The 57,671-nt window shown below is 40.9% G+C and carries 42 protein-coding genes and 5 pseudogenes (1 of these 47 running past the window's edge); 31 read left to right on the top strand and 16 right to left on the bottom strand.

Annotated features, from left to right (window positions below; all coding sequences use genetic code 11):
• The 5 genes from FD724_RS39680 to FD724_RS39660 form a co-directional block, all read left to right on the top strand.
• Positions 1–1,006, top strand: the 3' portion of a protein-coding gene (locus tag FD724_RS39680) for a hypothetical protein (RefSeq protein WP_179077006.1). 197 nt of this gene lie to the left of the window's left edge; only the last 1,006 of its 1,203 coding nucleotides appear in the window; its start codon lies off the left edge, out of view; it ends in the stop codon at positions 1,004–1,006.
• Positions 1,003–2,766, top strand: a complete 1,764-nt coding sequence (locus FD724_RS39675) for a type IV secretory system conjugative DNA transfer family protein (protein WP_179077005.1) — start codon at positions 1,003–1,005, stop codon at positions 2,764–2,766. Before FD724_RS39680 ends, FD724_RS39675 begins: the two co-directional genes overlap by 4 nt.
• Positions 2,767–2,818: 52 nt before the next feature.
• The gene (locus FD724_RS39670; RefSeq protein ID WP_179077004.1) at positions 2,819–3,235 is read left to right on the top strand and encodes a hypothetical protein; all 417 of its coding nucleotides are present in this window, start codon (positions 2,819–2,821) and stop codon (positions 3,233–3,235) included.
• Complete coding sequence (locus FD724_RS39665; RefSeq protein WP_179077003.1) at positions 3,228–4,475, top strand: hypothetical protein; 1,248 nt, start codon at positions 3,228–3,230, stop codon at positions 4,473–4,475. The genes FD724_RS39670 and FD724_RS39665 overlap by 8 nt, the downstream gene beginning before the upstream one ends.
• Positions 4,476–4,587: 112 nt before the next feature.
• The gene (locus FD724_RS39660; RefSeq protein WP_163939347.1) at positions 4,588–5,436 is read left to right on the top strand and encodes a restriction endonuclease; all 849 of its coding nucleotides are present in this window, start codon (positions 4,588–4,590) and stop codon (positions 5,434–5,436) included.
• A 70-nt stretch (positions 5,437–5,506) separates the two neighbouring features.
• Here the strand turns inward: FD724_RS39660 and mobF are convergent, their stop codons facing one another.
• Positions 5,507–12,085, bottom strand: coding sequence for a MobF family relaxase (gene mobF, locus FD724_RS41610; RefSeq protein WP_256874815.1), 6,579 nt, complete (start codon positions 12,083–12,085; stop codon positions 5,507–5,509).
• Between the two features lie 749 nt (positions 12,086–12,834).
• Here mobF and FD724_RS39650 point away from each other — a divergent pair.
• From FD724_RS39650 to FD724_RS39635, 4 genes are all read left to right on the top strand, one after another.
• Positions 12,835–13,926: a ParM/StbA family protein gene (locus FD724_RS39650; protein ID WP_256874819.1), complete on the top strand. Its 1,092-nt coding sequence runs from the start codon at positions 12,835–12,837 to the stop codon at positions 13,924–13,926.
• A 40-nt stretch (positions 13,927–13,966) separates the two neighbouring features.
• Positions 13,967–14,401 carry a hypothetical protein gene (locus tag FD724_RS39645; protein ID WP_179076608.1) on the top strand — a complete coding sequence of 145 codons (435 nt, stop codon included), beginning with the start codon at positions 13,967–13,969 and terminating at the stop codon, positions 14,399–14,401.
• A gap of 106 nt (positions 14,402–14,507) precedes the next feature.
• On the top strand, positions 14,508–15,359 hold the full coding sequence (locus FD724_RS39640; protein WP_179076607.1) for a hypothetical protein: 852 nt from the start codon (positions 14,508–14,510) through the stop codon (positions 15,357–15,359).
• Entirely contained in the window at positions 15,275–15,793 is a 519-nt protein-coding gene (locus FD724_RS39635) for a hypothetical protein (RefSeq protein WP_179076606.1), read from the top strand. Before FD724_RS39640 ends, FD724_RS39635 begins: the two co-directional genes overlap by 85 nt.
• A gap of 1,445 nt (positions 15,794–17,238) precedes the next feature.
• Here FD724_RS39635 and FD724_RS39625 read toward each other — a convergent pair.
• Positions 17,239–18,699 (bottom strand): ISLre2 family transposase, encoded by a 1,461-nt coding sequence (locus tag FD724_RS39625; RefSeq protein ID WP_179077002.1) that lies wholly within the window; start codon positions 18,697–18,699, stop codon positions 17,239–17,241.
• 262 nt (positions 18,700–18,961) lie between these two features.
• Entirely contained in the window at positions 18,962–20,053 is a 1,092-nt protein-coding gene (gene dinB / locus FD724_RS39620; protein WP_179077001.1) for a DNA polymerase IV, read from the bottom strand.
• A gap of 940 nt (positions 20,054–20,993) precedes the next feature.
• On the opposite strand from dinB, the gene FD724_RS39615 reads away from it, so the two are divergent.
• Positions 20,994–21,683: a CPBP family intramembrane glutamic endopeptidase gene (locus FD724_RS39615; RefSeq protein WP_179075838.1), complete on the top strand. Its 690-nt coding sequence runs from the start codon at positions 20,994–20,996 to the stop codon at positions 21,681–21,683.
• A gap of 849 nt (positions 21,684–22,532) precedes the next feature.
• On the opposite strand, the gene FD724_RS39610 is transcribed toward FD724_RS39615, so the two are convergent.
• From FD724_RS39610 to FD724_RS39595, 4 genes and pseudogenes are all read right to left on the bottom strand, one after another.
• Entirely contained in the window at positions 22,533–23,843 is a 1,311-nt protein-coding gene (locus FD724_RS39610; protein WP_256874818.1) for a glycosyltransferase, read from the bottom strand.
• Between the two features lie 134 nt (positions 23,844–23,977).
• A pseudogene (locus FD724_RS39605) lies at positions 23,978–24,714 on the bottom strand (SDR family oxidoreductase).
• Between the two features lie 22 nt (positions 24,715–24,736).
• Positions 24,737–26,140, bottom strand: coding sequence for a Rieske 2Fe-2S domain-containing protein (locus FD724_RS39600; RefSeq protein WP_179076999.1), 1,404 nt, complete (start codon positions 26,138–26,140; stop codon positions 24,737–24,739).
• 187 nt (positions 26,141–26,327) lie between these two features.
• Positions 26,328–26,448: pseudogene (locus FD724_RS39595) on the bottom strand (aldo/keto reductase); the annotation flags it as partial.
• A gap of 230 nt (positions 26,449–26,678) precedes the next feature.
• On the opposite strand from FD724_RS39595, the gene FD724_RS39590 reads away from it, so the two are divergent.
• The 4 genes from FD724_RS39590 to FD724_RS39575 all read left to right on the top strand — a co-directional run bounded on the left by FD724_RS39590 (position 26,679) and on the right by FD724_RS39575 (position 29,889).
• Complete coding sequence (locus FD724_RS39590; protein ID WP_179075834.1) at positions 26,679–26,972, top strand: hypothetical protein; 294 nt, start codon at positions 26,679–26,681, stop codon at positions 26,970–26,972.
• Positions 26,973–27,141: 169 nt separating this feature from the next.
• Complete coding sequence (locus FD724_RS39585; RefSeq protein ID WP_179076998.1) at positions 27,142–27,348, top strand: hypothetical protein; 207 nt, start codon at positions 27,142–27,144, stop codon at positions 27,346–27,348.
• 49 nt (positions 27,349–27,397) lie between these two features.
• Positions 27,398–28,321 carry a transposase family protein gene (locus FD724_RS39580; protein WP_179076997.1) on the top strand — a complete coding sequence of 308 codons (924 nt, stop codon included), beginning with the start codon at positions 27,398–27,400 and terminating at the stop codon, positions 28,319–28,321.
• Positions 28,322–28,560: 239 nt separating this feature from the next.
• Positions 28,561–29,889 carry an IS701 family transposase gene (locus FD724_RS39575; protein ID WP_179076996.1) on the top strand — a complete coding sequence of 443 codons (1,329 nt, stop codon included), beginning with the start codon at positions 28,561–28,563 and terminating at the stop codon, positions 29,887–29,889.
• Between the two features lie 272 nt (positions 29,890–30,161).
• Here FD724_RS39575 and FD724_RS39570 read toward each other — a convergent pair whose 3' ends face one another.
• The 5 genes from FD724_RS39570 to FD724_RS39550 all read right to left on the bottom strand — a co-directional run bounded on the left by FD724_RS39570 (position 30,162) and on the right by FD724_RS39550 (position 33,150).
• On the bottom strand, positions 30,162–30,794 hold the full coding sequence (locus tag FD724_RS39570) for a glutathione S-transferase family protein (RefSeq protein WP_179076995.1): 633 nt from the start codon (positions 30,792–30,794) through the stop codon (positions 30,162–30,164).
• 259 nt (positions 30,795–31,053) lie between these two features.
• Complete coding sequence (locus FD724_RS39565; RefSeq protein WP_179075831.1) at positions 31,054–31,464, bottom strand: VOC family protein; 411 nt, start codon at positions 31,462–31,464, stop codon at positions 31,054–31,056.
• Between the two features lie 84 nt (positions 31,465–31,548).
• Positions 31,549–31,980 (bottom strand): YciI family protein, encoded by a 432-nt coding sequence (locus FD724_RS39560; RefSeq protein WP_179076994.1) that lies wholly within the window; start codon positions 31,978–31,980, stop codon positions 31,549–31,551.
• Positions 31,981–32,066: 86 nt separating this feature from the next.
• Positions 32,067–32,564, bottom strand: coding sequence for a VOC family protein (locus FD724_RS39555; RefSeq protein ID WP_086762236.1), 498 nt, complete (start codon positions 32,562–32,564; stop codon positions 32,067–32,069).
• A gap of 226 nt (positions 32,565–32,790) precedes the next feature.
• Entirely contained in the window at positions 32,791–33,150 is a 360-nt protein-coding gene (locus FD724_RS39550) for a YciI family protein (protein ID WP_179077020.1), read from the bottom strand.
• Positions 33,151–33,319: 169 nt separating this feature from the next.
• Between FD724_RS39550 and FD724_RS39545 the strand changes: the two are divergent.
• The 15 genes and pseudogenes from FD724_RS39545 to FD724_RS39480 all read left to right on the top strand — a co-directional run.
• A pseudogene (locus FD724_RS39545) lies at positions 33,320–34,590 on the top strand (RNA polymerase sigma factor).
• 233 nt (positions 34,591–34,823) lie between these two features.
• A complete protein-coding gene (locus tag FD724_RS41605; RefSeq protein ID WP_256874624.1) occupies positions 34,824–34,961 on the top strand; it encodes a hypothetical protein in 138 nt (45 codons plus the stop codon).
• A gap of 327 nt (positions 34,962–35,288) precedes the next feature.
• A complete protein-coding gene (locus FD724_RS39535; protein WP_179077019.1) occupies positions 35,289–36,308 on the top strand; it encodes a site-specific integrase in 1,020 nt (339 codons plus the stop codon).
• Positions 36,309–36,363: 55 nt separating this feature from the next.
• On the top strand, positions 36,364–36,579 hold the full coding sequence (locus FD724_RS39530; protein WP_179076993.1) for a hypothetical protein: 216 nt from the start codon (positions 36,364–36,366) through the stop codon (positions 36,577–36,579).
• Positions 36,580–36,648: 69 nt separating this feature from the next.
• A complete protein-coding gene (locus tag FD724_RS39525; protein ID WP_179076992.1) occupies positions 36,649–37,116 on the top strand; it encodes a hypothetical protein in 468 nt (155 codons plus the stop codon).
• A gap of 2 nt (positions 37,117–37,118) precedes the next feature.
• Positions 37,119–37,823, top strand: a complete 705-nt coding sequence (locus FD724_RS39520) for a hypothetical protein (RefSeq protein WP_179076991.1) — start codon at positions 37,119–37,121, stop codon at positions 37,821–37,823.
• A 327-nt stretch (positions 37,824–38,150) separates the two neighbouring features.
• Positions 38,151–38,426, top strand: a complete 276-nt coding sequence (locus FD724_RS39515; RefSeq protein ID WP_179076990.1) for a hypothetical protein — start codon at positions 38,151–38,153, stop codon at positions 38,424–38,426.
• Positions 38,427–38,744: 318 nt separating this feature from the next.
• Positions 38,745–39,641, top strand: a complete 897-nt coding sequence (locus tag FD724_RS39510; RefSeq protein ID WP_179076989.1) for an acyl-ACP desaturase — start codon at positions 38,745–38,747, stop codon at positions 39,639–39,641.
• Positions 39,617–40,000, top strand: a complete 384-nt coding sequence (locus FD724_RS39505) for a holo-ACP synthase (RefSeq protein WP_179076988.1) — start codon at positions 39,617–39,619, stop codon at positions 39,998–40,000. Before FD724_RS39510 ends, FD724_RS39505 begins: the two co-directional genes overlap by 25 nt.
• Before the next feature lie 93 nt (positions 40,001–40,093).
• On the top strand, positions 40,094–40,507 hold the full coding sequence (locus FD724_RS39500) for a thioesterase family protein (RefSeq protein WP_179076987.1): 414 nt from the start codon (positions 40,094–40,096) through the stop codon (positions 40,505–40,507).
• Positions 40,482–42,161: an AMP-binding protein gene (locus FD724_RS39495; protein ID WP_256874814.1), complete on the top strand. Its 1,680-nt coding sequence runs from the start codon at positions 40,482–40,484 to the stop codon at positions 42,159–42,161. The genes FD724_RS39500 and FD724_RS39495 overlap by 26 nt, the downstream gene beginning before the upstream one ends.
• Positions 42,162–43,012: 851 nt before the next feature.
• Positions 43,013–43,573, top strand: a pseudogene (locus FD724_RS39490) (reverse transcriptase N-terminal domain-containing protein); the annotation flags it as partial.
• Between the two features lie 709 nt (positions 43,574–44,282).
• Entirely contained in the window at positions 44,283–44,675 is a 393-nt protein-coding gene (locus FD724_RS41840; RefSeq protein WP_306297137.1) for a reverse transcriptase N-terminal domain-containing protein, read from the top strand.
• Positions 44,575–45,993 carry a group II intron reverse transcriptase/maturase gene (gene ltrA, locus FD724_RS39485; protein ID WP_306297136.1) on the top strand — a complete coding sequence of 473 codons (1,419 nt, stop codon included), beginning with the start codon at positions 44,575–44,577 and terminating at the stop codon, positions 45,991–45,993. Before FD724_RS41840 ends, ltrA begins: the two co-directional genes overlap by 101 nt.
• A gap of 85 nt (positions 45,994–46,078) precedes the next feature.
• Positions 46,079–47,092, top strand: a pseudogene (locus tag FD724_RS39480) (group II intron reverse transcriptase); the annotation flags it as partial.
• Between the two features lie 475 nt (positions 47,093–47,567).
• Here FD724_RS39480 and FD724_RS39475 read toward each other — a convergent pair.
• Together FD724_RS39475 and FD724_RS39470 are read right to left on the bottom strand one after the other, a co-directional pair.
• Positions 47,568–48,509, bottom strand: a complete 942-nt coding sequence (locus tag FD724_RS39475) for a hypothetical protein (RefSeq protein WP_179076986.1) — start codon at positions 48,507–48,509, stop codon at positions 47,568–47,570.
• A 429-nt stretch (positions 48,510–48,938) separates the two neighbouring features.
• Positions 48,939–49,733 carry a class I SAM-dependent methyltransferase gene (locus FD724_RS39470; RefSeq protein WP_179076985.1) on the bottom strand — a complete coding sequence of 265 codons (795 nt, stop codon included), beginning with the start codon at positions 49,731–49,733 and terminating at the stop codon, positions 48,939–48,941.
• A 208-nt stretch (positions 49,734–49,941) separates the two neighbouring features.
• On the opposite strand from FD724_RS39470, the gene FD724_RS39465 reads away from it, so the two are divergent.
• Entirely contained in the window at positions 49,942–52,197 is a 2,256-nt protein-coding gene (locus FD724_RS39465) for a filamentous hemagglutinin N-terminal domain-containing protein (protein WP_179076984.1), read from the top strand.
• 12 nt (positions 52,198–52,209) lie between these two features.
• Positions 52,210–54,714, top strand: a complete 2,505-nt coding sequence (locus FD724_RS39460; RefSeq protein WP_179076983.1) for a CHAT domain-containing protein — start codon at positions 52,210–52,212, stop codon at positions 54,712–54,714.
• Here FD724_RS39460 and FD724_RS39455 read toward each other — a convergent pair.
• Together FD724_RS39455 and FD724_RS39450 are read right to left on the bottom strand one after the other, a co-directional pair.
• Positions 54,675–55,553: a M48 family metallopeptidase gene (locus FD724_RS39455; protein ID WP_179076982.1), complete on the bottom strand. Its 879-nt coding sequence runs from the start codon at positions 55,551–55,553 to the stop codon at positions 54,675–54,677. The genes FD724_RS39460 and FD724_RS39455 overlap by 40 nt on opposite strands.
• A gap of 159 nt (positions 55,554–55,712) precedes the next feature.
• A partial coding sequence (locus FD724_RS39450) for a 4-Cys prefix domain-containing protein (protein WP_256874813.1) occupies positions 55,713–57,671 on the bottom strand: 1,959 nt, incomplete at its 5' end.

Raw genomic sequence — 57,671 nt, 5'->3', positions numbered from 1 at the left:
AAACCTGATTTCAGTTTTTGGATACGATCCCTCGCGTTCGTGGACAGCAGGGCAAAAAGTAGATTCTGTTGTGATGCTGGGCGATGCAGATGATGCTTTTAAGATGTCTGCCTTGAGCTTAAAGGCCATTGACACGGTGGCTTTGCCCACTACAGCCACAACCACCAAACCCACCCTCAAAGACTTTGGATTAATGCAATGGCAAACGCCAAAAACATTAGTTAAAGCAATGCCTGAATTAAGCAATTTGAGCCTATCAGAAGTTCCCCCATTAGCCGATCTATTCTCCAAGAATGGCGGCGGCGGCGGCGGCACTATTTCTCAGGCTATCAGTTCAAATCCTCAAGCCGCAGATTTGACGCTAGACAAGATTGATCTAAGTAAGTATTCTCTTAATTCAATTCCTGGATTGACCAAAACTCAGCTAGGAAAGTTTGAATCATGGCAGCAAGCTTATGTGAATCAAATTCCTAAATTAAGTCAAGTGCCCTTTGATAAAATGCCTCAGCCTATTAGCTCTGGGATAGACGTTGTGGGTATCGCGTCGGTTGTACTTGGGACGGCTGAAAAAGGCGATGCAAAGGCAGGTAACAATTACTTTGTATCTGGTAGCGTTGTCAGAGGCGACCGCACTTTAACAGTCGCCTGTCCTCCCGACAAGGAATGCTCATACTTAGAAATGGGTGATTTTGTCGGTTCTGAAGGTAGCTTGTATGGTAAGCGTTGGGCATCTGGTTCATCCCAACAAGTCAAGGGTGGTTATGGAATTCTAGCCGCCGTGAATGGGGGCAAGGAACCCACGGGGCGGTTGGTTTATGGTAGTGGATTCAAAGTAGCGCTAACTGGAGTTAATGAATCGAAGGGGACTGCCGACTTTGGCTTGTTCTTTAGGATCTGTGCGCGACCGCCATTTCAGCAGAAAACTTGCACCCCTTACTTCATTGGGCCAGTTCCCTGGTTGCCCGTGAGTGAGAATGATTTGGTTATCGTGGGCACTGGGCGATGACAGGGACTCCTAAGACAGAAGTTAAGCCAAATCAATTTATTCCCCCAGGTATTGAATCGGCTCTGTTATCCCCCGCCGGGTTAGGGGTAATCGCCTGTGGTGCGGTGATTGTAATCGCCAAAATCATCGATAGTAGGGGAGGTATTGCCAAGCTAGCGACCGCGAGGTGGGGCGGCGCGGTGGAGAAAAAAGCCGCTCGTCAACTGGCGATTAAGCAAATTACAAGCCGCTTGCATAACCGAGTATCTTTATATGTTGGCACTCCCAAGAATATAAAGAGTCAGATTATCGATGGAATTAGGAAAACGAGTATCCCTGAAGATTCAAAAACCCTTTACTTCCCAGAAGCACAGCGAGGCATCCTAGTTTGTGGTGGGCCGGGGAGTGGAAAGTCATTTTCAATGATTAATCCCCTGATCCGCTCCGCAGTAGATCAGGGGCTACCCATCGCCCTTTATGATTTCAAGTACGCACAGCAAGAATCAGCCACAGCAGTTGCCAAGGGGCAAGCGCCAATACTGGCAGGGTATGCGCTCTCTCGCGGTTATCAAGTTACCGTACTTGCCCCAGGCTTTGCAGAATCAGCAGTTGCCAACCCTATAGACTTTCTTCGTAGCAATGAAGACTCAGAGATGGCGCGGCAGCTTGCAATTACACTCAATCGCAACTTTCAATTGGGTGATAAAGATTCTGGAAATAGCTTTTTCACCAATGCTGGAGATCAGTTAGTCCAAGCCGTCTTTATGCTGGCAAAGGGCACAGAGTATCCAGATATTATGATGTGCCAAGCGATACTAGGATTGCCAAAGTTAGTTAAGCGCATAGAGCAAGCAGAAAATCTAAACTTCATGGTTAGAGAGGCTTTCGCACAGTTTGTATCTGTTGCAGGGTCGCCAGAAACAGCAGCTAGTATTGTGGGTACAGCTAGCGGATTGTTCAGCCGTTTTATGGTTCCCTCGGCATTAGCAGCGTTCTGTGGAAAAACCAATATTCCTTTGGATTTGAAGGGACGGCAGATGGTGGTATTCGGGATGAACAAAGAAAAGCGTGATGTAATTGCCCCTTTGCTTGTCTCGATTCTGCATTTATTAGTTAGTCGGAATGTAGCTAACAAACGTACTTGTCCTTTGGTGTTGGGGATTGATGAATTACCTACTCTTTATTTACCAGCACTGGTTGATTGGCTGAATCAGAACCGCGAGGATGGACTAATTTCTATCTTAGGTTTACAAAATCTCTCAATGCTGATTGAATCTTATGGTGAAAACACAACTAATGCAATATTTGGTGGTTGTGCGACCAAAGCATTCTTTAATCCCCAAGATGATGTCGCCGCCGAACGATTTAGTAAGTTTTTAGGTGAAGAAGAAATTAAATACAAGCAACGTTCTCGCTCATCAGGAGGCAAGGGTGGTGCAAGCATTTCTAATTCTGACCAAAACAGTACTCGCAAGTTATTTGATGTCAATCAATTTAACACTTTACCATCAGGAAAAGCAGTAATTATTAGTCCCGGATTTCGTTCTCGTGGTCAAATAAGTTTGCCAATTTTGCAATCAATTAAGATTCCTCAGCATGAAATCCAATCTGAAGCTGACAGTGTGAAAGCTTGGTACGAGTTTCAAAAGTTCTTATCTAAAAACTCTACTCTCTTAACTCCAGCAGATGAAGAAATGAAAATTCGCCGAGCCTCCGCGATAAAATTGTTACCTTTGATAGAAAATCAAGAGCAATTATCAGAATATGCGAGTCTGATTTAAAGAAATATTGTCTGGAATAAAATGGAAGTCAAAAATACTTAGGATAAAATTCATGTCGCCAAGTAAGTTTTACCCGTTCTCTGATTATGACAGAAAACAAATTGCTAAACTCCCTCCTGATATAGCAGCCCTAGCAGATAAATATCCAAGCGAGATTTTAAACACTGCTGATAGTTGGGATAACTTGCCTTTTGATGCTAACTATTTTCCTGAGTGCCTTGAAGTCTATAGCGGCGATGCAGATGATGCCAACATTTTTGTATTAAATGGTGTTCTGAAAGATTATGTCCCGGCTGATGCTGAAAAAAATACATCATCGATAACAGTGATGATTGATGGAGAATTTGCTTACATTGAAGTTGAAGGGAGACAGGTTCTTAATAAACTCGGTGGCATAATTTTGCCAGAAGTAGCGATTAATCCAGATGTGTTAATTCAGTCAATTCTCAAAGGTGAAAATAATGATTGATGATGGTGAAGCTAAAGAGATTAAGCGAGATTATCTAGAATTTTTAGAATCTCTCCTCAAACTCATCCATGCAAAGGCTAAAGAAAAAGGATTAGATCCCAGCAAGGATGTTCATATTTACTCTAGCTCTAGCAAAGTTTATCAAGGAACATTGGGAGAATCACCCTCTAAAAACTTATTAACACCAACGATAGTAGAGAACTTAAAAAAAGCTCTGTCTGACCCGAAAAATTCTCAAGGTGCAATTTCTATTAAAATTGGTAATGAAAAAGTATTCCATATTAAAAATGGAGAAGTACTGACTGACAAATTAGGTTTAGCTCCGGCATCACAGAAAAATAAAGTTGTAAGTAATGAGCGAATCTATAGTGTAGAAGCTTTAGGAAAACAAGTGCAAGTATTGCAGAAAAAACTAAGCGAACAACAAAAACTTGTAGATAGTATCAAATCAGAACAGCTTTCACCCGAATCTTTATCACAACTAGCTGCTCAAGTTGCCGAAATGAGTAAATCCTTGGAGAAGCAGCAGCAGTTGATTGAAAACACCCAAAAAGCATTGTCACAGGTAAATGAACGGTTTTTACCACAAGTTCAAAATACGGTTCTTCAAAATTGGGTGGGTACGGTTGAGAACAAGGTAAAACAAACTGCCAAGAATGTTTTTGAGCGGATTAAAGATGTGCTGACACCCGAAGTAACGAAGCTCAGAAAGGAAATTACTTCACTTAAATCTCAAATTAATGAACAAATTACTAGCTTCAAGGATGAAGTTAAATATCAGACTGACAGTGTAAGAAATCAACTCAATCAACAAGTTGGTAACTTAACTCAAGAGATACGTACACAGGTAGATAGTGTTAAAAACACGGTTGATCAAAGCCTTATGGGTGTTCAGTCAGCCATTGATAATACTCGAACTGAACTACGGGTTGCTGTTGAGGATGTTAAAGGTCAAGCAATTGAACAGAGTGTCAAAGCAATGCTGAATATCTTGGGCAAAGATAACCCTGATGGTTCCAAGAGTTTTAAAAGTACAAATTTTGATTTTGAACGCCTTGGCGATAATGTAATCGTTCGTGCCAAAAACGGCGAGGCTGTTCTCACTGATGGAGTTTTATCGTCTAACGTAAGTGAGAAACAGTTACAGGCACTTGATAAAATTCAATCTGTTGTTGATATGCATCATCAAATTCAGCAGGATTCTCAACAAGAATCACAATTTAGAAATATCCACAGGTAAGTCCGCATTTTTCACAAGCTTGATGGGCAGAGGAGCAGAGGGGATTGAACTTGGCACATTGAACTCTCCTCTGCCTCCCCTCCCTGTTCCATGATCAAAGGGGAGCATAAAAATGATACTAATCCTAATCATTGGTTTGTTGTTTGCACTGGGTGGAATAATTTTTCTAGCTTGGCTGTTTGTATTATTTCCACCTTCAATGCCAAAGTCAAAGTATCGTTCCCAAAGTTTTAAGCAATCGCCATTACTACCTAAGAGTACAAAATCGTCTGACATTTCATCTCAAAATTTTGTACGACAAAGCCCAGCACCAACGCAAAAGACTTTCTTAGCTAAAAACTTTAACAAGCCTGTACGACAAAGCTCAGTAGCAACCCAAAAGGCTTTCTTAGCTAAAAATTTTAAGAAGCAATTACTACCAAGCCCAGCGCGAACACCAAGGGTTAGATTACCTAAAAAGCTTAAAAAACACTTGAATAATATTGAGTACGCTAGTCAAGTATTACTTGAGCTTCGTAGCAGAACTCAATTAGCCAAATTGCCAGTAGTAATCGCCACACTGCGTAGGATATCACCCTACGTTTTTGAGGAATTGGTACTCACTTGCTGCTTTGAACAGGGGTGGCAAATTCAACGCAACTTTCGGTACACCGGTGACGGCGGGATAGATGGTCGCGTGTTGATTTTGGGAAAGCTTTATGTAATCCAGGTTAAGCGTTATGCTGATTACATTAGCCCAAAACACATCAAAGATTTCGTATGCTGTATTGAAGGAGAAGGAGCTAATGGTGGATTCTTCGTGCATACTGGCATAACTGGACAGTTATCAAAACAATTGATTCGTCGCTCCGACAAAATAATCTTAGTGAGCGGTCAGAAACTAGTAAATTTTGTCTTAGGTAAGCAGTTTAAAATAGTGGGAATAACAATACCAGTAAAAACAGTGAACAGTTATCAGTAAACAACTAACTTATGAATGAATGAATGAATTAATGGAAATATCTGATACCTGATAATTGATAACTGATAAGTTAGCGTCGAAACTGTAGATGCTCCCCGTTATCATCTGATTGTTGAGGGTTTATTTTCAATCTCTTCAGAATCGATGGTTTGTCATCTCTAATCAGTTGCCTAACGATGTTCATTTTCTCCTCAAAAGTCAATACTTTTGCATCAGTTGTAACACTCGTAAACAACTCGCTGACCTTTGCTCCTGCTACCTTTTCACCTTTGACATATTTTCCTACTTCCATAACTACTTCTGCCAATCTTTCAATATCTAAACCCTGAATCATCTGTTTGAGATGCAACTTTAATTCTGCTAGTAATGTTTTAGCTAAGGTTGACTCAGTAGCTGATTGCTCAACAGAGTTAGAGGTGGATAAAATAGCTCTCTTCTCTACATGAGATTGCAACTCAGTTGTCAATGCTGTTTCAAAGTCATTGAATGTACTTTTAGCAGTAACAAGTTGTTGATGAGACTGAGAAAGTTGTTCTGTTAATCCTAATATTGTTTGGGTCAAAGCAGACTCGATAGCTGATTGTTCAATATAATCAGAGATTGACAGAATGGCTTTGTTTTGTGCATGAGATTGAAACTCAGCCGTCAATGCTATTTCAAACTCATTGAATGTACTTTTAGCAGCAACAAGTTGTTGATGAGATTGAGAAAGTTGCTCTGTCAATCCTAATATTGTTTGGGTCAAAGCAGACTCGATAGCTGATTGCTCAACATAATCAGAGATTGACAGAATGGCTTTGTTTTGTGCATGAGATTGCAACTCAGCTGTCAATGCTATTTCAAACTCATTGAATGTACTTTTAGCAATGACAAGTTGTTGATGAGATTGAGAAAGTTGTTCTGTCAATCCTAATACTGCTTGGTTTAAAGCAGACTCAATAGCTGATTGCTCAACATAATCAGAGATTGACAGAATGGCTTTGTTTTGTGCATGAGATTGCAACTCAGCCGTCAATGCTATTTCAAACTCATTGAATGTACTTTTAGCAATGACAAGTTGTTGATGAGATTGAGAAAGTTGTTCTGTTAGCCCTAATACTGCTTGGTTTAAAGCAGACTCAATAGCTGATTGCTCAACATAATCAGAGATTGACAGAATGGCTTTGTTTTGTGCATGAGATTGCAACTCAGCCGTAACCGCTTCATCAAAGTCATTAAATACAGTTTGAGCTTCAACTAACTGCTGATGAGATCGAGAAAGTTGCTCTGTTAAGCTTAATATTGTTTGGGTTAAAGCAGACTCGACAGATGATTGCTCAATATAATCAGAGATTGACAGAATGGCTTTCTTCTCTGCATGAGATTGTAACTCTTGAGTCAAGGCTGTTTCAAAATCACTGAATGTATTTTTAGCAGTAACAAGTTGTTGATGAGATTGAGAAAGTTGTTTTGTTAACCCTAATACTGCTTGGTTTAAAGCAGACTCGATAGCTGATTGCTCAATATAATCAGAGATTGATAAAATAGCTCCTTTTTCTGCATGAGATTTTAACTCTTGAGTCAAGGCTGTTTCAAAGTCATTGAATGTACTTTTAGCAGCAACAAGTTGTTGATGAGATTGAGAAAGTTGTTTTGTTAACCCTAATACTGCTTGGTTTAAAGCAGACTCGATAGCTGATTGCTCAACATAATCAGAGATTGATAAAATAGCTCCTTTTTCTGCATGAGGTTTTAACTCTTGAGTCAAGGCTGTTTCAAAGTCATTGAATGTAGTCTTAGATGCAAGAAGTTGTTGATGAGATTGAGAAAGTTGCTCTGTCAATCCTAATACTGATTGGTTTAAAGCAGACTCGATAGCTGATTGCTCAATATAATCAGAGATTGATAAAATAGCCCTCTTTTCTGCATGGGATTGCAACTCAGCTGTCAATGCTGTTTCAAACTCATTGAATGTACTTTTAGCATTAACAACTTGTTGATGAGATTGAGAAAGTTGTTCTGTCAATCCTAATACTGCTTGGGTTAAAGCAGACTCGATAGCTGATTGCTCAACATAATCAGAGATTGACAGAATAGCTTTATTTTCTGCATAAGATTGCAACTCAGCCGTCAATGCTGTTTCAAACTCATTGAATGTACTTTTAGCAATGACAAGTTGTTGATGAGATTGAGAAAGTTGTTCTGTTAGCCCTAATACTGTTTGGGTTAAAGCAGACTCAATAGCTGATTGCTCAACATAATCGGAGATTGTATTTAAGAGTTGTCTGGTGGCTGGTTGTGAAGAATGGACATAACTTGCTTCTCTATTAAAAATTGTTGAATTTTGTCCGTTAACTTGTCTTGAGAGTTTCTCTGTTCGTTGACCTCGAAGCCCATCATCTGTAGAGCTTTGGTTAATTCCTGCAATATCGTCTCCATGCTCGAAGACTTTTTCGAGTTCAGCATCTCGGTTAATTGCTGCAAGAAGTTCGACTGATTCGCGCTCATTTCGATTAGGTTCTCGGCTTGGCTCGTTTCTAAGAACTCGATTTTCTGGGTCAATTGCTGGCTGTTGGTTTGTAACTGCTCGAAATTCTTGTTCAATTGCTCTATCTTCTCGGTTAGGAACTGTATCTGAGTTAGGTTGTTGTCGTTGGTTAAAGTCATGGGTTTGTACCTGTGGTTTATTTTGTAAAAGATAGGGAACAGGCAATGGGGAACAGGCAACAGTTTTTTCTATTTCCTCTTCCCTGTGTGTTGGTAAGAGATCCAATTTGTCATTCCCTGTTGCCCGTTCCCTGTTGCCTGTTCCCTCAAGTTGTATAGAACGTTGTTCTGGTATCGGCTTACGCAAAGGTGGAAAAGCCGCAGTCTTTGAATGCTGATTCTGCTGTTGCCAGTCCCGAAAGGTTGGAGCAAGATGACTCAATTTCTCGTAAGCGAGTGGCCCACTTGCGGCGATGAAATCATCAACACCTTTGTCTGGGCCTGGCAAGTTGATGACTTTTACTCTTGCTCCAGCTTCTTGTAACAATCTTCCAGTCACGGAAATATCTCGCTCGATATGGAGCTTAGTTTCAGGCTTGGTTTCGTAGTCAAAGCAGAACTTGAAAACTCTCCCTTGTGTGGCGAAAACCGCTAATTCCTCATGTAGGTAAGACTTACCGATTTTTTTACCAAACTCATCTTTGGGAGTTCGGTATCCCGCCGAAATCCCAGGTAGCCCAATGGCAGCGTGACCCTGACTCAACAGACTGGCTGCTTTTTTCGCGCCTTCTGCGATCGCACAGGGGATATTATGTTTCCAGACACAGTACCAAAATCCTGACTGGCGATCGCTATCACTGGGGTTCACCTTGTGTTTGGAGTAAATGCGTTCGGCAATATCGTCAGGGACATCTAGCAAGAAGATACTTAATTCAACTTTTGGGGGATGCTCATATTTGATGAATTTCCCTTCAATTATTTGATTATTCTCATCTTTTTTGTGTCTTGGTTGATTTGGCTTGTAACATCCCCATCTTTTAATCGGCGGTTTCTCACCTGGCTTTAAGTCAGCGAATGAACGCGCATCAACTCCAGCATCACACCACCAGCCACCAGCATCAAGATGCGAATATGCCCTTATAAAACCATCTGTTAGCCGTCCTGTATTTGTTCGATTCAGCTTTTCGCTGACCATGAGCCGTTCCCAGGCTTCATGCTCACCACCTGCATAGTTAAACTGAAGACTCTCAAAGTTCAACGCTGTAATATTAGGATGAATGGCACTTGATTCAAACTCTTGCCAGTATTTTGGTTCAATAAAATTAGGTATTTTTTCAGTCTGATTGGGTGTCCAGAATGGTTCTGTGGGGACAGGAGATTTCAGTACTGGCTTAGAGAAAACCGATTCAAGAGTATTATAATTTGGTGTCTCTTTCAAGACGGGCAAGACTTTCGGTACTTTTATTGATGAATCATGGCTTGTTGTCCGGCTAGATGCGACTGATTTCACAATTGGCCCGACATTTGGAGTAGATACTGTCGTCTCTTGTTTTAGTACTGGCTTCTCAAAAGGGGCACTTATATTTATAGTTATTGCTTGGTGCTGCTCAATCGTCGATTTCTGAATTTGTTTTCGTAGCAATTCCAAAGCATTCTCTTTGGCTTTCGACTGTTGCGCCAACTCTACCAATCGCGTTGGATCTTCGGTGTAAATTTTTAATTCATGCCTTGCACGGCTGGCAGCAACATAAAAACTTTCCTGTCCAATAGTGAAATCTGCCGAAATTAACACCCGATCCGCAGTTTTCCCCTGACTACTATATGTTGTACTCACAAGGGCATAGTCTAAGTTTTGCGCCTGTGCCAAACTAATGCATTCAGTACGCTCATCAGCATATTTAATCTGGACTATGTTCAGGTCGATCCCTGTTACAGTAAACTCCTGTCCGTTACGTCGTCCCAATTGCCGATCGTTTTTCTTCCATTGCAGGCGATCGCCCACGGCAATTTCAATCTGGTGACTCTGGTAAACCGCTTTCTCAAAAGCCGTGTCTACATCCATTACCTGACCATTATCACGAATTAGGGTCAACTTGTCAGTAGTTTGACCAACCACTTCATACAGTTTGCCTTTCTCCAGCCCCCGACGTTTATAGTCCCGTGTGGGCATGATCACATCACCAATTTCAAAGTTATGGGCAAACCGCATCTGTACTTTTGTCAGATTTTTGGTTTGCAATTGGGTGATGGTTGCAGTTTCTCCCAAAGTCCCTTCACCCTTGAGCTTGTCTCGAATCGCTTGGGTAAGGGCAAGTCTTTCTGTATTTGTTCCAGCTAACACAAGAGTTTTGAGTCGTTGCTCTGGTGTCCCTACTATATAATCATTGGCGATCTGCTCTATTTTGGAAAAACTATCTACTTGAAGTATGGAACCGTTGGCTTCTAGTCGTTCAAATCCTGCTTCAATCCTGCCATCAGCAATCAAATCTACTGCTAATTTTAGCTGCGGGTTTTTCTGACGCAACGATTCATTGAGGTGTGCGGTTTTAATTCCTGCCTGTTGCAACGATTTGAAGGGATTACCGGCTTCTACTGCTGACAACTGCCGAGTGTCACCAACTAAAATTACCCTAGCTTGAAGTAAGGTTGCTCTTTGTAAAAGTGCATGAGCATCTTTTGCACTGAGTAAACCCGCTTCATCCACAACCCAGATTTGATTTGGTTCAATCTGTGGTGGTGGTTCCGAAACCAGTAATCGAGCAACAGTCTCAGACTGAATTTTTAACTCTTCGCTCAAAACCTTAGCAGCAGAGGAACTAGGGGCGAAGCCAATAATAGTGTAGCCGGCATCCCTTGCGATCGCTTTGAGTTCTTTAAGAGCAAAAGTTTTCCCAGCACCAGCTACTCCCTGCCATGCAATGAATTGGTCAGATGTAGTTGCAGCTAATTCTACCGCTTCCCGTTGCCCTTTGTTCAGTAAAGTATTCTCCAAAAGGCTTTCAACTACTTCCGGGTGCGAAATTGGGTTAACGTTGCCTTGTGTCTGCTGCATTAACTCTATTGTCGCCAACTCCCGCCGGACTGCTGTCATCGTTGTAAATTGATGAGTTAAACCTGGCAAGCCGATTAACTCCTGGTGTTCTCTAATCAGGGGTGCAATCGCTTTTACATCCGTAGCTAAACGTGATTCTAGGATGAATTTTTCTAAATCCTCTTGTCTAAAAGCGACATTTCTCTCACTGCAATGTGCGATCGCATCATCTAACGCATCAATCAGACTTTTTTGCTCAACCACAAGAGGAGCCTGTTCTTTTCTTGGTTCTCCTGGCTTGACAAACGTGATACCTAACGCCGCAGCTTCTTCTTTCCACAATGCAACTAATTCTGATTCTGGTAGTTTCTGCTTGCGCTGGCGGGTATCATCCCAAATTTTTTCACGTTCGGCCCAAGTCGAATTAGCACCAGATGAGGCGATGATTTGCTGTCGCCGCTTAGAAAATGCCTCTAAATCCTCGAATTTAAACCCTTTTATATCAAACTGCCCATGTAAACGAAATTCTATTTCATACCCAAGTTTGAGGACTTCACGCGCCAGATAACTTTGATACGCCATCCCCAAGAATTTCTTATTGGCGAATATTTCATTATTGCCCAAACTCAACCACCTACCATCTGGAGTTTGGGTCATGTTCATCAGCAAACAATGGGTGTGCAGATGTGGGTCTAAATCCCGACTTTCGATGTGATCGAACTGCGCGACGACCAAGTTACCAGTCTTAACTCTATGTCTGCCGCTATTATCTGTCACTCTGGTATAGGCATAACGCTGCTCTATTAGCTCCAGAGTTCCTTTTAGCGCCTGATGGTGAGCATCAATCAAACGAGTATCCCCACCTACCAATGCCATCAAGCTTACACTTTTGGGCGCTGAAAATGTACAGTCTAATGCGGCTCTGCGTTCTCCTTTCCCCTTTTCTTTGACTACTCTGGCATTCAATACCTCACGACCATCAGGCGTAAGCCCCTCAATGATATTTTTAAAAGCGTCTTCGTCATCGACTGCCCCTGACAACCCCAATTTTTCAGCACCTTGACCACTCCAAAGCGACTTTCCTTGGTGATAGTAATTCTTGATGAAGTAGTTCACCGCCATCTCTGAGGACACGTTAGCAGCTGTTAGCATGGCTCACCTCTGCTATGGGGGTTACAAAAGTTAATCCTTGTTCTATTCCATCTGTTAGTACGACCTACTCTCGTCAAGAAATTCTGATTATTTTCTCTTATTGCAAGATAATCACCCTTGCAATAAGTATTGAAGTCAAAATCAATCCCCGTCATTAAACTTCGTAGTGCTTGATGACGAATGAAAATTTTTTCGTGAGACTTTGACCAAAACAAAATTTTATTTCCCAAACTCTCCTGTCATTTAATATAGCAAAAACTAGAGCATTCTTTCCGCCAAATATGGCGTACTGTGCGTCAGAAAAAGATGGATTACAGGGGTTGTGGTTCTTGAAGCTAATTACTAGATAATTGGGAGAATCCTTGAGAAAATTGGGAAGTATCAGGAAGTGCTAGGAAGTCTTGGGAAGTCTTAGGAATTGTTGGAAAATATTAAGCTAATGAGAATTTTGTGACTAGATGATGTTGAATAGTTGAAAAGGTAAGAAATGAATTAGAGATTTGGGAGATATTGTTTAGATATTGGGAGATGTTGAATGTAATTGGTGATTATTGGGAATTGAGGGATTTTGTGGAGATTTTCTATCAGATGCACGAATTCATGGAAAGTCAAAGAGTATTGCCAAAACTGTAATCTTTCTTTGTAAATGTGGAAAAAATCACGGTTTGGGCGGTTCAAGTTGAGAGTAATTATCAATTAGATAGACAAAAAAAGGGTCAAAAACAGGGAGAATTTTTCTTGTGGATTTAATGTTGAGTCTTGATCCGGGAACTTCAATGACGAAGATGGTTTATCGTGTTCTCTCGGAGATTTCGTACAAGTCAGAATTGCTGTGTATGGAACCAGAGTTAATTAAGATTTCCAAAGATTCGTTGGATTTATATGAGTCTGGGCAAATGAATCGGCCCAATCCAGAGAATGAAGCGTGGATAGAGTACAACGAAGAATATTATGCGGTTGGGTTTTTGGCACAAAAGTATTTTGAAGCGCGAATCAATTTTTTAGAACTCAAGTATGAGAATGCGATTCCAAAAACTTTGGCAGCAGTGGGGGCAATAGCGATTAGAGATTCTTTGAAGGCAAACTTTGATTTATCCTTGGGACTGCTATTGCCTTATGGAGAGTGGGAAGATAGAGAAAGATTGGAGAGGGGTTTAACTAAGGCACTGTCTAGCTTTAGCTTTCGAGGGAAACAATTTTGTATAAATCTGATTAACTTTCAGTGCTTACCCGAAGGTGGGGGACTGATATTGACGCGAAGTAAAAAACTTGGCACAGATTTTAATAAAGTGAACATTGCTGTGGTGATGCTGGGTTTTCGGGATATATCAGCCGTAATCTTTGAGCGTGGTATTTCAACTGGAAAAACGGAAGGATTGGGCTTGGCGTGGATGCTGGAGAGAATCAAAAGCCGAACATCAGGGCAAAACTTACACGATCTGTTAAAGGCTGTCCATCTATCAGGCCCGACATTGAAACCGAGATACTGCAAACCTTTGGCTCGGAGCAAAAAGTCTGATTTTCAGGTTGAGGAGATAGCACAAATTATTGAAGTGGCTGACTTATCTCGTAAAGAATACTGGGAAAAGGTATCCACTTGGCTCAAAATTAATATTCCTGCCCATATTGAGCAAGTCATTATTGGTGGTGGAACGTCGGAATATTTAAGCTCGGAGTTGAAAAATTTGTTTCCTCATACCGACATTTCATGGGCAGCAGAATTATCAGAGGATGTACGTTTGGCTTTTAACCTGCCGATTAAAAAAGATGCCTTGTGCTTGCGTTTTACTGATGTATATGGATTGTTTCGTTACCAACACGCTACATTTCGTAATTCGTAATTCGTAATAGTAATTTGCTCGTGAAGAGAGGAATATTAGAATGTTTTCAGATGTTGAGTTTCGCTTACGAAGTAGAGTTAAGGCTGATAGTTCCGAAGCCGTGGTAATTAAGTATCTAAATTCCAGGAATACTCTTTATCCTGCTAAAGATATGGCGATGATTGCGATTAGCAGCTATTGGCTTCCTTTAGCTTATCAAGCTGTGGATCAATCAGTGGATTTAGAGCCACACATTCGTGCTTGTCTTTACCGCCTTCAACTCCACTCTTCATATTTGATGGGACTGCTGGGAGAAATCCCGCCTCAAGGAACGCCGATGATTGCAGTAGCCTCTAATCAATCACAGCCACTACAACTAATACAATCATCACCATTACCAATATCCAGGACTTCAGTCAAAGAACCATTACAAATAGCCAGAACTCCTGTACCAGAAGAATCGGAGTCGGGAACTGACTGGTTAAATCCTTTTTAGGACTGACCATTTTTTGAATTGATTTGACGCATTGCTCCTTTCTGAGCATCTTTTTCAGTGAACGCAAATATGTCGTTTCAAGCTTTTTAACTAGGAGTGCATGATTATGTATCAACCACAAGAACTTTTTAACGACCTTTCACCATCAGAAATTAGCCGGACTTTACGCTTGAGTGGGATACCTGAAAAAGAGTCATATACCGAGAATGATGCAGACAGGTTTCGTGAATGTCGCACCTTAATTGAGCAGGGTAGAAATGATGAGGAAGTAATGGCTCTATTATCTCCAATTGTTGACAATGCACTGTCAGAAACTCAGGGCAATTCCTCGTCGTCAACGAAGAATGGAGGGAAAAAACAAGGGAAGAAAGGCCAATTACCATTAGATATCACTGAATTACTAGTTATTGCTCGTGAAAGAGGCTATAAAATCGCACTTTCTCAGGCTTTAATAATTCTCCAAGTCTGCGGACTATCTGAGCAAGATGAGTATAGCCCAGATGAGTGCGAACGCTTTCTTGAAACCTACAAATCAATAAAAGAGCAAAACAAATCCTTTGAAGAAGTTGCAGCCAGCTTAACAACTCTAGGTAAAAGCGAAAATTTTCAACAATTAAAATTAGATGCAGTGATTGAGAATGTTAGTGAAAAAGCTGTAGCGGCAAGAGAAGATTTATCTAGCTTGATTGATAAAATTACTGCTGCTCAGGCTGAAGAAGCCCCAGAGTTAGTTCAATCACTTTACCTTAAAAATGTTGCACTGAAATTACAACAGAGCGATTCTGAAAATAACCTCTTCGCTCAATTAGAAGAAAGAATCATGGCGAGAATCGCCGAAAAAAAGCAGCAGAGGCTACAGTTATCTGGAGTGACTTGGGAGACGACACCCTTACCATCTTCTTCGCCCACGCCGATGCTGTCGCCCAACGCATTAGAGAATGGAACGAATACCGATTAAAACAAGAAATTGCAGCCAAAGAACGCACTATTGATATTCAAGTCGAAAAAGCCTCCGATGCTAAAGCCAATAAATTAGCTGCCCACAAGCTGGAAAAAATACAGGCATGGAACGAAGCACAACTAGAACGTCAAAAACTTCGTCAAAAACGCTTTGAACAGTTCAAAGGACTTGTTTTTTGGCTCGGTGGTTGGTTCGGTTCTGGCCGCTCTGGTATTTTCTTTTTTGGCTCTGCCATGTTAGCTTCTGCGACTTTTGCAGGAGTAACAATCATTAATCTGCCAACAAATCTTTCCTGTCCTGATCCCAAAAGTCCCTGTTATCTGGTATATCAAATGCGATTTAACAATAAAAGTGTGATTCTTCCACAACAGACCAAGGATATTATTGCTGAGTATGAGCGCAATAAGAGTAAACCTAAACGGCGCAGATAATTAAGTTTTGGGGAAAGAGAAACTGTCTGTTTTAGTTTTCCCTATCTTTGGAACAGCATCGAATGGCATAATTTAACACTAGGTTTTTATACCCTCGCCACAAATCTATACTTACCTCTTTTATTTGCTCTAACAGCTTAGTGCCCCATTCCATAAGGGTTTTCTTTGATTATTTCTTGTGTGCGACCGTTTAAAATCGTAATTAGTTTAGATGAACTAAATGTAATAATACTGCACAGTAATTCCACTTGTCCCTAATCAGAGCTATCTCATCAAGTCCAAGTCCTTTAAATTCAAAGGTTTTAAATTGGGTGAAATCCTCAGATGCATCTTTTAACATACGTTCGATCTCTTCTGTTGTAACGATACCTTTGGATGCTACGCTGTGTATGTCATTTTCTAAAACTTCTTGATGGTCTTTGTGCAAGCCGTTTTGTATAAGTTCTTTTCTTCCTTCAAAATCTAGATATTCACTAAATGGCTTTTGACATTTTCTACATTTGAATTGAGCCTATTTATTTCTAAAAATACTGGCTTCTCCAAAGGGTAAGTCTTTAACAATATGTCGATGATTTTGATGTAAATTATGGCTTTTTGTGCCACACTTAGGACAAGTAGCATTCCAGTTTTTTTCGATTCAGTTTGTAAATTATTCCAATCCCGGCATGAAGACGATGTGATATTATTTTATGTCGTCTAAACCGCAATTCTGTGGAGGATTTTTATATCATTTTTGGGCGAACTATAGCTGTAAATCTTCCCAAAAAATAATCTGATAGTATTTACAGCTAATAACAAATATTCCTTATGTGTCACTACTGCAATGTGGTTATGAAATTTTAATGCAATTTTAATCTTATTTATATATAGCTAATAATACATGTAGTATGCACTGAAGAACAAACATTTAACTTAAAATCTAGTGACATTTTTATTGAAATTTTATTTTCCTATGTAATTTTGTTTGTATGTAGCACTGGATACTACATAATTTCATAAGAATTGCTAATCATCCAGACAATAGATTTATTTACACCTCTAAGACTCGCTTATTTACGGGAGATAAAGAATGTTTAGAAACGAATCTGCAGATTTGTCCAGACAGGGGTAAAGATCGGGGGTTTATGGTTCCATCTTTCTTTGGGCTTGTAAAAATGCGATTCACGAAAAGTTAAATATCAAGTAGTAGATGATTCTACTGATAACAGGTTTGTCAGATCCAGTAGAAAACAAGCGATCGCAAAAATAAAATCTAAGTAAGAAGTGACTTTATTTACTAAATATGTGCTGATAGCCACGAGAATTCACCTTGATGAGATATCTCAAAAAGATTAATAGCAAGCTATTTGACGATTGTTAACAAAAATATCTACAATTAGTCTTTTATACTTAGTGTTAATTAAACCAAATCATAAGTTGAGAGTAGAAGTAAAGTATAAAATTTATCAAGCGGTTTCTGGTTTGATAAAGGAATTAAAGATGGAAGTACAAAAATTATCCCAACTTTTAGCTATCCACTGACAACGCAGATGTAACATAATTTCTGCATTTTCTTTCAACCAGAATTTACTGTTTCCTTTGATTCTTAAATTTACAACTTGGCGGATTAAACTCTCAATCGCGCCACTGCCAATAGGTAGTTTTTTATTTATTGCTTTATCGTAATTTAAACGCCCTTTACGATAAGCATCTAAAATATAATTTCGCTTAACTACCATAATCTTACACCGCTCTCCAGTAGCTACAGCAATCAACTCATCCATCTGGCTAATTAAGGATTTAGCTTTACCTTTTTTTAAACTTTTTCTAACTTTTATAAACCATTCTTTAGACTGTACTTCTTCATTAAAAGCCGCGTCTGCAAATACTTTTATATTTTCCGTAACATGATAGAAATCGAATAGCTGATAAGTTTCTGCTGGGCATCCTAATCTTGTCAAAAGTGGGGGGATATGTATCCAGATCCACTCCGCTCCATCCCCAATTAATAAGACTTGTTTTGCTTGACTAATTCCCAAGTCAACTAAATACGCTTCTAAAATCTCCAAAAGCGCTTTATATCCTTCATAAGTGCCATCATTCGTAATAGGAATTTCAGAACTATTTATTTTTTTACCTTGCTCATCAACAACATAAATTGTGAATAACTTTGGCTCAACCCATTTGCCGATAAACCCGTGTCGCTTGGTTTTGGAATTTTTTCTTCCCTTTTTATTAATTCGGATTCGACTCCGACCACCATCTACAGCTATAACAACTCTTTGGTCTTTAAGAATATTACCTTCAGGTAAAATGCCCATTTGCCGATTTAATATTTTAGATTGCCGTAAGTTGATGCCAGTTTGACCAAATTTGTATGTCAAACGCTCAATTCGTTTTAAACTAAGATCAATTCCCCAACCAGTTAAAGTTGTGCAGGCGGCTTCAAATGAGCTAGTAATTGCACCATATTGAGCAACCATTGACCATACTAATGGGGTTAATCCTTCTGACATCCCCAACCACTTTAACAGGGGATAAAACCCCTGAGGAGACATTTTATTTGTGGTCTTTGTTGACTTTTTTATTACCATATATGGTAATTTTAGAGTGAATAAAACGTTTCCAACTGTTAAGATTTGGCGTTTTCTATAACCATGTTTTTGCATAGTAGTATCCCACCAGCTTCTTGTTTGAATCATAGCTGTTTGATTAGCTGACTGAGATTGGGAGAGGTTATACAACAAAATTGCAATACACTGTCCAGCTAAAATAAGTGCAATTTCTCTAATTTTTTCTTCTCTTTCTTTAAGAATTTTCCCATTCCATTCCGTGATGTTCGTCAATTCTAAATATTTTGTTACCTGCGAAGAAAAGTCGGATAATGATTTACTCAAATCTAAAGTTGCACATATATTTTTTTCCATTAAGCGTAGATAATCCCTATCTCTAAATTCTTGCTCAAAGGGAATCCTAGCTTTTTTTGGCTCAAAAAAGAGAGTCTTGCAAGTTATGACTCAAACTCATCTTTCCTTTTTAAGTGTTAATACTGCTTAAAAAGTATAAATCTATTTATACTACTGGGAAAATGATTTAGCGATCGCTTGTTTTTTACTGGATCTGACGAAACCGCATAGCTCCCAGTCAGTATTTAAACAGCACTATGCCTGCGGTTCTTGCTAGCCTACGCTAAAATGTAATGCCTGCATTTTGGAATAATGGCAATTGAATTACTTGGTTTTTTTTGGCATTATCCAGGTTGGATAAGGAAATACCCAGCAACCTAATACTACGATTCTCCAGTTCAATTGACTCAAACAGCGCTTTGGCTATCTCAAAAATCGTAGATAGTTCACTGATGGGAGCAAGCATTGTCTTACTACGGGTTAAACGCTGATAATCAGAAAACTTGACTTTTAGAGTTAATGTGCGTCCTCGCGTTTCATGCTGCTGTAGCCGTTGCTCTACAAGGGAGGCAATCTGCTCGATTTCTTGCAACATCTGGCTGATATCGCTTAAGTCTTGTGCAAATGAGGTTTCTGCACCAATGGACTTGCGAACTCGATTTGCTTCAACTGGGCGGTCATCTTCTGCCCTGGCAATCTTATAGTAATAATTACCTGCTTTACCAAAGTGGTGTGTTAGCTCCAGGAGCGATCGCTCTTTCAAATCTGCGCCAGTGTGAATGCCGAGTGAGTGCATCTTCGCCGCCGTAACTTCTCCAATGCCGTGGAACTTCTCAATCGCTAGCTGCTCTACAAATGCGATCGCATCCTCTGGCAAAATCACTGTTAGTCCATTGGGTTTATTTTGACCTGATGCCATTTTTGCAAGAAACTTGTTAATCGACACGCCTGCGGTTGCTGTCAGCTTATTTTCCTGGAAAATCGCAGTTTTAATGTGTCTTGCAATAGTTGAAGCGTAGGTGATGTTTTGCTTATTCTCAGTAACGTCAAGATATGCTTCATCTAGCGCAACCCCTTCCACTAAATCAGTGTAACGTTTGAATATGGCGTGGATTGAAGTGGAAATATCTCGGTAAACATCGAATCTCGGTCTGACAAAGATAAGCCCAGGACATTTCGCAAAAGCGGTTACTGAAGGCATTGCGGAATAAATGCCAAACTTACGGGCTTCATAACTGGCTGCTGCAACCACACCTCGCTGATTCGGACTGCCACCGACTACTAACGGTTTACCTCGGTAGCTAGGGTTGTCCCTCTGTTCCACCGATGCGTAAAACGCATCCATATCTATGTGAACTATTTTTCTCACTTGCAAGCAGAGTGAAGCATTAGAAAGTTAGGCTAATCGGTGCTTAGTAAAATACTATATTACCAGTCTTGTAGTACATTAGCACTACTTTTTCAAATACCAATTATTCGTTCTGAGGTGATGTTCGGGTAAATGCGTCATTGCTCACACTTACCATCAAAGAGTGACATCACACACAACATTTTTCTTGGTACGGTGGTGAGAACAATCACTATCTTGGGCACTATCCCTTATTCCATTAAACTCATTCTTGATTGGGTGAATGCTGAAATATTAACCTTGGTTATTGTTAAGACTAATTTAGATACAACAACCCTATGCCAAAACAACGAGTGTCACATAAGCAAGCAGGTAATTAGATTGATTTTTAAGAGATATATCCTTTTAAAAAGTATCCACTTACAAGAGTGTCAACCTAATCAATTACCTTATTTAATTAGTTGCAATACAATGTTTCTAAAGATTTATATCCCTAGTTTTAATCCCTTAATGCAAATATTTTTATGCATATTTACCACAGTAATTATTAGTAGATTGTGCGGCACAATTTCTTTTGCACTACTGCTTTACATCACAACATAGTTAAGTTTACCTAAAGCCAAAAACTACTTGCCATATCTACTGGATGTTTCGCAGCAGTCTCTAGCTTCATACCAAGAGTAATTATTGGGTTAGCTGTAATGTTGATTAATTCTGGTACAAAATAGCCATGTTAATTGGGGCAGGTTTGGAATGTTTATTGTTAGTCTTCATTTAGCTTATTTAGGCAATTTGCATGGATATTATTTTATATAAATATAACATTAAAATTCCAATGATTAATAAACATATTAACTACCCTAATTCAATCTTAGGAGTGATTTTATCGTTCATTTTTGGGCTGTTTTAAATACTGTTTGTTCTAAATTTCTGATAGGCTAAATTTCTGATAGGTTAAATTTTTAATATGCTCCAAATAACCTTAGACAAAAAGGCATTACTAGCACTGATGCTGCTCGTGCCAGCTCCAAGTATTGGTGTTGCAACCCAATTGTACTTCCTACCCGGATTAGAAGGATACTTAGTAGCTTTACTATCAAAAGTATGGCTTCTATTATTTCCAGTTATTTGGTTGTCTTTTGTCGATAAAAATGCTTTAAAAATTCAATATCCTAAAAGATCCGACTTGCTGGCTGGAGTTGGATTAGGATTAATAATGTTATTTGTTATCTTAACTGTTTATTGGCTATTGGGCTGGCGGTGGATTGATACTGAATATGTTCGAGAACGAGCAAGGCTAGTTGGATTCAGTAGCTTTAATATTTATTTACTAGGTGCAGGATATTGGATATTTATTAACTCTTTGCTTGAGGAATTTGTCTGGCGTTGGTTTGTTTATCGTCAGTGTGAAATTTTAGTATCAAGTCGTTTAGCTGTAATACTGTCTGCACTGTTTTTTACGATTCACCATATTATTGGTTTAGCAGCTTACTTCGACTGGCGTGCAACAGCATTATGCTCCTGCGGCGTGTTTATTGCAGGTATTATATGGTCATGGTGCTACTTAAATTATCGTTCAATTTGGATTGGATACATTAGCCATATTTTTGCAGACATAGCAATTTTCCTCATTGGTTGGCAGCTTATATTTGTGTAATCAAGATAAACTAATATGGGAATAATAGCTTCCTTCAGGTAATGATAATGACATAAACCATGAGCAATACGTTTTTAATTCATGATTGTTAGAACGAGGTTTTGTTGGGTTGCAACAAGACAAGACGATTTCTCAAGGGCAGTGACTCTCAAAAAATACTCTACTGAGTTACTCATCTCAGTAGAGTATATAAAACTACATTTATTACCTTTTCACTAAAATTTATTTTATACAATAGTAGGTATTAACACCTCTGTATAAGTACTTGAAATATTGATTGTAGCGATCGCCAACTTTTCTTTTCCATTAATTCACCTCCACATAGTTAGTGGAGCGACAAATTAAAAAATCGCTGTACAATTTCAAGCAATTCATCTTGACTAAAAACGATTGTCTCTTGCCATTAATGCTGACCTTGGATTGTATACGCACTCATCACCGTTCATCCCGCAACCACTCTAATCCAATCCTCAAAGCTGCCTCCGCCGTGTAATAAATCTTTTGTTCCCCGAATATGCCACCTGTCCGGCTGATAATCCGAAACTGCCAGCAATGCCCTGGCGTGTAAAAACCATTAGGACACTGCTGTTGACACAGAGTACGGTATCAACTTTAACTTGAGACATTTACTGGTGTTGTGGGTGTGATGATGTATTTAAATAAAAGAACTCAGGAGTCAGGAGTCAGAATTCAGAATGACTCCTGAATGAAAAATCAATGAGTAAAAGGGTTCAAATTCCCACTGTCTATACGGTGTCTACAATTGCTTAGGGTTTGAATCTCCAAGCGATTGTGATTCTGAATTCTGAATTCTGTCTTCTGACTTCTTCTTTAATTGTCTGGGATTTCTCACCCAATCAAACCCAAATGCCGATGAAATGCTTCAACAGCATTCGCCACACCATCTTCACCCCTAATCTTCTCACCCAACTCTTGTGCTTTCTTCCGCATCACCTCATCGCCCAATACGATTTCAATCGCTGCTGCTAAAGTTTTATCTGACACTTTCTTGTACGGTATCGGTTGTGGGCTGACTCCCAACCGAGTTAGCTTTTCTCCCCAAACTGGCTGATCTGCAAAAAAAGGTACAGTAATTGATGGTGTCCCTGCACGTAACACTGCCGCCGTTGTACTAGCTCCTCCGTGATGGACTACTGCTGGCACTTGAGGAAATAACCAATCATGCGGAACTTCCTTGATCACAAACACTCGTAGCGAATCTTTTATATTCACCGTTCTTCCAACGTTACCCCAGCCTGACAATATAATCCCGCCTTGATGGGTTTTCTTTAAGGCTTCCACGATGTAATGTGTGAGATATTCTGGATTGGGCATCGTCATGCTCCCAAATCCAAAACACAAAGGTAATTGCTTTCGCCCAAGAAAATCCTCTAGTTCCAAGGGTGGCTCGTATTCGGAGGCTTGGTCAATAAACCAAAACCCAGTTACATACACCCATGCAGGCCAGTCACGGGGTTTTGGGATAACGTGCGAACTAAACCCGTACAATACAGGGATTCTTGATACATTCGCCGGAGTATTCTGTCTGAAGCGTCTGCCCAAATATGGTAAAGGCGGCAATTTCAAAGTTTCTGTTCTAAAGTGATTGAGCAGTTGACGATATCTTTGCCAGTGCAAAAACTCTACTAGTAAGTAGCTGCCATAGTTGATTAATTTCTTTAGCGGGTTTTTAGTTATTTGAGCAAATCTCAAAAACCCAAACATCCCTGTAGGAGTCAACGGCAGAACTGATGCAAAAAAGCAAGATACGCCTAATTTCTCTGCAATGTGATATCCAAAGGTAGCTAACGGCGTGTAGATAATTACCTCACTTCCCTGACACGCACTCCAAGCTGATTCCAACTGTTGAAGTAAAAGCTTATCTGCTTCTTCTTTTTTCAACTTTTCTCCCGCAATCAATCGCTGTCCTTGTTTCGATTGTAGAAACTCTTCCATATTGCCAGCGATCGGTGCAAACTTTAAATCAAACTTCCTAACAAATAACTCAAAGTTCTCATGCGTTGCAATCGTTACTTCATGCCCCGCACGCTTCAAGCCAATAGCCAAAGCGCAGTATGGTTGCAAATCTCCTCTTGAACCTACTGTTAGGATCGTAATCTTCAGTTTTCGACTTGGTGCTATAGGTAGACTTTGGCTCAAATGCTTTTTCAAAAATGAAAACTCCAGTATTCAAAAATTGTACTAATTTCCTGTGCCTCTGGGCGATAAACCAATACAGTTTAGATCAGCCCGTTTTTTCGTAACTGGTCAAAACAATTCACGCATGATCAATCTCATGAAATGGTCAAGGGAATCCCGTTATCTTTGGGTTTTAAATTGAGAATAAATGGCACAGCTTTCAATACCCAATCGGACACGGGTGTATAATTAGCAGCTTCTTCTCCAAAACTAATAGAGAGCATATCTGTATGAATAATCCCTGGATTAAGGGGTATAGCTGCCATACCAAACCGCAAGTATGTTATGCGGGGTCTAAATCCCCGTTACAAAACTTACTTGCGACTTGCGAAAAAGTCACTTGCGACTTGAGTTTAATCCTTCTATTGCCCACTTAGAAGCGCAGTATGGTGCAACTTGGGGTGAAGTCGAACGTCCCCAGCCAGAACTAAAGTTGACAATAATGCCCCGTTTGTTTTTTACCATTTCTGGTACGAAATGGCGAATTATATTTGCTACTCCTTTGATATTGATATCTATACAGATCAGAAAATTCTTCAGATGATATTTCCCACAAAGGTGCTGGATAATTGGTAATTGCCGCATTATTAATTACTATATCTGGCGGTTCATATTTTTGAAGTACGTCTTGGGCTCATTTTTTGACAAGGTGTTCATCTGCCACATCTACAGATGTGAAATCGTTGGGCGCACTAAATTTTTGGCGTATTTTATCAATAGCATCTGATGAACGGGCGCAACCAATAACAGTATGTCCCTGTTGAATAAAACCCTCGGTCATCGCATAACCTAGACCTTTACTTATGCCTGTAATTAAGATGAGCTTACTCATATATTTCTGGTATTATTAGATTTCAGTTTTTTTCGGGTCGGTTTCGTGGAGGTAAGGTTCGTCCATCATAAAACTGAGTAACTAACTTACTTAGTCCGAGCCATGCTAGTGCAAAGATTAAGGGAGCTAGAGTTTCAATCACAACTACTACAACTGATGTTGTCTGAAAAAATAAAAAAAGCATTGGAGTCCAAGCCAAAGTAAGTACTGTTGCAACTCCACTCCCAAATCTCAATCGCTCAATAATAGAAAGCGCCGAGCTACAACTGGCACATTTTTCCGTATGAGAATGATACCTCTCCAGAAGCACGGACTTTGCCAATGGGGGAGAAAAAGTCTCTTTGCCAAATGGTTCAGCATTATATTGGTTTACCCACTGACGCAATTCAAATACAAAACTATCTGCTTTGGTTGGAAGGTAAAAGGCTTTATTAAAGTTAGGGCTACCTCCTTTAGCTTCAAGATACCTTTCTTGATAGTGGAGAAAAATTTGATCGTCTTCTAAAACACCATTTTGTCCAATGTGGTAATACCAACGCGGTCTGAGCTTAATAAACCAACCTGGAAGTTTATCAGGAAACTTAAAAGGAAAACGTGCAAATACACGACATTCTCCTTTACGTATGGGTGTAGCATAAACAACGGTTAGAATTCTGCCGCGCTGGGAGTTGATGTCGTGCCACATTAAACTTGGAGCGACAAAGGTTGTAGATAACTCTCCTGATTGCCCTGGTTTCAAACCTTGTTTCCAAATCCCTTTGAATCCATGTTTCCCAGATTCAATCACTTCAAGTTCCAAAGGTGCTGCATTTGCCCTATTGCCTACCGTTTTATGGTGTGTAAACGATATGTGGCTAGGGTCTAGTATATTTTCTAATAGTGTTAATGCATCATAAGGTACATCTCTAAATGTATTAATTACAACCCATCCTTCTGGAGATTCTTCTAATGGTTCAATTATTGGAACTTCGGTTTTGGCGGCATTTTCATATTCACCAACATATACAAATAGTAGTCCTTGCTTTTCAACTGTTGGTAATGATGCCACACAAGCTCGTTTTGATATCTCTGCTGTTCCACCTTTGACTTGTTGGGGAATCCTTTGACAATTTCCATCGCCAGAAAAAGCCCAACCGTGATAGGGACATTCCAACAGCCCATCGTCACTAATCCTGCCTTCAGACAACGGTGCTAAACGATGAGGACACTGGTCTTCAAAGCTTCTCCAAGATTGGGCAAGTCTATCCCACCAAATTACAATATCTCTTCCCAGCACTGTAAAAGGCGTTGGTTTTGATTTGTCTAAATCCTCTAGGTAATGGATGGGATACCATGTCTCTTTATAATCAAAACTATTCGGATCGCTACCGCCCCCAGGCTGTTTTGAGTGAAAACTATCTCTGATATTGACTTCTTTCTCAAACATTTTTGATGTTTATTAATTTTTATTGCCTACTCTCAGATTTATTTTAGCTAGTATGAACATTGGCTGTATGGCGATCGCATTTCCATAAATGATTTTATGAATAGCTACTAAGCTCGACTTTATCCAAAATTAAGAACTTGGTTCTCCTTATAGAGCAAAAGCCCTAGCTTTTTGGCAAAAACTTTTTCCATTCGCTAAAGCCGATGTAACGAGCTTTTCCCTGACGCACTACTTCAGCGAGTGCCGTCATAGTTTCTTCCAAAGGCGTATTTTGAATCGTAGCGATGGCATTGGTACAGGTCAACGTATGTCAAAAACCCAAAAGAATTTTGACTTCTAGACAATGATCCTACTGCGATCGCTTTTAGGCATCTGCCCGAAAAAGATATTTATGTCCAATTAATAAATTCTTACAATTTGGGACTCGTATTTTCCATCGATTTGGTGTACCTTGTTAATTCTGTGCAATTATTAATACCTAACTTCTTGCAACTTTACTCAGACAAATTTTAAACCAATGCCTTCGAGGAAACATCCAATGAATACTTCTAATGAGATACATACAAAGAAAATCATCAAAAAATCCGACAAGCTTACCCTGAGACAGATGAAGTTAATCGAGGAGGCTGAAGACCAACTTCTTCAAGCTAATACTGACAATTCTACTGCCCCTGTGGTTGAAGTTGAGGAGAAAACAGTAGCGATTTCAGAGCCTAGAGTTCCTGACTATATTCCATTGCTTGATAATCCTCCAGTACAATCTGTGGGAAATTCCGGCTGGCAAGTGTCTGATGTCTGGCGGGATATTCGGGTAGATGACTTTTGTGGGTGATACTCCTGATGAACATAGGCAAAAAAGAATACGTTGCTCCTACGGTGTACGTACTGTCACAAACAGGAGTTGCTCTTTGGTAAAGAAGCCTACTAAATAATCAACGATAGCATTAAAGTTGAGTGCGTAGACGCTTAGGCGGCAAGGCGATAGACATTGCAATAGCTCAATGGGTAAACGAAAGAGAAAACATCAGAAGACATCCTTCCCTTGGATGGTAGAAGAAGAAAATCTGTTTATTACAAAGACTGGTAACGAAATAGTTACAGATGCTGGATGGGAGAAAATTTCATTTAAAGAAGCGAGAAAACTATTTAGTCCCGAAACTTTTCAAGAATGGTACGAACTGTTCCTAGAAAAGACATCTCCAAAATAGTATCATTCTGTGATAAAAGAACATTAAAGAGTGATTTTGGCACAGGAGCATGAGCAATATACTGAATTACATTGAAGAGAATCCTAAACAAACACAAAGGTTAATAGGACTTGAATATGAACAGTTACAACAATTAATCCTAAATGCGGAACGTTTATATCATGAAAAACAAGCTTCGCTAGAATCTAAGAAAGTTAGAGTTATTGCTGGTGGAGGAGGTCGCAAACCAAAATTACCTATTCCCGAACAAATCATTTTAACTTTGGTGTATCTCCGGCATTTAACAACCTTCCAACTTCTAGGTATTCAGTTTGAAGTAAGCGAGTCTACCGCCAATGATACATTTAACTATTGGTTGCCTAACTTGCGAGAATTACTGCCATCCAGTTTGCTTGAACAAATAAAAAAAAACGCTTCTGACTATGATGTAGTAAAAGAAATACTCACAGAATATGAATTAATAGTAGATAGCTATGAACAAGTTAGAGAAAGACCTGGAGACAATAATGAGCAAAAGAAATATTTTTCAGGCAAGAAGAGTAATCATACATTTAAAACTCAAATGATTATTTTACCTGATGCTAGCGATATCGTTGATGTTGTAGCAGGTGAACCTGGGCCAAAAAGCGATATAACTTTGTTTCGAGAATATCGGTTAGAGTTTGATGCCAAACAAAGATTTAAAGGGGATAAGGCATATATTGGAGAAGATTTAATTACAACTCCAATTAAGAAACCAAGAAATCGAGAACTAACAACTGAACAAAAAGAACAAAATAAAATATTTTCATCTAAACGGATCTTTGTTGAACATCGAATTCGATCAGTCAAAATATTTCGAGTTGTTCAAGAAAGATTTAGGTTAAATCCCCACAAATATGAGCAAGTAATCTTGACGATTTGTGGACTAGTAAGGTTACGAATTCGAGCGCTAATATTACCATTAGAAATATCGGCTATATCATCAGGTTGAAATTACCGCATATAACTAAATATTTTTGCCTAATTATCAACAGTAAATATCTCAAAGTCTTATTTTATCGTACAGAGTAACTAATTTAAGATGATTGCATTTACGGGCTACAGCCTAGCCACACAAAGGCTTTAACTGTTTTCGGAGATGTCTAAAATACAGATATCCCTCTTCTGTCACTTTCCGAGTATTCTGAATAAAAGGATTAAAAGAAAAAACTCTGGAAGATAAGCAGGGCAATGGATGTAGAATTACAAATCCTGAAACATTTGGCAAGAGATGCCCACCCAACAGTTGCCATTATAGATGAATATTGTGCAGAGTATAAAGACCTGTTTAAGGAAGTAAGAAATTATGAGTGCTTCAAATATTTACATCTGGGAATAATGTCACCAATTAAAAGAAAATCGTTACCAGAGATAGCGAAAGCCGTAAGTATAAATTCTGCACAGTCATTACATCATTTTTTAGCTAATTCAGATTGGTCAGTAGAGGAATTAAAACAACGAAGATTAAATAAACTCAAAAAAGTCTTAGATGGCAATGCGATTACAGTAGTAATAGATGAAACAGGAGACAGGAAAAAAGGTAGAAAGACTGATTATGTAGCCAGGCAATATTTAGGGAGTGTTGGAAAAGTCGACAATGGAATAGTTTCAGTCAATGTTTATGGAGTTTACTCTAATATAACTTTTCCTTTAAGTGTAAAAATATTCAAACCAAAAGGGACGCTAAAAGAAGGAGATAAATATAAAACTAAAATAGAGTTAGCATCAGAAATTATTACAGAGCTAATTGAATCAGGCTTTACTATTAAATTAGTACTGGCGGATAGTTTATATGGTGAAAGTAGCGAATTTATTAGAAAACTAGCTGAATATAAATTAGATTATGTCGTAGCGATAAGAAATAATCATGGAGTCTGGCTGCCAGCAGGACAGAGGGTTAGAGCGAACAAGTGGTGTAAATTTGAGAGAACATTTAGCAATGATAAATCAGAAATTAGATACATTAGGGAAATAATTTATGGTAAAAAAAGAGCCATAACTTACTGGGAAATAACTACTGACCCAGAAACTATGCCAGAAAATTCAACAACATTTGTAATGACAAATCTTCAAGGTAATCTCAAGAAAACTTTAGGTGATTTATATGGATTAAGAACCTGGGTAGAATATGGTTTTCGACAGTGTAAGCAGGAATTAGGCTGGACAGATTATCGTTTCACAAATTTTCAACATATTGATAGATGGTGGGAAATTATTTTTTGTGTTTACACAATGATTAGTTTAAATTCTTCCACCTTGTTAGGCTTAAATAAATCTGGTCAAATTGAACCTGAGTTACAAGAAAATAGTGATGTTGATTTTTCTAATCATCAACAATGGAACCATGAATGCGGATGGAAAAACACTTTAAATAATTTGCGTCTCATTGCCCAACCACTATTACTATTTTGGTTGATTTATCCCTGGATACATATTTTCCAAAATTCTAATTTATTGCTGGGATTCAATCAATTAATTAGTGCAATGAATCAATTTAAACCCTATTATGCTTCTGGATAATTTCATTTAGTTACTACTTGCTTATTCCGGAGAGTGACAGAAGAGGGATATAGCGTTTCTCAATCTAGTGAGGTACGTTTTTAAAGCTACTTGTTTTGATATAAAAGGTTCGTGTGTACTTCAGTAGCCTGGGAAACGCGATATCTCGGAAATACTTTCAGAATCTAACGTAGATATAGATTTAGATGATGAATCAGCAATAGTTGTAGCGGTTGAGCAGGCATGGGTGAGGTTTGTTCAGCTTGGTTGGGTTCTATTGGGTTATCTGTAAATCATTGTGAGGTCTGGTTGAGACTTGCAAGTGCAGCTGCGATTCGCCCAGATGCCTTTGGTCGTTTGTACATTCGTTCCATGTAGTCCACCAGCGTGGGGAAAGTGACGAGTAGCTGAACTTCGTTCGCCCAATCCAGTGTGTAAGCAAGCACAAAATCAGCCACTGTGACGTGTTCACCCACTACAAACTGCCGATCCAACAAATGGTTCTCTAAAACGACAGCCATACTGGTGAAGTCTTGCCGAGCGAGAGGTATTTCAGCAGGCAATCTCAACTCTTCTGGGTATATAAACGTGTGGCGAGCGATACGCCATAGCGGCTGTTCCAATTCGGTGGCAGTAAAGAGGAGCCAACGATAAAGCTGTGCTCGCAGAAGCAAGTCTGTAGGTACCAGGTTAGATTCTGGGTACTTCTCACCGAGGTACAAAGCAATGGCTACGGATTCAGTGATGATATGTTCGCCATCGATGAGTACAGGGAGCTTGCCAGTGGGATTGATGGTGAGAAAATCGGGTGTACGGTGTTCACCTGCCCGTATATTGATGGAGATTGCTTCAAATTCCACCCCAAGTTCCTGGAGAACCCAGCAAACTCGAATTGATCGCGTGGGAGCAAATTCATAGAGTTTCATGAATCAACCTCAGTGATGTGCAAATATCTTTCATCTTGTTGTTGGTCAGTGGTCAGTGGCTATTTACAAAGGACAAAGGACGAATAACAGATGTTGGTATAGGCTCAGATGGGAATGGCACGCTTGTTAATCGCAAAGCCCTGATATAACAAGATTTTGAGTGTGGGGAGTGTGGGGGGTAAGACTTCTTCCCCGTCCTCCCACACCTCCCACACCCTGCCAGCAAGGAGGTTTCAGCTTTTCAAGCGTGCCATTCGGCTCAGATGGTTTGTTCGCAGTTGATCATCCACGGTGTCCCAAACTGATCGGTCAACATGCCAAAGCGCGATGACCAGAAGGTTTGCGTGATCGCCATCTTCACCTTGCCGTTTTCTGCTAGAGCGTGAAAAAGCCGTTCTGCCTCAGTGATTTCAGGAACGCTAATTTGTACGTAGAAACCTTGCGGGGTTTCAAAGTATCCTGGTGGGCAGTCAGATCCCATCAGGAGGCGATCATCTAGTTCAAGGCAAGCGTGCATGATTTTGTCTTGCCATTCCGGTGAGACATTTTCGGCGGAAGGTGCTTCTTTGTGTGTCATCATCATAGTCATCTTGCCACCCAGACATTGTTCATAGAACTTGAACGCTGCCTCACAGTTGCCGTTGAACATCAGGTAAGAATTGAGTTTCATTGATTTCTCCTTTTGTAATCGATTCTGCGTTTTGATGAGCGGATCGTTCGCATATAAACATCATTTGCGCGGTTGTTGATGACGTTACTCTTGCTGCTGCGTTTCAAGTTGAGCGCGAATGCGGTCTTCCTGCTCCCTTAAGGCGGGTGTCAGGACTTCACCAAAATCCTCTGCCTCGAATACGGGACGAATCTCAATCTCGGAGTCTCCTGGCATAGGGTTAGGGCAGCGCTTGACCCAAGCAACTGCCTCTTCCATTGAGTTCACCTGCCACAGCCAGTACCCTGCCACTAGCTCCTGCGCTGGAGTGAAAGGTCCTTGGGTGACGGTGCGATCGGTTCCTGAAAAGTGAACTCGCACCCCTTTTGAGCTAGGATGAAACCCCTCAGCGGCGAGCAAGATACCTGCCCTAGCTAATTCTTCGTTGTACTGCCCCATTTCAGTTAAAAGCTGTTCGCTCGGCATGACCCCAGTTTCAGAGTCTTGGGTTGCTTTGACAAAGACCATGACTTTCATTGTGAAATCTCCTGTTGAATGGTTTTGAGTTAGATTGCGAGGGTTGGGTGTGCTGATTAGCGCAAAGCGCAACTCCGAAGGAACCGCTAATCAGCAGCGACACGCTTAAGTTCATCAATCTCGATCTTCTTCATTTGCAGCATGGTAGTGGTCACTTTTTGAGAGGTTGCCGCGTCGGGGTGGTTGAGTAACTCAATCAGAATGCGAGGAATAATTTGCCAGGAGACACCGTATTTGTCTTTGAGCCAGCCGCATTGCTGTGCGGTTTCATCCCCACCGGCAGACAATTTTTGCCAGTAATCGTCCACGTCCGCCTGGGTATCGCAAAAGATTTGGAAGGAAATCGCCTCGTTAAATTTGAAGGTCGGACCACCGTTGAGTGCTGTGAACGGCTGACCATCAAGTTCAAAGCTGACAGTCATGACGGCTCCGGCTGGTTTTCCGTGAATTTCCTGTCCAGCGTCTCCATATCGACTGACGTGGACAATTTTGGAATTGCGAAAAATCGACGTATAAAACTGAGCGGCGGCTTCGGCTTGATCATCAAACCATAAACAGGGAGTGATTTTGGAATTGTTTTGCATGAGGGTTCTCCTTGAGTTCAAGCGGTTAAGGACGGTCAACAAGAAGGGTGTGGGGTGTGGGGTGTAGGGTGTAGGGTGTAGGGAAGACTGCATTAGTCCGGGCTTGAACCCCCACCAATGCTATCGTCTTGACTCATACGGGGCTTGTAACCAAGAGTGTTGTTGGGGCTAAATATTCACTACACCCCACACCCCACACCCTATACCCCGCCCCAACGGGGCTTGGTCAGGGCTGTGCTGGTAGTCCCGCAACTTCGATGACAGGACGGATTTCGACGGTGCCGACTTTTGCACCTGGGATGCGGGTGGCGATCGCAATGGCTTCATCCAAATCCTGAGCATTAACGAGGAAGAATCCACCCAGTTGTTCGCGGGTTTCGGCAAATGGTCCATCGGTCACGAGTGATTTGCCATCACGGACTTGGACACTGGTTGCGGTTGCAACAGGATGGAGTGGAGCCGTCGCCAGAAATTGTCCTTGAGTATGCAAGTGCTGGGCGAGTTGGGCAGATTCCCCATAGCAATGCTCCCGCTCGGTGTCGCTCATGGCGTTTTCGTCCATATAAATCAGCAGCAAATATTTCATTCGGTTGCCTCCTTTGTGATTAAGTCGAACGGGAATTGTCCAAATCGACACCTGAGTGCAAAAATTTTGTCTAGTACAATTGAACTTATCTCCCTTTATCAGTCAGTCGAACGGCAATTGCTCAAATCGACACCTTGCCCAAAATTCTTTATGTCTCTTTGTCAAAGGTATGGCTTCAATCCCAAAAATAGATGTGGCTCAAGCAATTGCTGCCCTTTATCGAACTGAATGGGGGCGCATTGTCGCTATTCTGATTCGGCTGGTCGGAGATTTTGATGTAGCTGAAGAAGCTGCACAGGCAGCATTTACAGCGGCAGTGAATCAGTGGGAAAGCGACGGTATTCCTGATCGTCCCCGTGCCTGGATTATCCGAACTGCCCGGTACAAGGCGATCGATCGCCTCCGACGACGCACGAAACTGACCGAAAAACTGGAGTGGTATGCGGCATCTGGCTTAATTCCATCCACTGAAGAACCAACCTATGACAGTGATGAAATTGAAGACGATCGCCTGCGATTAATCTTTACCTGCTGTCACCCGGCACTGGCAACGGAAACTCAAGTAGCGTTGACCCTCCGAATGTTGGGTGGACTGGAAACCGACGAAATTGCCCGCGCCTTTCTTATACCGACTGCAACAATGGCACAACGGTTAGTTCGTGCTAAACGCAAAATTCGAGATGCAGGCATTCCTTACAAAGTACCTGAGACGACTGATCTCGCTCCCCGGATAGAGGCAGTCCTGACAGTCATTTATCTCATCTTCAACGAAGGCTATGCCGCAACCAAAGGAGATGCGCTCGTGCGGGCTGACCTCTGCATCAAAGCGATTCGCTTGGGGCAACTGGTGCGGCAATTACTGGCACCCCAACCCCCATCTGAAGTCACAGCACTGGTGGCGCTGATGTTATTGCACGATTCGCGGCGCAATGCGCGTCTAGATGAGGCAGGCGATTTGATTTTGCTAGAAGATCAGGATCGCAGTCGTTGGAACCATCTACAGATTGCTGAGGCGTTACCTCTGGTAGAGGAAGCGTTGCGGGGGTAGAACCGGAGTGTATGCCCTGCAAGCGGCGATCGCAGCCCTCCATTGTCAGGCAACCCGCGCCGAAGAAACAGACTGGGGCGCAGATCGTGCGGCTCTATGAGGTGTTGGAACGCTTGCAGCCCTCACCCATTGTTACCTTGAACCGAGCAGTGGCGATCGCAATGGCAGACAGTCCTCAAGCCGCATTTGGACTGATTGATAGCCTTGCTCCAGAACTGGACAGCTATCATCTCTTTCATGCCACCCGTGCAGATTTATTCCGGCGTGTTGGAGCGTTAGAGGAAGCGACCCAGAGCTATACACGGGCACTAGAATTAGTGACAAATGACAGTGAGCGTCGTTTTCTGGAACGTCGGTTGCGCGAAGTTCAACCTAACATTCAGTCCGGCTAAGGCTTTACAACAGTTTAAAGCGCCAGGCATCCATGATGCCGTGGAAAAAGAAATGAAAAATCTTCTAACAGGGTGAACTTGTAACTTAACAAAAGGCAAAAGAAGACAAGTCGGCTTAGTACTTTAGTACTGTTATAATCCAATCGTTTCATCAAGTTGTGTTAGGGTGCAGCAAATCACCAATCGGCTCTCTGGCACATCCACATCCACCTCAACTGATAGAGGATTCCGACATGGATAACAATCCCAGCATTCTCTCGCACGTTTCGATTGGTACTAATGATTTTAAACGAGCGATCGCCATTTGTCGTAGTGCGGTTCCTGCGGCGAGCGTTCGCGGAGCCTCTCGCAGAGAAGCCATCGCTCTGTGAATATAGGGCAATGCAGCGTTCATTGATGTGCAGTTATTCAATTTCTCCTCTTTCTCCCCACCCTCCCCACACTTCCCACACTCAAAAATCTTGTTATATCAGGGCTTTGCGATTAACAAGCGTGCCATTCTAGTCTGCGGCAAAATTTCACTAAGCCTAAGTGTTTAAAGTATAAAATAACACTTTAAATACTTAGCTGTCTGGAGAAAAGGTATTAATCGTATTTTATGTCGGATAAAAGATAAGGGTATCTTATTTTGTCTTCAACCGCGATCGGGTATACTGAACTTTTAAATTCAGAACTACCGAGTGCGATCGCGCAAGATTATTGTGAATAACCCTGAACTAAATAACTTACCTCCGATTAAACTTATTCCTCTGGACGCTGAAACTGCATCGCTCTCTGGGCATACTAGAGTTACAAGACCACCCACCGATATTCGGTGGGTAAAAGTTCTGGAATTTTTACGCAGCAACAATCTCGCACCCAACAGCCGCAAGCTTTACGAACGCGAACTCAAAAGGTTTTTGGCTTGGAGTGAGCTGCACTATCATGAACTGCGTCCACGTCATCTTGCGCTATATAAAGAATATCTCCGTGATGAAATACGGACTGATGTTGGTAAACCGCTTTCAAAAAGCAGCATTAATGCGGGAATTGCGGCACTCAAAAGCTTTTTCAAATGGATGTGTTACACGTATCCTGAAATTATTGCTACTAATCCTACACTGGGGATAAAACTGGAAAAAGTACCACTGCCACCAGCCCAGAGTTTAACCCCTGAAGAAATGGAACAGGTTTGGTCAGCGTTGGAATTGCTGGGAGAAACAAAGCAACGGGATACAGCACTGGTTCACATTCTCAGTCATGGACTCCGGGCTGGGGAAGTTGTGCAGCTAAATGTTGGCTCATTTGATGGCAAGCTGCTATTTTTACCAGACACCAAAACCAATGAACCACGCTTAGTTCCACTGCGAAAAGAGAGTCGGGAAGTCGTGGCAGATTATTTACAATTGCGCGAACAGCAAGGAGAGGTGTTGTCCAGCCTTAGTCCACTGATGATTTCACACCATGCTTCATACAAGGGTGAACGCTTGAGTTATCACGGGATTTACTTCGCTGTAGAAAAAATCGCTGAAATAGCTCATATTGAGGATTTGCACCCTCATTCATTTCGACATACTTACGCTACTGACTTATTGCTATTGGGAGTTGACCCCAGCCATGCACGAAAATTAACAGGACATCAAAGCGAGAAAGCGTTTCGGCGGTATACTTTACGGAGTGAACAAGAGGCGGCAATCGCTGCTTATTATCGGGCAATCGGTGAGGAGGCAGAACAGTAGAGGATGTTCATCGGCTAGAGGGAGAGGAATACGTTGAATTAAGGAAATACAAACTATGTCTAATTCTGAAAAAATTATTCACTTTGTACCAGAATTAGGGCATGAACAATCTCATGTATTAAGTTTATGTGGTCAAACAATTAGTTGTTCAGATGCTTCCAATATGTTTACGAACTGTCCTATTTGTCAAGAAAAACTACGTAAGACAGTAAAAAAACGTATAGAACAATTTTATCCGCAACCAGATTTTAGTAGATACAACAAAAAGTGACATACTCGCATACCCAAGCCGCCCTATAGGTGTGGAAGTATGTTACGGAGGATATTAATAGACTAAACGATGCCCAAGCCGTTAGATCCCAAGTGTCAGTTATGTGCCAAGTTACCAACTGCCCAAGCTAAAGTTTTACATGGAACAGCAGGGGATGGGTGTTGGAATCCAAAAGTCTGCCACAATCGCCGCTCATTCTATCGCCACCGCTCCCAGAATAATTCAGCAGAAATTGATGCAATCGCAGTCGAACCCCCAGCAACATATTTTGCAGTACTGTATTTGTATAAAGAACCGGGGGATAAACCATTACACGCGTTGGGTGCAGAACTCTGGCTGGGGCAAAAACCTGTTTGCCGCTTAGAACCAATTCACTGCTTTGGACTAACGGCTGGCAAGATCCGCGCCTATACAGATCAGGTATTACAGGCTTTTGCAAAACAATATAGTGTTTCACTATATCAATATAAGGATATGTTTGAGATTACCTCAAGTTACTGCCCAGTGCGGCCTTGCCCCTTGCATCCACAATCGTAGAGATGACCACATATCGTCAATTAACAATTTGGGATGTATTAGATGAGTTGTCCGAATCTCCACCAACTTCTTCCCTTGATGCAGTATGGCAGTGCTTGGATACAGAACTGCATGATTTACCTATTGAAACCCAATTATCAACCGCAGGTATTGCCTTCAGTCAAATTGCGGATATTCTCAAGTCTCGTGCCGAAGTCCTGTTGCAAGATACCCGTGATCACAATAGTCTTTTGGGGCCAATTGTTAGCACCGATCTCTTTGCTGGTCTAGTGCGGACAACAATGCATCTGGATTTAGATGATTTGATTGAACCGCAAACACCACAAACCTTTAAACCACATGGCCCACACCAATTTTCATCTCCTACTGAGTTAGGTGATTCTGTAGCAGCACCTGTTGAAAAAGCGAATGTTTTGGCAATGCTTGATGAGGTAACAACTTTAGAAGATGTTCGCAATTTGGCATCAGACGAAAATGTGGAAAAATGGCAGAGCGCGATCGCTAACTACCTGATAAATGTCAAAGATGAGATTTCTTTAGTTAAACTGCAACGTGTGTTGCAAATGCCGATGGTAGAAGTATGGTTAGGGTTATTGCTGGGTGGGTTTACATTAGAACAGCGTGGTGATTTTTATCACAATCAAAATGTCTGGGTGAAAAGCTCTCTAACTTCGGCCATCTTCAACGGCTTTGTAAAGCATTCATAAGTCGGAAGTCGGAAGTCGGAGGTGGTAATACGGTTCGGTTAACAAAGTTATCTGCTGAGGCGAACAGTTCTTGAGCAGGGGGAGAAGAGAAGCAGGGGAAGATAAATTTTAATAACTTTCCCCCTCTGCTTATGCGAACCGTATTGGACACATAGGAACTCATCTTTAGTATAAATACGCAGCTAAAACTTTATTAAATGTGCTAAATTGAGCTTACTGTATGTAATCGACAGCATATAAACGTCAAATTTTCTATTAATGTTAAGTAAAACTTGTAACTAACAGCATTTAACTTACTGTAATACCGCAACAAAGGAGTTTCAAATCTTGAAAGACTATATCTGTGAGATTTTTGCCCAAAATGTTGGTTTATCTATTGCAGAAATTTTTGAAAATGACTTGACGCTATCGGCGATTATTGCTCGTTCCGATCGCCTACATAACAGCATCGATCTGATGGAGGTTTTCGCCAAAACTGCAAATATGCTGAAAAAGCAGTATGGAGTCCAAATACGTTTGCCAGCTTTCTCTCTTGATACACCTATTTCAGATGTATTAGAAGCATTTTTAAATGAAGCTGATACAGTTAATACTTTGACCTAAAAATGATAAATTTTAAATCTAAAGACTTTTTGAAGAATAGAGTCTAGAGAATAAAGGGTAGTGGTAAAAATTTTCATTTTTAGTTTTACAACCAGCTTTTTAACTCACGTTTGCCCTACAGCCCTTTGGGCATCCTACGGCGGGCATTACCGTACTCCTTCTCCTAACGGAGACGCTAACGCGAACGGAGAACAAGCTACGCGTCAGCGTCTCGAAGAGAAAGGTAGATGGGTTTTGTTTATGTAGCCGCGACTTCCAGTCACCAAGGCTTTTCAAACAACCTCTAAAACTTAAAAATTAAATTCAAATATCTTCACTATGGTAAATACAATTTCTCGATCTGATATTGTCAGTAACTTATATGCAATTGTTGCCGAGCAACGAAGCTCTTTAGTTGATTTAATATGGGAACAACACTATTTCCATGAAAAGCGCCGATGGAGTGCAGTGGAAATGATTGGTGCAATTAACCTGGAGGCTGTGAATAAATTTGACAAAGCTAATCTCTGGAATGCTGGACGTGCAGAATTGACTACCAAGCCAGGAGCCGATCGCTTGGCTAGATTGGCTGATGCTGAGTGTCGTCGTTGGCAAGATCGCAATCCAGTTTTAGCAAGCATTATGCAAGCTTGTAGTACTTGGAGTCGTTACTGGAATGAGGAAGAAAGCTTTCACGAAACCACACTTAATCGCTTATCGACTCTACTCAGTCTAGAACCTGTCAGTGACGAGACTCTCATTGAGTTTCGGAAGATTTTTCCCGATGATGACATGCTCAGAACACTAGTATTATTAGCGATTTCAGAGATTACAGCCACGGTTAACTACTCTTGGTGTGCTAATGTTGCTCAAGACCCTGGATTGAAAAAGCTATTTAAGCAAATTGCTGCTGATGAATCGCAGCACATGACATACTTCATAAGTTTTGCCAAAGCTTTAGTTGATAGTAAAGAGTACTCACCCAAAGGCGCATTTGCTGTTGCACACTTGTTTGTGCGAGAAGGGGGCGAACTTTATGGTAGTAACCGCCAACATCTTGAGCAGCGGGATTCTCACGTCAACTGGTGGGATTCCATCAAGTATGAGATGGTTCTGCCAGACAATATTGAGCGCAAACAAAGTCTGATATTTTCTGCTCTCAGACAAATTACAGGAATTCAGGTAAATTCTGCGGCTGAAGTTGAACAGAAGTGGCTGGATCTGGTGGGATGTTAATTGGACTGGGGCACGATATTCAACTGATTGCAGAACTAACAACAGTTGAAGCTTTGAAAGTTCCAGGCATTTTCTTTACAAACACTGAGTGTCTTTACTTCAGCCAAAGTAAAAACTCTCTCCAAAGTATGGCAGGTACTTTTTCAGCTAAAGAAGCCTTGTTTAAGGCTTTAGCAATAGCCCCTAATTTCTACTGGACAGATGTAGAAGTGCGACATAATTCCCGTTACGCACCTTACTTTGAATTTTACGGTTCACTGGCAGAGCATTTTCAGCTTCAAGGTTGGACTGTTCACCTTTCCATATCTCACAGTGGGGATTATGTGTCTACTGTTGTGGCTATCTCTCCCCAGCCATGATTGCAGCGACTTGGCAGGAGGAAACCTCTGCAACGTAGTGGCTCCTCTGCCTTCTACCTTGCCTTGATAATAAATATTCACGCCAACCCACTTATGAACTTTGAAGCTGTTAACCTAAAACTTCAGGTACGCCCAAATGACCTTGACAGTTTGGGTCACGTCAATAATGCCACTGTTCTCGAATACCTAGAAGCAGGGCGATGGTCATGGCTTGAGCATCACAACTTATTTCACGGACAGAGAATTATTCCTGTAGTTGCTCGTATTGAAGTCAACTATAGCCATGAAATATTACCTGGAGAGGTCAAGATTATTACGAAACTCAAAGACACGGAGGAAAATTACTATTATCAAGTAATTTTTCACCAATTTATTGAGATTTTCAAAAACGGAACTGCAAAGGTTGCTGCCGATGCTCTTGTGAAAGTAGCATTCATTGATTCAATTGAACGATCGCTTAGAACTCTCCAGGATTTTCTCGATGAAAATAAGCAACAAGATGGTTGAGGTCAAAACAATGCAAGACTTACAACCCAGAACTAAGCTGTCGATGACCGTGATCGCAATGATTCAGGCTCTCAAGAATACTGACTCACACTTGGGCTTGTTCTTAAGACAGGATCGCGCTGCTGAGTCTAAGTTTCTCGCCTATTGTGAGATGTACCAGAAGATTGCAGCCTATATGGAGTACTTTCGGGCTACGGGTGTGGCAGCTGGCTCAAGGATTCTGTTTCCTTTTGAAACAACCGAAGGTGTGATTATTGCATTCTTTGCTTTAGTTGGACTGGGAGCAATTCCACTGTCAGTCAAACCCTACAGCATGGGTGTTGTTAAAGAGAGCTACCTGGAATTTTTGACGAAGGTTACAACCCAATATCAAGCTGAATTTGTGTTGGAAGCACCTAGTATTAGAAGTTTAGAATTGAGCCTCCAGCGTCTACAGTTACCAGACACAGATATTCAGCCCCAAGAATCAGCAAATTTTGCAACAATTACAGATACTGATATTGCTTTTGTGCAGTTTTCTTCTGGTTCGACTTCTTTCCCCAAAGGAATTCCAGTCACTCATGGGAAAATTGTGACACAAATGCAGGCGATCGCTAACCATGCTCAAAATAGACCCAGTGATGCAACTGCAAGTTGGCTGCCACTTTATCACGATATGGGATTAGTCGGTGCTTTGCTCACAACGCTATACGTGAGGCATAACTTGCACCTAAGTACCCCAATACATTTTTTGATGAATCCTGTGGAGTGGTTGAGCGAACTGTCAGAAAAAAAGATTGCGATCGCAGTTATTCCAGATTTTGCCATTAGCTACTGTCTCCGTCGCTTGGCAATTACCGATCCAGAAGAAATTGCCAACTTAAACTTGACCCAGCTACGAATGGTTTTCAATGGCAGTGAGCCAATTAATATAGACAAACTACATCAGTTCTTGGAAGTGCTTGCACCCTATGGATTGCAACCTACAGCAATTAAGCCTTGCTACGGCATGGCGGAGGCAGTCCTGATGATTTCTTGCTGTAAGTTAGAAGATGTTCCCCGGATTGTGACTTTGGCAAATGGCTGCAAAGCTATTTCCGTAGGTCAAGCGTTGAGTACATTTGATATCCGTTTAAGAACTGAAGATGGTCTTTTATGCCATGAGGGTGAAATTGGTGAAGTTGAACTCAGAAGCGGGACTTTGGTCGATAATTATTTTGAAAGCGAACACCCTTTTTACAATTGTGATGGTTTTTTCCCTACTGGTGATTTGGGTGTACTTAGCGAGGGTGAGTTGTTCGTCATAGGTCGGCTGAACGATCGCTTTAAAATTAATGGTCAAAGTTATTTTGCAAGCGATTTTGAACATGCTATAGAGTCGCTACCGTTTGTACAACCGAGCAAAGTTGCGACAATTCAGGCTAATGACCACATTATTGTCTTGATAGAAACCAAACAGGCCAGTGTTCTTCAGCAATTAATTGACCATCAGCGCCAAGTCAGCGAGATTGTTCTCAACCAGCTGGGTATTAAAATCCCTGTGGACAATATACTCTTCATTCGCCCAGGACAACTAGAAAAAACTAGCAGTGGCAAGTTACGGCGAATAGCAATCACTCAAGCCTACATCACAGGGAAAATTATGCTTGCTAAAAACGCTAGAAATGGGTGTTAATTCTCTACTAAGCTTTCACACAAGGTTGTACTCTCTCTCAACAGCCACCAGCAGCAAAGCTTGCAAGGATGACAGATACGGTGAAAGCAAAATTCCCAATTCTTGCAAATGCAAAATACTTGAAACCCTTGATTTATCGTTACAATAGTATTAATAGTTAATAACACCCAGAGGGTTAGTCTGAGCGCTATTGAGCTTACTCGTCGTCAGGAGATTCCTTATCTTCTTCGTCATCCTTGTCAAAATTTGTATTGCTGAGGGGGACTTATGGGTGAATCGAAACGCCGCGTGCGATTCGTTGTTTAGTGAATCACGGTAATCAGTCCGTACACAACTAAGCCAGTCCGACAGCAGATTACTGTCATTAAAAGGCTGAACTCTCGGTCAGATGCAAGTGCAAGTCTTGCCATTCAGACTCAGAATTGACTCCTTATCTGCCCACACCGAACAAGCTCGGTTCTTGTAGAGTGAAGCTGGGAACAGGGCGCAATCAGACGACCGTTGCGGGTTGACACTGGCGCTAATAGGGAGTTCCCACGATGAAACCGAGCCTATAAAAGCGACTTATTCGGCAGGCAGGGCGCAACGTAAAATCCCTGACCTCACTGGAGTTCATTCCCGCCGAACATTCTGCGGGTAACGGCAAGAGTTTAGGGAATCCAGTAGTTGAATTGGCTACATCTAACGGAACAATCAATCTCTCCGAGGGAACGAATAAAAACTAATTGTGGGTCTTGAGACAGTCGAATCTCAGGTAAACCAGACGAGCGGATGAATCCCCACAGTTAGGGTAGGACAGTCCGTAATTGGACTGAGGTGTTCAGAAAATACAAACTCCAGAAGAGAAAACGATTAGACACAGTAGACATACTAGTGAATCTTGGAAAGCCCTACCGTGGAAGAAATTCCGCCGAAATCTTTTCCGCCTTCAAAAGCGCGTATTTAAAGCGGTTCAAGTTGGAGACAAGCGGAAAGCGCGGTCACTCCAAAAGCTTGTTCTAAAATCAACCTCGGCTCGATTTCTTGCAATTAGACTTGTATCTCAGCTAAATGCTGGTAAAAAGACGGCTGGTATTGATGGTAAGAAATCCCTCTCATTTGAAGAACGCTTCAACCTTGAAGAATCACTGAGAATGAATAGTGGAAATTGGAAGCATCAAGGACTACGGGAAATCCCCATTCCCAAGAAGGACGGGACTACCAGAATGCTTAAGATACCAACCATCGCGGATAGGTGTTGGCAATGCCTAGCAAAATACGCACTCGAACCAGCACACGAAGCCACCTTCCACGCCAGGAGTTACGGGTTCAGAACTGGGCGCTCTGCCCATGATGCACAAAAGTACATCTTCCTAAACCTCAGTTCCAAAGTCAACGGAATAAATAAGCGAGTAATTGAACTCGATATTGAGGTGCGACCTGAACTGGTCGGTTAGTAGAGCCTAGCCCCTGCTAGGAAAGGCTTAGAGCCGAATCCGACTCTACTTTGGTCTGAGGTCTTCCCTGGGGAAGAATCGCCGTAAGATGCGATTTCCGAGCCTCTAGGCGATTCACACCGCCTACCCTTACGTAAAAGACTGGAAACAGTCCCGTCAGAAAGAAGGAGAAATCCAACTGGAATATGCAGACGACGAATGTAGCCCTAACTACTAGCCTAAAGCGGGTAGGGAGCTAGAGGGATGCTTTCTATGGTGAAGTAAATTGAAGTGATGTCTAAACTGCGTTATCGAGTGACCACCCTAAAGGCTGACAGGGTGTAACGGGAAGTTTATACGGTTTCGATTCGTATATTCGTGTGAATTTGGTACCCGTCGCAGAATAATCACCACCTAAAGAGGGCGCTACAACCAACCGATACAACAGGATAACCCCTACAGAGTCTTGAGAATGTCGATATTCAAGTAACTAGAACAACTAATGTCCCGAAAGGGGTAGCAAAGGGAGAGATGGTCAAACCTCTGGAGGGAGTAGGAAGGAGTAAGAAGCGAATGCCTAACTGTAATAGTTAGGATAGGGACTAATAATTTGCCCTGAGCGAAAGCAATAGCAGATGTACTCTTGGTCTTATGCGAAAGAGATACCTAACAACAGAAACCTAATTGTTATTACAAGTTAGATATTATGCGACAACGCCTAATAAATGGAGATAGCAAGCGGCTAGAAAACTGGAGCCTGATTAACTGGCGTAAAGCAATCAAAGTTGTGAAGAATTTGCGTTACAGAATCTTTCGCGCCCGAAATCTTGGTAACTTTCGGAGGCTCCGCCGCCTTCAAAAGTTAATGTTACGAAGTCAGTCAAACCTACTACTTAGCATCAGACAAATTACGCAGGTTAACACCGGAAAGCGAACGGCTGGGATAGATAAGGAGGTAATAAACACTCCCCCAGCAGCGTGTAAAACTCTTCCTAGAAATGGCAAACGGGACTCACAAGGTCAAACCAACCAAGCGAATCTACATACCCAAATCAAATGGAAAGAAACGTCCTCTCGGAATCCCCACCGTGAGAGATAGAGTCATGCAAACAGTAGTCAAAAACTTACTAGAACCAGAATGGGAGGCAGTCTTTGAAGAAAATTCCTACGGCTTCCGACCTGGAAGGAGTTGCGCCGATGCTATCGAACAAGCATTCACGAGAATTGCACCAACAGGCAAAAGCGAAAAGGGAGACTCATGGGTTCTAGACGCAGATATTTCAGGATTTTTTGACAACATTTCTCACAGCAACATTGAGAACTCTATAGGTAAAGTACCAGGACGAGAACTCATTAAAATGTGGCTAAAATGCGGTTTCATGGATAAAGGAACGTTTAACGAAACAATCCAAGGAACTCCCCAAGGTGGTGCAATTAGCCCCCTACTTGCCAATATCGGACTTCACGGTTTGGAAACAGTAGTTAAGGCAATACCATATCGGCACCCGCCTACCAAAAATCATCCATTAGGAGAAAAATCCCGAAGTGGAATGGGGATAATTCGCTATGCTGATGACTTTATCATTACGGCAAACTCTAAGGAATACATCTTAGAAGCGAAAAAGGTAATTGAGAAATGGTTATTAGACCGCAACCTGGAATTAAGCGAGGAGAAGACACGTATAGTTCACACAGAGGATGGATTTGACTTCCTCAGCTTCAAACTACGCACATTCAAGGGGAAGGCACTATTCATGCCTTCTAAATCAAAAGTTCTTAACTTCTGCCAGAAGATCGGCGAAATAGTCAAATCCCTAAACGGTGCAAAACAGGAAGCAGTCATATCCACACTCAATCCTATTCTCCGAGGCTTTGCTAACTACTACAGAGGTGGAGTCAGCAAAGAAACCTTTAGCTACATCGATTATCGTGTGTGGCAATATCTCTGGCGTTGGGCTAAACGACGACACCCATACAAAGCAAAAAACTGGATTAAAGCTAAGTACTTTCACCAAGTCGGGACACGAAGTTGGGTCTTTGCTGTTAACAGCAAAGACCGTCGAAACAATTCTAAACTCATGCAACTATTTAACGTTGCTTCAACCAAGATTGTACGTCACATCAAGGTGAAAGGAAGCGCCTCTCCAGATAATCCTGAACTCCGAGAATACTGGGAAAACCGTAACAAGAAGATGGGCAAAAACAAATGGGCAAAAGGAAGTAAATATTTCATAGTTGCCGAAAACCAGGAATGGAAATGCCCAAGCTGCGGTGAAACTTTACTCAACGGCGAGGAACTGGAAGTCCATCACATAGTTCCGGTGGAGGATGAGGGAACAGATGACACCTGGAACCTTATCCACTTGCATAAGCCATGCCACAAACTGGAACATTCAAAATCCAAGAAATCGGACTAGAAATAAGGCTTGAGCGTAGTGATGGGAAACTGTCACGCTACGTTCTTAGGGGGGTTTCGGAGGTGGTGACACCTCCTTCCTACCCGACAAGTGCTTCGACAGGATTAATCACTCGGCAATAATGGGCGAACTCATCGCCCCAAAAGGTTTAAAAATCGGTATCTTCCGATGCCTCAAGGCTGGAGTCAACCCAGAATTCCCCGAACAGGGAACACCTCAAGGGGGAGTGGTCAGCCCACTATTAGCAAACATCGCGCTCAACGGGATTGAGAGTATACACAGGTACCATGAGAATCAAGGACAGAGAATCACTGCTAAAACCTCAGCTAGTGATATCACCGAGCCATCAGTCCGATACGCGGATGACATGGTTATTATACTTCGACCCGAAGATGATGTAACAGAGATACTTGAAAGAATCAGCGAGTTTCTCCGCAAACGCGGAATGAATGTAAGCCAAAAGAAAACCAAAGTTACCGCCGCGACAGATGGGTTTGATTTCCTCGGCTGGCACTTTAAAATCCAGAAAAACGGTAAGTTCAGATGTAGTCCCTCTGTGGATAACTTCAAAGCATTCCGTAAGAAAGTAAAACACATCGTTAACAACTCGAATTATGGTGCTACCACAAAGGCTGAAAAACTAGCCCCGGTAGTTAGAGGGTGGAGAAATTACCATAAGTTCTGCAAGATGGACGGGTCTAGAAACTCGTTATACTACATCCAAAAAAGAGCTTACACGGTACTCAACAAGGAAACCAAGCAAAACCGCGATTCTAGCAAGGAATTACTAGACAAAGCATTTCCAACAGTTTCCTACTCCGAAAACAAACACATTTCTGTCAAGGGAACTAAATCACCCTATGACGGAGATACAGCCTACTGGAGCGAACGAAATAGTAAGCTCTACGACGGCGAAACCTCTAAAGCTCTTAAAAAGCAAAACCATAGATGTGCTTCCTGCGGTTTAAAATTCATCGATGAAGAACGGATTCATCTGCATCACATCGATGGAAATCACGCCAACTGGAAGAAAAACAATCTGGAAGCAATTCATGAGAGCTGCCACGATTATAAACACATGAGCAAAAGCACAAGTTAAGAACATCGGGAGCCGTGTACACGGAAACGGGTACGCACGGATCTAACTGAGAGGTGCGGGGAATAATATCCCCCATCGACTCAACCAAGGCAATATTAGGCAATCAATATGGTTTGCCTAATATTTTCAATGAAGTCCAATCAATGTGGACGCAGATTAATTTCTCGATCAAACGAGTCAAAGATTCTGATAATGGATCTTTACTTGTTCAGTGTTCCAACAACGACCGAGGATTCCATCAAGACACTATTGCCCAAATTCAAAAAGAAATAGAAAATTGGAAATGTGATTTGGATATTCCTATCTTGATCCAAGTTCTCCCAAGGGGAGTTCAAAATTCAGAAACTAAACTTTTTGATGGGTTCGTTACCCTTTGGTGCAATTGTCCTGAATTTGAATTGTGGCGAGAAATATTTGAAAGTGAACTCGTTAAGTAAACTTTGTTGCATTAAATTATTGTTTCCTCGCTGCACCATCATTTCTGTTGCCTCCACTCGATTTTGTACTCTCGTTCCACAGTTGCCAGCAATTTTGCCTGCAACGAAGATAAATAAGGTTTAGCTTGTTTCCCCAACCCCTGCAACAGCCAATCCACAGCCTCGTCACGGGTCGCCACTTGATGCAACTGCCGTAATCTCACACATAACTGCTGCATGAATTGGCAATCTTCGTCAAGCAATTCCAGTGATTTCAGGTGTTCGATTTTTACCGTGTAGTCACCGTCCCATGTCTGGACTGTACAACTGTATTCTCCAACATGGCTGACTACGCCCCAATAACCCGCTTTACCTCTCAAGTCTGGGTTATCCTTTGGCAAAAGAATGCATATTTCACCGATATGGTAAGGATTGGGTACTTTCGGACTTTCGCGTATCCTGTCCACCACGTCTTTCACGATCCGACCGGATGGAATCTTATTGCCAGCTTGCTCTACTGCCTGCTGCCATACATCCGCTTGCACAGCCGGTTCCAACTCGGCTTTCGCCAAAAAGCGCAATTGTCGTTCGTTGGTCGGCATTGGAATTTGCCGACCATTGGTCGGCAAAAACTTTTGAAGATTCTCATAAACCACAGTAGCCGAAATCTTTAAGTACGCTGCATCACGACTATAATTGAAGCGATCGCGGCAATACTCCTCAAATGTCTGGTGCGTGGAACGGTACAGCCGTCTGTCCCGCAATTCCATCAACGCCTGACCTGCTGACAAAAATGCCCTTTCTACCTGACGTTCAAATTGCAAGCGTAAGCTTTGTTCTTCAAGAGTCAACTCTGTAACTTCAATAGCAGTAACCGTAATCGTTGCTGAAGCTGGGTTATCTTGCTCAAAAGTATTTTGCTTCACAGAGTCGGTTGCTAGCTTTGGTTCCTCAGATGTCGCAGGGGTAATTTTCTTACGTCTGGATGGTGGTTTGTTCATTATTCCACCTCCAGGCTGACAACAGTCGAACAAATATTGAGTTGTGTCATCATGGAAATATAGACTTTTTATTTATGCCCCCATCCTTTAAACAGGTTGGGGTTTTTCATTGCTTTTTATATTTTGCAGCCTTAAAGCACTACCAAATATAAAACTCATCAAAAAATCTCATAGACCAATTATCAAAAAAAACACTACGCCAGAGGTATTACAACAACAAAATACTGTTTGGGCGTATTCTTAGGAATACCCCCTTCAACACACGCGTAAAACAACGGCTAATGCTTGATTATTTGACAGAGAGTATTGGATTTGGGGTGACTATATAAATCTCATCTAGGTTGAAAACCGTAGTTTTTCCGTATCGGGTTTGGGATGAGTTGTAACCCACACTTGGTATTGAGTTTTATTTAGAATGAAGGGGTTAATTTAAATTTTTTGAGCAAAGAAAAGAACCGATAAATAGGGTTTAGTAACATATCCTCCGTGAGCATTTAATATCTGTATAATAGCATCAGAGAAATCCTGCTTTTCAGCTTCAGTAAATTCTTGATAAACAGTTTGAGTTTTCAGAAGACCTAGATATCGTTTTGCATCATAATTAATAGACCAAGGATATTGTTTGACCACTAGGTTTTTGAAACAAAAGCTATTTAATATCCAGTTTTCTCTTTTTTTTATTAGTGATTCAACTGAGGATGGTTTAGCATTATATATTGCTGTAGGTACATATTTTTGAAACGTTTCTTTAAGCGCCTGAAATATTGAAGTATCTGGTAAAATAGAAAAATTCCAAAAAAACGCAATATAACCTTTTTCTTTTAAAGCTTGTGCAACTTTTGGATACCCTTTTTCACGATTTACCCAATGAAAGGCTTGGGCAGATATTGCTAAATCAAAGGCGCTTGGGCGTAAGTTCCAATCCTCTAAAGTAACTGTCTCAAATATCACCTTTGGATATAAACGCATATTTTGAGATGCTATTGCAATCAGTCTTTCACCTGGCTCTAAACAGTAGATAGCGTAGCCCTTTTCAGCAAATGGAACAGTTCCCTTACCTGTCCCTGTTCCAATATCTAAAATTGAAGATGAATCCGTAAGATTAGCCATCTCAATTACATCTTCAATCAATTGGGATGGATAACTAGGGCGTGCTGCATCATAGATTTCTGCAACTTCATTAAAGGACTCACTACGTTTTCTGTTCATTACTGATAAATCCACAAACGTATTTTGCTCCCGATCACTTTCGTTCGGATTTTAGAAAATATTAACAGTTTTACCACTAGAGAAAAAGCCTCTGTTTCCAATCCAATTTGACAAGACGCTACCGCTACTATTAATCTGTATAATTGTTAATCATTCGGGTGCAGGGTGCAAGTCTGTACTAAAAAGAATTTAGAGACCAACCGAGAAACTTTTACCATGATTTATGACAAAAGCTTTATCCTGGCTTATTAAGGGCAGCACCTTGTTTTGTCTATTGCCTTGGGAGCCAATTGCGGCACAAATTGCTCCCGATGCAACCCTAAGAATCAACTCCAGCGTCACACGAGAGGGTAATAATACCAGTGCGATAACGGGAGGAACCCAAGCCGGAAGCAATTTGTTCCATAGCTTTGGACAGTTTTCTGTGCCCACAGGAAGCACAGTTTACTTCAAAAATGCCCCAGACATCCAAAACATTTTGACAAGAGTGACGGGTAGCTCAATATCTAATATTGATGGTTTAATTCAAGCTAACGGCATAGCCAACGTATTTCTTATTAATCCCAATGGGATTATTTTTGGGGCGAATGCTTCACTGAATATTGGGGGCTCGTTCTTCGGCACTACTGCTAGTAATATTAAATTTGCTGATGGCATCTCCTTCGATGCTAAACCCCTTAGTGGTGCAGAACCTCTGTTGACAGTGAGCGTGCCTGTGGGATTAGGATTTGGGACAAATGCTGGAAATATTCGCGTCTTTGGAGACGGCCAAGGTATAAGAAAAACTTCAGACCTCATAGATACTAGTTCTGGTCTGCGCGTGCAGCCAAATCAAACCTTAGCTTTGGTGGGCGGTGATATATTACTCTCACGTGGAACGCTTAAAACAACAGGGGGACAGATTGAATTAGGCAGCGTGGCTGGAGCGGGTTTGGTCAATCTGATTCCTACAGATAAAGGCTGGACGTTGGGATATACAGGCATCTCAGCCTTTGGAGAGATCCAGTTGTCTGGAGCAGCAGCAGTTGATGCCAGTGGTGATGGTGGTGGCAATATTCAAATACAAGCCATGAAGCTAATGCTAGGCGGTGGTTCTCAGATTGAGTCCAGCACATTAGGAGCAGGAACGGGGGGAACATTGAAAATTAATGCTTCAGATTCAGTGAACTTAGTGGGATTACCAGAAGTTGATTCGTTTTTCAACACTGGTATATCGAGCCTAGTTTACCCAAGAGCTACCGGATCTGGTGGCAACATCAATATTGAAACTGGGCGGTTAAATATCCGGGATGGAGCAGGGATCGCTGCTGGTACGTATGGCTTCGGAAATGCTGGTTCCATAGAGGTCTTAGCTCATGATTCAGTAGAAGTGCTGCGAAAACCAACAGCGAATGCAGGCAGTTCCATAACAAGTTTGGCCCAACGAGGATCTACCGGTTCTGGCGGTAACATCAAGATTGAAACTGCGCGCTTGAGTCTACGCTCTGGAGGAGTGATATCATCAGGCACATTTGGGCAGGGTTCGGGAGGCAACGTATCTATAACTGCTGACCAAGAAGTGCAAGTAACCGGAAAGTCATTAACTGGTAATTCTCCTAGCAGAATATCAGCTCGAACTGGAGGAACTGGAAAGGCCGGAAATCTGACAATCGAAGCAGAACGATTAACTGTCACTGATGGTGGGAGAGTAAATATTGGTGGTGAAAAAATTCCAAAAAATCTCAACTTTCAGCCAGGACAAGGAAATGCAGGAACCCTCCGAATCAACGCAGACAGTATCAATCTAGACAGAGGTACTATCACAGCTGGCACAGAAGGCGGCACCAAGGGCGAAGGAGGCGACATTTTCTTACACTCTGGTGACTTACAATTACGTGACAGTATCATTACTGCGACTGCTGGGGGTAATGGCGACGGCGGCAACATCACTATCAACACAGATATCCTAGTTGCAATAAAAAATAGCAGCATCACCGCAAATGCCTTTGAGGGTCGTGGTGGAAATATCACAATTAATGCTAAGGGACTATTCCTTTCCCTTAATAGCTTAATAACAGCTAGTTCCAAGTACGGAATTAACGGTACTGTTCAATATAACATCGCTGATACTAACATTACCCCTAGTCAACTAAAAGCAGAAGTAATTCCAATAACTCCTAAAATCACCCCAGTTTGTCAGGCACGAGCAGGCACAGAAGTAAATAGTTTTCGAGTTAGTAGTACTCGTAATCTCCAATCTAAGCCTAATAACCTGATGTCTAACAATGTTGAGCAAAGTAACTCTGTTCCAGTTCGAGCTTTGAATAATTCACATAATCCAAAATCATTAAGAAGTAACCAAGCTACACAAATCATAGAAGCCAACGTTTTGATTCGGGATTCTCAAGGAAATTTAGTTTTGACAACAGACCAAGCAAATCCAACCTGGGATAATGCTTCACTGTCTGCAAGTTCTTGTTTTTCAGGATCTCTGTGGTAAAAAGATATAAAAATGATCTCACTTCAATGTTGCTTTAAATATATTTTCTCAGGCATTCTAGGGCTGTCTTTAATTTTAATTCAATCCTCTTCCCCTGCCCAGACTGTAAAAAAAGAAAAAGAATTTCTCAAAAATCAAGCGGCATCCCTGACTTCATCAGGTCACGAACAATTAGCTCTAGATCAGGCGAATGAAGCTTTAAAAACTTGGCAGGAATCTACCAAAATATATCGCCAACTAAACGACCAAGAGGGAATTACGGAAAGCCTGATTAATCAAAACCTTGCTTTCCAAGCATTAGGATTACATAAACAAGCTTGCAATACACTTTTAGAAGCTTTAAACTTTAATACAAATCTAGGTATTTGCGACACGACTTTGCAGCAACCTGCTCTTACTCAAAAAGAGCAACTCACGACATTAATTGGTAAGCAGGAAGCAACATCGGTTAACTTACTTGGATTACAGAATCTCGGAGAAGTCTTGCGGATTTTGGGAAAGTTAAATGAATCTGAAACAGTTCTACAAGAAACGTTAACGCTAGCAAAACTTGTATCTTCATCAAAAATTAGTGGGATTTATCTGTCTTTAGGTAATATTGAACAGACAATTTATCAGCAATTACAAGATAAATATTCTTGGATAGAGGAACCACTTTTTCGAGAGCAAATTGCTAATATTATTCCACAAAAAGCGCAAAAATCACTCTGGTATTACCAAACACTAGAAAACATCCCAAATATCTCAAAATCAGCTAAACTGCAAGCTCAGTTGAATCACTTAACTTTACTGATCAGTTGGGAAAAATGGCTCAGTCACGAACCAAATCAAGCAAACCTCCATCAGAAGGTTAATCAACAAATTCGAGTATTGGTAAATCAAATAGATGACAACTCTTCTGCATTTTTGGAGTTATCACCTGAGCCATCTATTCATGCTCGGTTGAATTTTGCTAATAACCTCAGCCAGATCCCAGATGAACAATTGAAATCAGTAGCGATTCGATATGCTAAATTAGCATTGAAAATGGCTGAAACTATTAATAGTATCCGATGGTTATCCTATAGTTTTGGTACTTTGGGTAAATTATCAACTCAAATAGAACAAAAGCAGGCGTATTTTACGAAGGCTTTAGGATTCGCTCAATCAATTCGGGCTTCGGATATCGCCTACCAATGGCAGCAACAGTTAGGACTAATTTACCAAAAGCAGGGAAAAACTGAGTTAGCGATTCAGAACTATAATGCTGCAATCGCAAATATGACTGAAGTTCGTGATAGCCTTTTGTCAACTAACGGAGATTTACAGTTCTCTTTTCAGTCAGAAATGGAGCCGACATATCGTAATTATATGCGATTGCTCTTAACATCACCTAATCCTGATTTAAAAAAAGTAATAGAGATAAATGAAGGATTACAGATAGCACGCTTAGAAAACTTTCTCAGATGTGGCAAGCTTGACCTTGTTGCTTTGAATCAGCTTCAGAACCTCAATAGCGCCCCAACAGTTATTCACATTATTGATTTAGGGGATACTATAGAAGTAATTGCTCAGTCAACAGATGGCTCACTTCACCACCATTCTATTGAATCTAAATTAGTTCGATTCCAGATAGATCATCTTTTAGAAGCTTTACAAAATGAAAAGTTTTCTGAAGTAGGTGAAAGTAGCATTACTACTTCTTCTCAAGGAATTTATGAAAAGCTAATTGCACCAATAAAAACATATCTACCCCCATCAGGAACACTCGTATTCACTTTAGATAAATCTTTCCAAAGCATACCAATGGCATTGTTATATGATGGAAAACATTATTTAATAGAGCGTTACAGTATTGCAGAAACTTTAGGTTCCAGAATTAGACAACCTAGAGTCTTGCATGAAAACCAGATGATAGCTTTAATAGCTGGACTATCAAAACTAAGCCCTAGTTCTATAGATCCAAATGCACCTAAAAATATGGAGAATTTGCTCCCATCTAAACAAGAAATAGAAAATGTAGAAAAACAAACTAAATCGTCAGTTGCCTTGTTAGACAAGAAGTTTACCCTTAAAAGGTTTAAAGAAGAACTAACTCAAAATAATTTTCCTATTGTACATATTACTACCCACGGTCAATTTAGTTCTGACCCACTGAAAACAGTACTGGTTGCCTATGACAAGCTAATTAATATTAGGGACTTTGACAGCTTAATCAGAGGTAAAACTGAAAATAGTCAAGATGCAATTGAGTTACTTGTTCTCAGCGCCTGCGAAACAGCTAAAGGCAACAAGCAGTCAGCAATGGGTATTGCAGGAATGGCTGCTCAAGCAGGAGCGCGTAGTACTGTTGCTACTTTGTGGCGCGTGGATGCCGATTCTACCGCTTTGCTTATGCAAGAATTTTATAAAGGTTTGAACAATGGCTTGCCAAAAGCAGAAGCACTACGTCAGGCACAATTGAGTTTACTGTCAAATCCTAAATATAAGAAGCCTTATTATTGGGGTGGGTTCCTCCTGGTTGGAAGCTGGTTGTAAAATTCCACTGATTTTAGCCCTGATTGGGCTTTTTGTAACTCTTTGGAATTCTTACTGCTTTTCGCTAACTCAGCTGCCTTGATGTATTCGAGTTTCGCCTCCTTTGGCAACTTGGCCTTCAGATAGCGATCGCCCAGTACTCTGTAAAGAGTCGGATTTTGGCTATTAGTTTCTGTTGCCATTTTTAACATCTCAATTGTCTCATTTAAAAGATTTTCTGCCGTATAAATGGCATCTACGTCAAGGATAGTTTCATCTGGAAGTAGCCCTAAGTCTTTGATGCGTTTAATCTTTTGTGCAATTTGTTCTTGGGAAACTACAGACAATACGTCCACAAACGTTTCATCATAGCTAAAAGCCTCACCATCTTTATAAGCAAAAACATATATTGTATATGGAGTCCCAGGTTGAAATTCTTTTTCATCACCTGGGTAGGCAAGCCGAGTTTGATTTACAACTTTTTCCCACCCAAACTCGTAACTTTTTACTTTGACTTTGTAAAAAGTAGCACCTTTAACAGGAGTCCAAGTTATTTCTGGACGGGAATTCAATGTTGATGTGCTATAAGGAGAAATGATTGTTGGCTCATCGCTCCCTTCTGTGCCACCTTTTCGTATGTGACACGCATTAGTATTGGTTGGATTGCAAGTAGATAAGGTTTCGTCAGGTTCTGCACATTTATCAAGAAGAATAGTTCCACTAGATAATTTTAAAATGTTTCCAGAACTAAAGCATAAAATTTCTACATAATCACCATTCACAACTTCTATTGTATCTCCCTTACAAATTAAGCTCCCTGCTGACAAGTGCTTGTTACCCTTACTTATTATCCTTCCCATTTGTGGATCACAATGAACCTGATTTCTTCTTACTCTTATGAGCGGTACATTTGCTAGCAATGGTAGATGAATTAGTATTAGAGAAGTTAAACAGCACATTCCCCTAAAAAACATCAGCTTTTTCATTGTTTTACAAAGAGAAATTTTCTTAGCATCTTATCATTTGTCAAGTATGCGGTCTAGCAGCTCTTGTCTCCAGCGAAACACTTCTGGTAGACTAGATTTAGTCAAGATACAAGCATCTATATAAGCTCTGGCGTAATTAAATTGACCTAATGATTCTTCTACTTGAGATAGCAAACAATATGCATCTGTTCTTTCGCTATCTAACTTTGTCGCTTTTTCTAGATATTTTTTGGCTTCACTTAACTTATTTTCCATTAACCTTGCCCATCCTAAATCTTTATACAACGATGCTTGTAATTCCCGATTGTTAGTTTTCTGCAAACCTTTTAAAGCTAAAGTAGCTGCTGCTATATGATCACCCTTTTTATTTTTCAATCTTGCTAAAGCCGCAACAGCAAACATAGCTTGGTCGCTACTTCTAATAGCAATTTCATATTGCTTTTCTGCTAAATCATATTCTCCCTGTCCATCATAAAAATCACCTAATCCGTAATGTGATTCCCATTTATTAGGTTTTAACTTAAAAATTATTTCGTAAGTTTTGTTAACACAATTATAGTCATATAACTGCTGACACGCAATTGCTAAATTATTATACGCAGTATCGTCTTTCGGGTTGTACTTTATAGCTAGCTCGTAATTTTTTCTAGCAATCTTAGGGTTATTTTGATGCTGTAAACCCTTCTCAAAGTAAAAAATTGAGACTGAATTATTTAAATTATGTTCATACTTTATTGCTCTTTGAAAGTCTTTTTCAGCATCAGCAATCCTATTTTCTTTATAAGCTTCTTTACCTTGATTTAAAAAATAATCTGCTACTGTGTATTTTAAGCTAGTATTCAAATATACTGCTTTTTGAAAATCGTTCTCAGCTTGGTCAATTTGATTTTCTTTATAAGCTTTTTTACCGGAATCTAAATAATATTTTGCTACTAGAGGTAGGGATGCATATATCAAACCAACAATACTTAGTAAACCTAATACAAACACACTCAGTTGAAACGGCTTTGATTTAATTACTCGATTAAACTTTGATTGATTAGGTAAGCGCTCCAAACGCTGTATTATTATTTGAGTACTTTGTGGGCGCTGCCCAACAAAAGGAGCCATCATATCATCAAGTAAATCAGCCAGAAATTTATCTATGTGAAGTGCTTTATCTCTCCAAATTAGTCTTCCTGTCTGCTCGTCCATTTTGATTTCAATTAAAGAAATACCTGTGACTAAGTAAACAAAAGTTCTACCTAAAGCGTAAAAATCTGACTGTGGTACGGCTTGTCCATGAATTTGCTCTAAGGGAGAGTAACAAGCTGTCCTAACAGCAGTTATTTCGTAACCATTACCGAATCCTGTAGTAGTTCCTCCACTGGTACTGACTTTGGCAAAGTAGGTTCTACTAAGCTGTCTTGCTCCACCAAAATCAACAAGTGCTAAATTCCCGTCGGGTTGATGAACAATGTTTTCTGGTTTGATATCTCTGTGGAAGAAACCAGACCGATGAACTAAATCAAGAATCTCCATCAACTGCAATAACCATTCATAGGCCATTTCTTGGCTAATTCGTCCATAAGATTGTACCCACTGAGTTAAATTCTCTCCTTCAAACTTATGCATAACTAGACAATGTAGTTCTAGAAGATTATCATTCAGCCTAAATGTGAAATAATCTTCCCTATTAGACTTGGGAATTCCAGGATGGTCTAAGATTTGTAATATGAGTGATTCTCTTTTAAGTAGCTCAACTAACTTAGAATCATCAATCCATCTTAATACTTTCATTACTCTTATTTGAGGCTGAGGATGTTCTTCTGTGCCAATATCCTCAATTTCAAAGACATCTGTGTAAGTATATGGATTTTGCTCCAAAGAACGCAACGGGCGTAGCAAACGAATACGCCCGTTTATTATCAATGGATTTCCACATGCTAAACAATTTTCAGCGCTATCAGGATTATAACGTTGGGTACAAAGAGGATTTATGCAGTAGCCCAC

Origin of the sequence: Nostoc sp. C057 (assembly GCF_013393925.1) — a bacterium.
In the GTDB taxonomy this organism is placed as follows: Bacteria; Cyanobacteriota; Cyanobacteriia; order Cyanobacteriales; family Nostocaceae; genus Nostoc; species Nostoc muscorum_A.
The sequence above is the reverse complement of the archived record's forward strand: the minus strand, read 5'-3'. Positions and strand labels throughout refer to the sequence as shown.

What these genes read in the sequence shown, in the direction of transcription:
- FD724_RS39510 (WP_179076989.1), top strand. Translation starts at nt 38,745, where the DNA reads ATGGTAAATACAATTTCTCGATCTGATATTGTCAGTAACTTATATGCA.
- FD724_RS39525 (WP_179076992.1), top strand. Translation starts at nt 36,649, where the DNA reads ATGCCCAAGCCGTTAGATCCCAAGTGTCAGTTATGTGCCAAGTTACCA.
- FD724_RS39665 (WP_179077003.1), top strand. Translation starts at nt 3,228, where the DNA reads ATGATTGATGATGGTGAAGCTAAAGAGATTAAGCGAGATTATCTAGAA.
- FD724_RS39615 (WP_179075838.1), top strand. Translation starts at nt 20,994, where the DNA reads ATGCTCCAAATAACCTTAGACAAAAAGGCATTACTAGCACTGATGCTG.
- FD724_RS41840 (WP_306297137.1), top strand. Translation starts at nt 44,283, where the DNA reads ATGCGACAACGCCTAATAAATGGAGATAGCAAGCGGCTAGAAAACTGG.
- FD724_RS39500 (WP_179076987.1), top strand. Translation starts at nt 40,094, where the DNA reads ATGAACTTTGAAGCTGTTAACCTAAAACTTCAGGTACGCCCAAATGAC.
- FD724_RS39560 (WP_179076994.1), bottom strand. Translation starts at nt 31,980, where the DNA reads ATGAAAGTCATGGTCTTTGTCAAAGCAACCCAAGACTCTGAAACTGGG.
- FD724_RS39455 (WP_179076982.1), bottom strand. Translation starts at nt 55,553, where the DNA reads ATGGGAAGGATAATAAGTAAGGGTAACAAGCACTTGTCAGCAGGGAGC.
- FD724_RS39670 (WP_179077004.1), top strand. Translation starts at nt 2,819, where the DNA reads ATGTCGCCAAGTAAGTTTTACCCGTTCTCTGATTATGACAGAAAACAA.
- FD724_RS39660 (WP_163939347.1), top strand. Translation starts at nt 4,588, where the DNA reads ATGATACTAATCCTAATCATTGGTTTGTTGTTTGCACTGGGTGGAATA.
- FD724_RS39570 (WP_179076995.1), bottom strand. Translation starts at nt 30,794, where the DNA reads ATGAAACTCTATGAATTTGCTCCCACGCGATCAATTCGAGTTTGCTGG.
- FD724_RS39465 (WP_179076984.1), top strand. Translation starts at nt 49,942, where the DNA reads ATGACAAAAGCTTTATCCTGGCTTATTAAGGGCAGCACCTTGTTTTGT.
- FD724_RS39675 (WP_179077005.1), top strand. Translation starts at nt 1,003, where the DNA reads ATGACAGGGACTCCTAAGACAGAAGTTAAGCCAAATCAATTTATTCCC.
- ltrA (WP_306297136.1), top strand. Translation starts at nt 44,575, where the DNA reads ATGGCAAACGGGACTCACAAGGTCAAACCAACCAAGCGAATCTACATA.
- FD724_RS39565 (WP_179075831.1), bottom strand. Translation starts at nt 31,464, where the DNA reads ATGAAACTCAATTCTTACCTGATGTTCAACGGCAACTGTGAGGCAGCG.
- FD724_RS39580 (WP_179076997.1), top strand. Translation starts at nt 27,398, where the DNA reads ATGAGCAATATACTGAATTACATTGAAGAGAATCCTAAACAAACACAA.
- FD724_RS39645 (WP_179076608.1), top strand. Translation starts at nt 13,967, where the DNA reads ATGTTTTCAGATGTTGAGTTTCGCTTACGAAGTAGAGTTAAGGCTGAT.
- FD724_RS39495 (WP_256874814.1), top strand. Translation starts at nt 40,482, where the DNA reads ATGAAAATAAGCAACAAGATGGTTGAGGTCAAAACAATGCAAGACTTA.
- FD724_RS41605 (WP_256874624.1), top strand. Translation starts at nt 34,824, where the DNA reads ATGGATAACAATCCCAGCATTCTCTCGCACGTTTCGATTGGTACTAAT.
- FD724_RS39475 (WP_179076986.1), bottom strand. Translation starts at nt 48,509, where the DNA reads ATGAACAAACCACCATCCAGACGTAAGAAAATTACCCCTGCGACATCT.
- FD724_RS39585 (WP_179076998.1), top strand. Translation starts at nt 27,142, where the DNA reads ATGGGTAAACGAAAGAGAAAACATCAGAAGACATCCTTCCCTTGGATG.
- FD724_RS39530 (WP_179076993.1), top strand. Translation starts at nt 36,364, where the DNA reads ATGTCTAATTCTGAAAAAATTATTCACTTTGTACCAGAATTAGGGCAT.
- FD724_RS39600 (WP_179076999.1), bottom strand. Translation starts at nt 26,140, where the DNA reads ATGTTTGAGAAAGAAGTCAATATCAGAGATAGTTTTCACTCAAAACAG.
- FD724_RS39520 (WP_179076991.1), top strand. Translation starts at nt 37,119, where the DNA reads ATGACCACATATCGTCAATTAACAATTTGGGATGTATTAGATGAGTTG.
- FD724_RS39460 (WP_179076983.1), top strand. Translation starts at nt 52,210, where the DNA reads ATGATCTCACTTCAATGTTGCTTTAAATATATTTTCTCAGGCATTCTA.
- FD724_RS39625 (WP_179077002.1), bottom strand. Translation starts at nt 18,699, where the DNA reads ATGGAAAAAAATATATGTGCAACTTTAGATTTGAGTAAATCATTATCC.
- FD724_RS39650 (WP_256874819.1), top strand. Translation starts at nt 12,835, where the DNA reads ATGTTGAGTCTTGATCCGGGAACTTCAATGACGAAGATGGTTTATCGT.
- FD724_RS39590 (WP_179075834.1), top strand. Translation starts at nt 26,679, where the DNA reads ATGAATACTTCTAATGAGATACATACAAAGAAAATCATCAAAAAATCC.
- FD724_RS39575 (WP_179076996.1), top strand. Translation starts at nt 28,561, where the DNA reads ATGGATGTAGAATTACAAATCCTGAAACATTTGGCAAGAGATGCCCAC.
- FD724_RS39640 (WP_179076607.1), top strand. Translation starts at nt 14,508, where the DNA reads ATGTATCAACCACAAGAACTTTTTAACGACCTTTCACCATCAGAAATT.
- FD724_RS39555 (WP_086762236.1), bottom strand. Translation starts at nt 32,564, where the DNA reads ATGCAAAACAATTCCAAAATCACTCCCTGTTTATGGTTTGATGATCAA.
- FD724_RS39550 (WP_179077020.1), bottom strand. Translation starts at nt 33,150, where the DNA reads ATGAAATATTTGCTGCTGATTTATATGGACGAAAACGCCATGAGCGAC.
- mobF (WP_256874815.1), bottom strand. Translation starts at nt 12,085, where the DNA reads ATGCTAACAGCTGCTAACGTGTCCTCAGAGATGGCGGTGAACTACTTC.